Source organism: Brevundimonas sp. UBA7507 (assembly GCF_002478355.1).
In the GTDB taxonomy this organism is placed as follows: domain Bacteria; phylum Pseudomonadota; class Alphaproteobacteria; order Caulobacterales; family Caulobacteraceae; genus Brevundimonas; species Brevundimonas diminuta_D.
This window is the reverse complement of the sequence record NZ_DLNP01000017.1, coordinates 177,562-231,625: the sequence shown is the minus strand read 5'-3', so window position 1 is coordinate 231,625 and position 54,064 is coordinate 177,562. Positions and strand designations below refer to the sequence as shown.

The following is a 54,064-nucleotide window of genomic DNA, read 5'->3' as shown; positions in this document are numbered from 1 at the left end:
GGGAAGGACATGGACGAGTTCGAAGTCGCCCCGCCCGAGAGTTTCGACTCTCGTCAGGCGCTGACGCGGATGCTGGCGCTGCTGCGCCACCTGATCGACATGATCGCCGAGTTCAGGGAGACGCTGATCCTGACCAGCGGCGGCGACCCCGCCGATCCGGTTCTGGACGACGCCTTCCTGGCCGCCCGCAGTTTGGCGCTGGAAGACGTCGACGCCCTGATCGCCTTGGTCGATGCGGCGGACTTCACCGCTCCGGCCATGGTCGAGCACCGCCTTCAAGGCGAGGCGCTGCGCTTCAAGATGCTGGCGATCCTGGCGGCCTATCGCCTGGTCGTCGCCGCCCAACCCAGCCGGAATCCGGGCATGAGCCGAGGCTGGTCCCTGTACCGCCGCGCCCTGCGCGGGACGCTGGCGGCCATCGACGGGCCGCTGGAATCCCTGACGGCGGCGCTCGGCGTCAAACAGGGTCTGGTGGAGTTCAAGAAGGCGCTGGAGGTTCTGCTGGACCTATGACCGGGCCGAGCGCCGGACCAGCCCCTTAACCTCGGCCGCCGTCACGGCGCGCGTCAGGAAGGCCAGGACGACATAGGCCAGGCCGCCCGCCGCCACGACCAGCAGCAGGGTGATCTCCTTGGCGCCGTGGGTCGAACCCGCCATCGCCAGCAGGTCCGCGACCGGCGCCTGCAGCATCGGCCGCGCCCAGGAAGCGGCGCCGACCACCGCCGCCAGACCCGCGCTGGCCAGGGCGATGCGTCCCAGACGCCAGACCGCGCGCGGACTGGGGCGGTAATGACCGCGCCGCCACAGGGTCGCCGCCAGCAGGATGACGTTGGTCCAGGCCGAGGCGCTGACCGCCGCGGCGATCCCCGACACCCCCATGCCCAGATAGAACAGCCCGATCGCCAGCGCCGCGTTCACCGCCACTGACACCAGGGCGAACACCATGGGCCTGCGCGTATCGCCGCGGGCGAAGAAGGCGGGCGCCAGGATGCGGATCAGGACGAAGGCGGGCACGCCCCAGCCGAAATGCAGCAGGGCGTGAGCCGTGTTGACCGCGTCGATCTGAAGGAAGGCGCCGCGCGTGAACAGGGCGTCGATCAGGAAATAGGGCATGGCCATCAGGGCCGCCGCCGCCGGCAGGGTCAGGGCCATGGACAGGATCAGCGCCTCGTCCATCGAGGCCTGCTGCTGGCCGTGATCCTGCGACGCCACCGCCGCCGAAAGCTTGGGCAGCAGGGCGATGCCGATGGCCACTCCGACCAGCCCCAACGGCAGCTGATACAGCCGGTCCGCCGTCGCCAGCCAGGTGCGGCCGCCGTCGACGAAACTGGACAGGTTGCCGGAGATGAAGACGTTGATCTGGGTCGCGCTGTTGCCGATGGCGGCGGGAACGGCGGTGATGATGATGGCCTTCACCGCCGGGGTCATCCTCGGCAGGCTGAGGCGGATGTTCGCCCCTGCTCTGCGCGCCGCCCACCAGCACAGGCCCGCCTGCGCCACGCCCGCGACCAGCACGGCCCAGGAGGCGGCGTAGGCGGCCTCGATCTGGTCGCCCTTCACCGGGATGACGGCGCCCAGCATGATCAGGTTCAGCAGGATCGGATAGGCGCCGGAGACAATGAAGCGCCCCCTCGCGTTCAAGACGCCGCTGAGCAGGGAGGCGATCGCCATGCAGGGGAGGTAGGGCATGGTGATCTGGGTCAGGATCACCGCCAGCTTGAACCGCGCCGGATCGTCCAGAAAGCCGATGTTGATGACGGTCATCAGCCACGGCATGGCCAGCTGGGCGACGAGGGTCAGGGCCACGGTGACGGCGGCCACGGCGGCCAGGGCGTCGGTCGCCACCTTGTCGGCAGCCGCCTCGCCTTCGCTCTTCAGCGTCTTGGCGTAGGCGGGCACGAAGGCGGCGGCGAAGGCGCCCTCGGCGAAGATGCGTCGGAACAGATTGGGGAAGTTCAGCGCGGTGTAATAGGCGTCGGCCGCCGGGCCCGCTGAGGCCCCCAGCGCCGCCGTGATGACCAGATCGCGCGCGAACCCGGCCAGCCGGCTGAGCAGGGTCATGGCGCTGAAGACGGCCGAGGACCGCGCCACCCCGCCCGTCTTGGCTGTTGCAGCAGACGCAGGCGGTTGGACGACGGGTTCGACCGTGGCGTTGGCGGCGGAAATCGGCGCGGCCGGTTCGATGGGATCGGTCTTGTCGTTCACGGCTGTTCCTGCGCTCGGTCCCGAAACGCCTTAGCGCGCCTGCGGGCCGCTGGATACGGGCGAACGGCCCAGCGCGCCTTCCAGATCGGAGACGTCGCGCACGCTGGCGCGCACGGGGACGATGCGCCGTCCCGCCGGGCCTTGCGGCGCGCGGTCCAGCACCTCCAGAAGGTCGGCCTTCAAGGCCTCAAGCCTCGACTTGTTCTTGGGCTTCCGGCCGTCGGCGTCGGTGATGTAGAAACCGTCCACCGCCCGCTCGCCGAAGCTGGCGACGTGGGCCGATCGGGTCGAATAGCCATGCGCGGAAATGGTCCGCGCCAGGTCGGCCAGCAGGCCCGGACGGTCGGCGCCCGAGACCTCGATCACCACGGCGCTGGTGCCAGTATCGGCGTCGATCCGCACCACTGGGCGCACCTCGAACACGGCGCGGCGGGCGCTGACGCGCGGCGCTTCCAGGGTCGAGGTCCGCGCGCCCTTCAGCACGGCCCGCTCCATCGCCTTGACCAGAATGGCCAGACGTCGCGGCGCGCGCCCGCCATAGGGTTCGCCCGCCCCGTCCTGAATCTCGAACACGTCCAGCGCCATGCCGTCGTCGGCGGTGGCCAGCCGCGCGCCCACCACGTCTGCGCCCGCCATCGACAGCGTCGCCGCCAGATCGGCGAACAGGCCAGGCCGATCGCGCGCCGCCACAGCCACGCGGGCCGTCGACTCCAGCGGCCCCTCGGCAGGCAGGGCCTCGACCGCCGCCCCCTCGCGCCGCGCCCGTTCGACCAGCGCCGGGTGGTCGGTCAGAGGGTCTTCGCGCGTCACGGCGTCGCCCCGGAACAGGGCCTCGGTCGCCTCGAACAGGGCGCGCATCAACTGCCCCTTCCAGCCGTTCCACACGCCCGGCCCCACGGCGCGAATGTCGGCCACAGTCAGCACCATCAGCATCCGCAGACGCTCGGGGTCGCCGACCGCCTCGGCGAAGGCGCGCACGGTCGAGGGGTCGGACACGTCGCGCTTCTGGGCATAGTCGCTCATCAGCAGATGCTGACGCACCAGCCAGACGACCAGTTCGATCCGCCGCGGATCGACGCCCAGCCGCTCGCAGGCCCGGCGCGCAGCGATGGCGCCGTCCTCCAGCTGGCCCCGGTCGCCCCCCTTGCCCACGTCATGCAGCAGCATGGCCAGCATCAGCGCCTCGATATCGGCGATGCGCGGGATAATGGCGGTCGAGGCCGGGTGGTCTCCCTCCAGCTTGCCGCGCGCGATGTCGTTGATGATCCCGACCGCCTGCAGGGTGTGCTCGTCCACCGTATAGGCGTGGTACATGTTGAACTGGGTCTGGCCGACGATCCGCCCCCACTCGGGCAGGAAGCGCCCCAGGAAACCCGTCTCATTCATGATCGATAGGACGCGATAGGGCCGCTGGCCATGCGCCAGCACCGTCAGGAACGCCTCGGCCGCGCGCGGATCGCGGCGCAGGGCGGGCGTCACCAGCGTCAGCGAACGGATCACGGCGGCGAAGGCGTCGGGGTGCAGGTCCAGGTCCAGCCGATCCGCCTCGACGAACAGCAGCAGAAGACGCACCGGATCGCGGGCGAACACGTTCGCACCCGTCACAGTCAGACGCCCCTCCTCCACCGCCAGACCATCGAAAGCCAGCTTGATCCGCCGGCGCCGGATCAGCCGCGACAGGCCGCGCGCCAGCCCTTCCGCCTTCTTTTGCTGACGCGCCTCCAACTGGGCCGAGACGGCGCGGGTTAGGGCGCCGACCTCGCGCGCGACCTGGAAATAGCGGCGCATGAAGCGCTCGACCGCCAGTTCGTCGCCGCGCCCCCGCCAGCCCATACGCCGGGCGATCTCGGGCTGGAAATCGAAGGTCAGCTTCTCCTCGGCCCGTCCGGCGACCAGATGCAGCAGGATGCGCACGCGCCACAGGAAGCCGATCGCCTCGCGGAAGCTGCGCAGCTCGCGCGCGGTCAGCAGGCCTTCCAGCGCCGCCTGTCCCCGCTCGCTGTTTGGGGCCAGCGAACGGGCGATCCAGAACAGGGTGTTCAGGTCGCGAAGCCCGCCCTTGCCGTCCTTGACGTTCGGCTCGACGCGATAGCGGACGGCGCCGGTCTTCTGCAGCCGCACGTCGCGCTCGGCCATCTTGGCGGCGATGAAGGGGCGCGGATCGGCGCGGGCCACGGCGGTGCGGAACCGCTTCAGCAGGCTTTCGCCCAGGGCCGCATCCCCGGCCAGCACCCGCGCTTCCAGAAGCGTCGTTCGCACCGTCATGTCGTCGCGCGCCAGCGTCAGCGTTTCGCCGATGGAGCGGAAGGCCGAACCGACCTTCAGCCCCAGATCCCACAGGACGTAGTGGACGAACTCGACCACCGCCTGGGCGCGCGGGCTGATCGCCTGCCCCGGCCGCAGGAACAGCAGGTCGAGGTCCGAAAACGGCGCCAGCACCCCGCGCCCGTAGCCGCCGACCGCCAGCAGGGTCAGCCGCTCGTCCGGAGCCGGATGGACCTGTTCTGTCGTGAAGCGCCACAGGGTGGTCATCAGGGCGTCGGCGGCCTCGGCGTAGAGGCGGGCGGCTTCGGCGCCGTCGGTCGAGTTCTCTGCCCGGCGGGCGGCGCGGGCGCGGTCAGCGTCGAAGCTTTCACGCAGGAGCGCAGTGACGGCGGCGCGGGGGTCCAGCGCCGAGGCGGCGTCTAGAACGGCGGACGGGAGCGGGGGCGGTGCGGTCACGGAAGGAGCATAGCACGCTCCCTCACTCCCGCTCATCCCGGTGTCCGCCGGGATGAGCGGGGGCTTAGGTCTTCGCCAAGCCCTTCAACCGATAAAGCGCCTCCAGCGCCTCGCGCGGGGTCAGTTCGTCGGGGTCGATAGCGGCGACGGCTTCATCCAGCATGGACTTCACCGGCGGCGGAGGCGGCTCGGCGGCGGCGAACAGCGGCAGGTCGTCCAGGCGGGCGGTCGCCGCCTTCTCATTTTCCAGCCGCTCCAGCACCTCGCGGGCGCGGCCGACCACCGCGGTCGGCACCCCGGCCAGACGCGCCACCTGCACGCCGTAGGAGCGGTCCGCCGCGCCGGGCGCCGCCTCATGCAGGAAGACCAGTTCGCCGTTCCACTCCCTTGCCTTCATCGACAGGTTGCAGACGTGGTCCAGCCGTTCCTCCAGCTGGGCCAGCTCATGATAGTGGGTAGCGAACAGGGTGCGGGCGCGGTTGGTCTCGTGCAGGGCCTCGGCCGTGGCCCAGGCGATGGCCAGGCCGTCATAGGTGGCGGTGCCGCGCCCGATCTCGTCCAGCACGACGAAGCTGCGCCCCGTCGCCTGGGTCAGGATGGCGGCCGTCTCGACCATCTCCATCATGAAGGTGGAGCGGCCGCGCGCCAGATCGTCGCCCGCGCCGACACGGCTGAACAGACGATCAACCACGCCCAGCTTCATCGACCGCGCCGGGACGAAGGCCCCGGCCTGCGCCAGCACCACCAGAAGCGCGTTCTGGCGCAGGAAGGTCGACTTACCGGCCATGTTCGGGCCGGTGACGATGGACAGGCGCGAGGCCCCTGCGCCGTCGCCCGCCAGCTGGCAGTTGTTGGGCGTATAGGGCAACCCTTGCGCCTTCACCGCCGCCTCGACCACCGGATGGCGGCCCGCCTCGACGGCGAAACAGAGGCTGTCGTCCACGCTGGGGCGCACGGCTCCGACCTCTTCGGCCCATTCGGCCAGGGCGGCGTGGGCGTCCAGTTCCGCCAGGGCCTCGGCCACGCCCTGAAGCGGCCCGGCCAGACCCGCTGCCTCGCGGCGCCAGCCCTCGAAGGTCTCGGCCTCGATGGCCAAGGCGCGGTGCCCGGCCTGGCTGATCTTGGCGTCCAGCTCCGACAGCTCGACCGTGGTGAAGCGCACCTGATTGGCCAGGGTCTGGCGGTGGATGAAGGGGCTGTCGGGTCCGGCGCGCAGCAGGGGTTCGGCGGCCTTGGCGCTGGTCTCGAGGAAGTAGCCGAGGACGGCGTTGTGGCGCACCTTGAAGGCGACGCCCGAGTCGGCGACCGCGCGGGCCTCCAGTTCAGCGATGACCTTGCGGCTGTCGTCGCGCAGGGTGCGGGCGGCGTCCAGTTCGGGCCGGTGGCCGGGGTTCACATAGCCGCCGTCGCGCACCAGATGCGGCGGCTCGTCCATCAGGCCGTCGGTCAGTTCGGCCAGCAGGTGCGACAGGTCGCCCTCAAGCGCCAGACGGTCGAGGCAGGCCGTCACCCGCGCAGGCGGCCCGGTCAGCGGGTCGTTGGCCGAGGCGGCGAACAGGGCGCTGAGGCCCTGGGCCGTCTTCAAACCCGAACGGATGGCCGCCAGGTCGCGCGGCCCGCCGCGTCCCAGCGCCAGACGCGAGGTCGCCCGCGCCACATCGGCCGAGGCGCGCAAGGATTCGCGCAAGTTCCGGCGCAGATCCCGCCGCTCCAGCAGCCATTCGACGGCGTCCAGCCCGGCGTTGATCGCCGCCGGATCGCGTAAGGGTCGCGAGATGCGCTCGGCCAGGGCCCGCGCCCCGCCCGAGGTCACGGTGCGGTCGATGGCGTGCAGCAGGCTGCCGTCGCGCTCGCCTCTCTGGGTGCGGTCGATCTCGAGGCTCAGTCGCGTCGCCGGGTCGATGGCCAGAAAGCCGCTCTCGCCCGAACGGCGCGGCGGGGTCAGGGCGGGGATCTTGCCCGCCTGCGTTGTCTCCAGATAGGCGGCGATCAGGCCGAGCGCCGAAATCTCGGCCTCTTCAAAGGCGCCGAAGCCGTCCAGCGCCGAGACGCCGTAAAGCCGCTGCACCCGATCCTTGGCCCCGACCGGCTCGGCCAGGGCCTGAGGCATGGCCTGAACCACGCCGCCAGAACCGTCCAGCGCGCCCTTCATCGTCTCGTCCGAGAACAGGCGGTCGGGGACCAGCACCTCCGACGGGCGGAACGCCGCCAGCGCCGCGCCCAGATCGTTGAGGTCGCAGGCGACCGAATCCACCACGCCCGCCGACAGTTCGACCACCGCCACGGCGGCCCTTCCTTTACGGATCGCCACGGCCGCCAGACGGTTGGCCCCGCGCGCGTCCAGCAGCGTGTCCTCGGTCAGGGTGCCGGGCGTCACCACCCGCACGATGTCGCGGTGGACCACGGCCTTGGAGCCGCGCTTCTTGGCCTCGGCCGGGTCTTCCAGCTGTTCGCAGACGGCGACCTTGAAGCCCTGACGGATCAGCCGCGCCAGATAGCCGTCCATGGCGTGGACCGGCACCCCGGCCATGGGGATGTCCTCGCCCTGATGCTTGCCGCGTTTGGTCAGGGCGATGCCCAGTGCGGCGGCCGCCTTCTGCGCGTCCTCGAAGAACAGCTCGTAGAAGTCGCCCATGCGGAAGAACAGCATGGCGTCGGGCTGACCGGCCTTGACCGACAGATACTGGGCCATGACCGGCGTGGTTCCGGCGTCCGGCTTGAGGTCGGTTTTGGGCGGGTGAGAAAGGGGCGCGTTCATTCTGGCCGCAGGGTGGCGGATCGGGGCGGCGGCCTCAAGCGCGGGCGGCGCCTCTCATGCACAGGCGAAAGGCGACCTGTGGACAGCTCTGTGGATCAGGCCGCGCTGACGAGGCGCAGACGCGGTCGCGAGGCCAGGGCGGCGGGCGTCTCGTCCAGCGCCAGGGCGTCCCAGTCGATGTCGGGGCGCGGGGCGTGGGAGGCGGCGATGATGGCGCGCAGCTCGGCCGAGGAGGCCACGCTGGCGATGACCGAGGCCACCCCCGGCAGGGTCAGGGCGTAGGCCAGGGCCGCCTGCATCGGATCGACCCGCGCCTCGGCCAGACGGCGGCGCGTGCGCGACAGAGCCATGCCGTGGGCGGCCAGTTCGGGCGGCAAGCTGTCGCGGTTGGCGAACAGCAGGCCTTGGGCGAAGACCGAGGCCAGATGCACCTCGATCCCCTGGCTCGCCATGTCGGCGATGACTCCGGTGCGCGCCGCGCGCTGGTCCAGGATGTTGCAGGTCAGTTGCACCACGTCCGGCTGGAAGCGGCGGGCCAGCAGGCCGGGACCGTCCTCGACCGTGGCGATGAAGCCGACCTTGCGGAAGACGCCGCGCGCCTTCAGCGCCTGCAGCCGGTCCCACAGGGCGCGCCCCTCGGCGCCTGCCAGATCGGCGGCGTTCTGCACCAGGACGGCGTCGCCGCGCGGCAGGCCCATGCGCTCCAGCGAGCGGCGGGCGCGGGCCTCGACCCGGTCCAGGCCGTCGGCCAGCGGCACGGTGCGCACGGTGACGCGGAAAGGCGAAGGGAAGGGCCAGGCTTGGCCCAGCATCCGTTCGACGTCGCCTTCGGGCCGGGTAGCGACCAGGCCGAGTCCGGCGTCGCCCGCAGTCTGAAGCAGGTGGCGCGTCGCCTCCTCCCGCTGGCCGGGCGGCAGCGGGCGGGACCGATCAGGCTCGACCACCAGGGCGATGGCGAGTTTGTCGGCCGGAGAGGGCGGAACGGCGAATCTCACACCGCCACTTTCGCCGCCAAAGCTTAAGGGAGATTGACCGAAATCAAGGTCGTTGGTGAATGAAGACGCTTAATCCGCGTCCGGCTGGTTTTCCGGCAGGGCGGCGATGAAGGCGGGATGGACTTCAGCCCGCGCCTCGATCTCCAGCAGGCGGGGGAAGGCCGCCAGGTCGACGTTGAACCGCCGCGCCGAATAGAGCTGCGGCATCAGGTAGCAGTCGGCCAGCGTCGGCGTCCCGCCGAAACACCAACCCTCGCCATAGCGAACGACCAAGGCCTCCAGCGCGGTGAAGCCGTCGATGATCCATTGACCGGCCCAGGCGTCGACCCCGGCCTGATCGGCGCCCAGACCACGCACCGCCTTCAGCACCCGCAGATTGTTGAGCGGGTGAATGTCGCAGCCGATCACCGCCGCCATGGCCCGCACCTGGGCGCGGCCCACCGCGTCGCGCGGCAGCAGGGGCGGCTCGGGACGGGTCTCCTCCAGCCATTCCAGAATGGCTGGGCTCTGAGTCAGCACCAGGCCGTCGTCGGTCTCCAACGCCGGGACCAGCCCCTGCGGATTGAGCCTGAGATAGGCTTCGGACTTCTGCGTGCCCGTGCGCAGGTCCAGCGCCGCCTGCCGATACTCGACCCCTTTGAGATTGAGGGCGATGCGGGTGCGATAGCTGGTGCCCGAGCGCCAGTAGCCGTGCAGGATCATGATCGCACCGTGAAGTTGAGCGGGGGCAGGCCCGCGATGACGGCCTCGACCCGATCGCCGGGGCTCAGGGGACCGACGCCTTCAGGCGTGCCGGTGAAGATCAGGTCGCCGGGTTGCAGAGCCCACAGCTCGGCCGCCTTGAACAGGACGCCGTCCACGTCCCAGATCATATCGGACAGGCGGCTGGACTGACGGACGGCGCCGTTGACCCTCAGCTCAATGAGCGCGTCGGGCGCGGGCGGCGTCCGGCTGAGCGCGCCGCAGGGGGCCGACTGGTCGAAGGCCTTGCCCGCCTCCCACGGCCGCCCCTTTGCCTTGGCCTCAGCCTGAAGATCGCGTCGCGTCAGATCGACGCCGACGGCCCAGCCGACCGGCCGGGCGTCTTCGCCCAGGGCCACGACCAGCTCGACCTCATAATGCAGATTCTGCGTCGCCGCCGGATAGGCCGGATCGGCCCCGTCCACGACCAAGGCGTCGCCCGGCTTGGCGAAGAAGAAGGGCGCAGGCTTGGCCGGGTCGGCCCCCATTTCGCGAGCGTGGGCGGCGTAGTTCTGGCCCACGCACAGGATGCGCCGCACGGGCAGGTGGCGCGCGTCGCCTTCGATCGGGAGGGACGGCGTCGGGGCGGGCGGGAACAGCCATTGGGTCATGACGCCTGTTCTAGAAGCGCCGCGCGCGTCGCGCCAGATGGGCGTCCTGCGACCTTCGCCCATGCTGCATTGCAGGAACCTTGATCGTCGGTGTGGCGTTCCGGGCAGGGCTTCTCTATTTAATCGTCAAGCTTACACAAGGAGCGGAGCGCGCATCATGGCCACGTCCAAGGCTCGTGAAGACATCAAGAACGACCTCAAGACCCTGAAGGAGGACCTCAAGGCCGGCGCCCGCGAGGAAACCCAGCGTCTGAAGGAAAAGGCCTCCGAGGCCGAGGCGCGCCTGCGCGAGCAGGGCGAGGAGCTGCGCGAGAAGGCGCGCGGCTACTACGACGACGCCAAGGTGCGCGGCCGCGAATATTACGACGAGGCCGCCGAGAAGTTCGACGAGGCCCAGCGCTACGTCGTCGAACGCGTGCAGGAGCGTCCGATCCAGTCGACCGCCATCGCGCTCGGCGTCGGCGTCGTCCTGGGTCTGCTGCTGGCCGGGCGTCGGCGCTGATGATCGGGCGGGGGCTCATCAACCGCGCGGTGGCGACCTTCGTCGCCGCCGGCGCGGCCTTCGTGGCCATGGTCGCCCTGGGGGCCACGGTCTATTACCTGCTGCTGCTGGTCGTGCCGCCGCTCATCGGCGCCGCCCTGACCGCCCTGCTGTTCGCCCTGATCGCAGCCGTCGTCGCCCTGGTGTTCGTGCGGCGGGCGCATGGTGATGACGAGGACGAGGAATACGACGAGCCTGAGGGCCTGGGCATGCGGGCCCTGCGGCTGTTCCAGCAGCGCCCGATCCTGGGCGCCGCGGCGGCTCTGGCCGGCGGCTTCATCTTTCTGCGCAACCCCGCGTTGGCCACCATGGTGGCGGCCGCCTTTACCGAGAAAAGCAGAGTCCGAAACCGACGCTAAAGGAACGGCCAAGTCTCCGAGGCGTTGTTTCCAGCAAGCGACGCTATCGACGGGAGAGGTCGAAAGCCCGCTCCCGTCAACATCTTTCGGAGGGTTCGCCTATGCTTCGTTGGGCTATTATTTTCTTCATCATCGCCTTGGTCGCAGCTGTGCTCGGCTTCGGCGGCATCTCGGGCATGTCGTTCGAGATCGCCAAATTCATCGCCATCATCGCCGTCATCTTGTTCGTCGTCTCCCTGCTGGTGGGCGGCCTGAGGGGACGCGGCGGGCCGCGCATCTAGCCGAACGGCCAGACATTGAAATCAGGGCCGCGACCATGCCGTCGCGGCCCTTTTTTCATGGTTGAAATCCAAAGCCGTCAGGCGCGGCGGCGCGGCAGACGCCAGGTCTGGTGATCGGCGAAGCGACGCCCGTCCCAGGCCACGGCCGAGACCGTCACCGTCTCGGCGTCCCATTCGATCCGGTTGAAGCTGGGCGGCGCCCCCCGCTCGCGATGCGACAGCGTCCCGCATCCGACCGCATAGGAGCATTGATCCCCCACTCCGATCGGCAGGGCGAAGGGCACATGGACATGGCCGGTGACGATCAGATCGACGCCCGCCTCGGCGAAAATGCGGGCCGCCCGCTCCCCGCGCTTGACCTCGCCGGTCATCGGCGCGCCGATCATCTCGACCAGAGGATGGTGACAGGCCAGAACACGCAAGGCCCCGACCGGCGCCTGACGCAGGGCCTCGGCCGCCCGACGCGTCTGGTCCAGATCGATGACCCCCTTGGACCAGTTGGGCCGGGCCTGCCAGCCGCGCGCCGTCGTCACGCCGCGCACCATCAACCGATCCGAGCGGAACTCATGGTCATGCGCCGGATGGCCGGTCGCGCGCTCGAACGCACGCCACGGCCAGAACAGCCGCGCCATCACGTCCCAATAGGGCACGTCGTGATTGCCCACGGTGACGAAGACCGGCTCGGGCAGGGCGCGGATCCATTCGCCCGCCGCCGCGAACTCGCGCGGATAGCCTCTCTGGGTGATGTCGCCGGTGATCAGGATCAGATCGGCGCCGGCCGCGCGGGCGTAGTCGGACGCCGCCGCCACCGCGTGTTCGTGCTCGCACCCGAAATGAACGTCTGAAAACTGGAGGACCAGACCCACTAGACGCTGTCCCCGCCCGTCGGAGGCTTGGGCGCCAGAGCCGTAAAGGCGCGGGGGACGAATTTCACCGCCGTCGCGCGGCCCAGTAACATGGGTTCGCCGTCGATCACCGCCGGAATGCGGGAGCGGGCCTCCACTTCGATCTTGCGCGCGCCGCGGGTCGTGACGGTCGGATCCTGGCGCCAGTCGTCGAACAAGGCGTGGGCGGCCAGACGGAAGGCCTGGGCCGCGTCGGCGGTGTTCATGGCCGCCGCCTCCAGCCCGTCGCACTTGTCCATCGCCTTGGAGATCAACGGGCTGATCAGCACCAGGGCCTCGGCCTTCTCGCGCACGCCGCCGTCCAGCGCATAGCGCACCCGGCCCGAGAAGGCCTTCTTCAGCGCCCGGCGGCCATAGGTCCAAGCCATCTTCAGCTTGCCCTCGCGGATGGCTTCGCGCGCCGGGGCCCATAACGCGGGCGAGCCCAGGATGGCGGCGCAGTAGAAGGCCTCGCCCTCGACCTCCCCGCCGGAGACGTACTGCGGCGCGCCCTCTTCCAGCGCCAGCCGGAGGGCCGCCTTCCAGTCGCCCGTGCCGTACAGGGCCTTGGGCAGCATATTCATGGTGCCGCCGGGCAAGGGAGCGATCAGAGGGCCGTCCGGCCCGGCGCGGGCGGCCACCGAACGCGCCGTTCCGTCGCCCGCCAGGATGAACAGGGCGTCCGGCCGCGCCGCCAGCGCCTCGCCGATCTGGTCTGGGATGCGCGCGCCTTCCAGCACCACCACCTCAGCCTGCAGGGGATAGACCGCCAACAGGGCGGCGGCCTCATCGGCCGCTTGCGGTCCGACGCCGCCCGATAGGGGATTGACCAGGATGATGATCCGCTCCAGCCGGACCTCGCCTGTCAGGGGACGCGGCTCTTCGACCGCGTCGTGCCCCGAAGGGGCGGCGGCCAGGGCGCTCAGAAAATTCGGGGCGTCGATCATGGGCGGCCAACGCCTGCGCGCGCGGCCAGTTCCGCACCTGCGACAGCGGGTGGGAAATTAAAGTGAAGCTTGTATCGTTTTGCCTCGGAACCGCCGTCTTCGGACTGCGTTATCGAAGCTTCAGGGGTGCCCCCTAAGGGATGAAGGACAGAACCATGAACAAGGCGATTCTCGCCATCGCCGGCGCCGGTCTCCTGGTGACCGCCTGCGCCAGCGACCCGTACTACGGCGGCGGCTACGGCTCGAATGAAACCGTCCGTCAAGGCGCTGTCGGCGCTGGTCTGGGCGCCGTGGCCGGCGCCATCATCGGCAACAATGTCGGCGGCGGCAACGCAGCCACGGGCGCGGCCATCGGCGCGCTGGCCGGCGGCGCGGCCGGAGCCATCCGCGGCTCGAACCAGGACCGCAACAACCAGCAGCGTTACCGCGACAATCAGGGCCGCTACTACTACTGCTACGACAACCGCCAGACCGAGTGCTACTGGGAGAATGGCCAACGCCGTTATTGATCCAGGCTTCCTAGCCTCTGGCGCCAGAAGCGTTTTCGGGACAATCTGAAAGGGCGATCCGCATGGCGCGGGTCGCCCTTTTTGCTGGAGGGCGCGCACGCCGCACGGCGCGCGCGAGGGGCCTGACATGAAGCTTGTTTCCGCAGTCGTTCTGCTGACCGCCGGCCTGTCCGCGGCCGGGTGCGCCGCCACCAGCGGATATAAGGAGCGCAGCGATCTGGTCAGCGACCCGTCCGCCTGCGCCGACAAGCGGTTCGAGGTCTATTTCGTCCCCGACCGCGCCACCCTGACCGACGCCGCCCGCCAGGCCATCGGCATGACCGCGACCCAGCTTCAGGGCTGCCGGATCAAGCACGTCAAGGTGATAGGCTTGGCCGACGCCCGCAGCGGCACGGCCGCCGCCAATCAGTCCATTTCCGAACAGCGCGCCCGCGCCGTGGCCGAGGCCCTGGCCGGCGCCGGCCTGCCCGCCCCGGCCTTCGACATCGAGGCTTCCGGCGCCCAGGGCGCCGTGGTCGGCGGCGTCAACGATCCCCTGCGGCGCCGCACCGAGGTGCTGATCGAGGTCGTCGCCCCGCGCTGACGCCCCAGACGGCCGACTGCGGCCCGCCGTCGCGGGCCGTGGATAGGCGAGGCTTGAGGGTCTAAGGTCGCGCCTTTCCCTGGTCCTGTTCCCGGCGTCGTCCTTGCGCATCCTGTTTCTTCTGCTGACCTGGTTCGCCTTCGCCCTTTCGGCGGCGGCGTCCCCATCCGCGCCCGCGTCCGAGGCGGCCCTGCGCGACGCCCTGGCCGCCGGGGCCGCCCCCGCCCCCAAGGCCGCCGTCGCGCCCGGCTCCCAACGCACCGACCGCATCGAGGCCGAACTGGTCGCCATGGGCGCCTGGGCCACGCCCGGCTCGACCGCCGTCGTCGCCGTCCGCCAGAAGATCAAGCCCGGCTGGCACACCTATTGGCGCAACCAGGGCGACTCCGGCGGCCCGACGACCCTGACCTGGGCCTTGCCGAGCGGCCTGACGCCCGGCGACATCCTGTGGCCCCTGCCCGAGCGCCAGCGCCTGCAGAGCCTGATGAACTACGGCTATTCGGACACGGTCTTCCTGCCCGTGCCGATCGAGATTCCGGCCGACACGCCGCCGGGGCGCAGCTTACCGCTGCGCGTCACCGCCCATTTCTACGTCTGCAGCGACGAGATGTGCGTGCCCGAAGACCTCGACCTCGCGCTGGATCTGCCGGTGCGCGAGGGCGCAGCGCCGCTGGACGCCCGCTTCGGCCAGGCGGTTCAGGACGTGGTCGCCGGCGCCCCCCGTCCCGCCGGCATCGACGCCCGCGCCGCCCTGGTCGACGGAAAGCTGACCCTGACGGCTGGCGGCGGCCCGCTGGCGGGCGCGGCGCCGAAGTGGGCCTATTTCTATCCGTTCGAGGGCGGGGTGATCGACCACGCCGCCGCCCAGTCGGGCGAACGCGGACCGCAGGGGCTGACCCTGACCGTCGCCGCCGGGCGCGGCCTGGCGGCCAACGGCGTGAAGGGACCGATCGGCGGCGTCCTGTCCACCGATCTGGGCGCCTGGGAGATCACGGCCGAACCGGGCGCGGCCCTGACAGGCGTCGCAGGCGAGGGCGCTATCGGCGACGGCGACGGCGAGGGCGCGCAGGCGGGCGCCTCGGCCATCGACCTGTCCGACTTCGCCAAGGCGGCGCTGTTCGCTCTGCTGGGCGGCCTGATCCTGAATCTGATGCCCTGCGTCTTCCCAATCCTGGCGATGAAGGCGGCCTCGCTCAGCCGCGCCGCCCATGAGCCGGCCGAAGCGCGCCGCGACGGCCTGGCTTTCCTGGCCGGGGTGCTGGCGACCTTCCTGCTGCTGGCGGGCGCGCTTCTGGCCCTGCGCGCAGGCGGTCAGGTTCTAGGCTGGGGCTTCCAGCTGCAGTCGCCGGGCGTGGTCGCCGCCCTGGCCCTGCTGATGCTGGCGGTGGCGCTGAACCTGTCGGGCGTCTTCCATGTCGGCGCAGGCCTGCAAGGCGCCGGACACGGTCCGCTGTCGCGCCTGCCCGGCGCGGCGGGCGCCTTCTTCACCGGGGTGCTGGCGGTGATCGTCGCCGCGCCCTGCACCGCCCCCTTCATGGCCTTTGCGCTCGGCGCGGCCCTGTTCATGCCCTGGCCGATGGCCCTGGCGGTCTTCCTGATGCTGGGGCTGGGCCTGGCCCTACCCTATGTGCTGATCAGCCTCAATCCGCGCCTGCTGGCCCGTCTGCCCAAGCCCGGCCCGTGGATGGAGAGCTTACGCAATCTGCTGGCCTTCCCCATGTACGGCGCCGCCCTTTGGCTGGCCTGGGTTTATGGCCGCCAGACCTCTGACGCCCTGGCCTTGTTGTTCGGGGCCGGTCTGATGTTGGCTTTGGCGCTGTGGCTCTACGGCCGGTCTCAGGCCGCCGCGCCCAGAAAGGGCCGGGTCGCGGGCGCCGCCGCCCTGCTGGCCCTGATCGCGGCCCTGGGCTTCGGCGTCCTGGCGGGGCGCGCCGCACCCTCCGCCTCGGACGGCGCGAGCGCCTCGACGCATCTGCCGTCCCAGCCCTGGTCCGAACAGGCGGTGAAGGCCGCTCTGGCCGAAGGGCGCCCGGTCCTGGTCAACTTCACCGCGGACTGGTGCGTGACCTGCAAGGTCAATGAGAGCACGGCCCTATCCTCCGCCCGCACGGCGCAGGCGTTGGAACAGGCGAACGCCGTCTATCTGGTCGGCGACTGGACGCGGCGCGACGACGCCATCACCGCCGAACTGCAGCGCCACGGCCGCTCGGGCGTGCCCCTGTATCTGGTCTATGCGCCGGACGGCTCAGAACCGCGCGTCCTGCCCCAGCTTCTGACCGAGGGGCTGGTGATCGACGCCGTTCAGAACGCCGCCGCCCGCTGACGACCTGAACGTCAGGCCTCGGGCTGAGGCGGCGAGGTGATGACCTCGACGTTGTCGTTCAGAAGATAGGACAGCTCGTCGAGGGCCAGCTTGCGCGCGGCGGCGTCGGAGGCGCTTTCCAGCGCCGCGACCTTGACCGGAATGTCTTCCGAGATGCCGCGCAGGATACACTTCAGATCATTGTCCGTGCCGCGCTCCTTGAGGATCAGATGACCCTGCATGTCGCGCTGGGCCAGATCCGTCGCCTGCCCTTTGAACGTCGCATAGGCCGCGCCGGTGAAGAAGCCGGCCCTGTCCGCCTCGCCCGAAGCCATCCAGCCGTCGACGATCGTCTTCAGGGCGCCCGAGCGGGCCGCCAGATCGGCGAACAGGGGCTCCTGGGCCACAGAGACCGGAGCGGCGGGCGCGACCGGCGGCAGCGAGGCGGCTTCGGCGACGGCGGGATCGGCCAGCATCAAGGCGACGGCGAGAGCTATTCCGCAGGACATGGCGTGCCTTTCACGAGAGACCGGAACGACGGATATCCGCCAGGAAATCCTTGTTGAACCCGTCTTGGATTGAACTCTTCACGGCCTGAGCCGTAAACCAGTGCTTGCAAGCGCCGGGCCAAAGGCCGGACCGCCATGGGGAGACGACGATGCCGCACGCCGCCTGGGCCGAACTCGAGGCCGCCGCCCGAAGGGATGCGGCCGCCCGAATTCAGGATCAGTTCGCCGCCGATCCCGACCGGCTGGCGCGAATGACCGTCGATGCGGCCGGCCTGCACATCGATCTGTCTAAACAGAGCTGGACCCATGCGGGCCTGAAAGCCGCGCTGGACCTGGCCCGCGCCTGCGACGTCGAAGGCCGCCGCGCCGCCCTGTTCAACGGCGAGGCGGTCAATCTGACCGAAGGCCGCGCCGTGTTGCACCCGGCCCTGCGCGCGCCGGACGGCGCCGACTTCCGCGCCCTGGGCGAGCCGGTCTCGGCCGAGGTCGAGGCCGTGCGCGCCGAAATGAAGGCCTACGCCGAAGCGTTGCGGTCCGGGAATGAAACAGGCGCGAGCGGGCGTCCCTTCAAGACGGTGCTCCATATCGGCATCGGCGGTTCCGATCTGGGACCGCGCCTAATCTGGGACGCCCTGCGGCCGCTCGATCCGGCCATCGACCTGCGCTTCGTCGCCAACATCGACCCGCGCGACATGGCCGAGGCCCTGATCGGGCTGGATCCTGAAACCACCCTGGTGATCGTCGTCTCCAAGAGCTTCACCACTCAGGAAACCCTGCTGAACGCCCAGGCCGCCAAGGCCTGGCTGGCGGCCGCCCTGCCGGCCGAGGGGATGGCGAAACACTTTATCGGCGTCACCGCCGCGCCGGACAAGGCGGCGGCGTTCGGCTGCGGCCGCACCTTTGCGTTCCGGGACTGGGTCGGCGGGCGCTATTCCCTGTGGTCGGCGGTAAGCCTGTCCTGCGTCATCGGCCTGGGCTGGGACGCGTTCCACGGCTTCCTCGACGGCGCCGCCGCCCTGGACCGCCACTTCCTCGAGGCCCCGCTGGAGAGGAATGCGCCGGTGCTTTTGGCTCTGGCCGAGATCTACAACGTCAACGGCTTGCATCGCCCGGCGCGCACCATCTCCCCCTACGCCCACGCCCTGCGCCGCCTGCCCGCTTTCCTGCAGCAACTCGAGATGGAATCGAACGGCAAGCAGGTGCGCCGCGACGGCGCGCCGGTCGGCCGCCAAACCTGCCCCGTCATCTTCGGCGAGCCGGGGGCCAACGCTCAGCACGCCTTCTTCCAGCAATTGCATCAAGGGCCGCAGGTCGTTCCGGTCGACTTCATCATCGTGGCCCGCACCTGCGAGGAGACGCCCTCGACCGATCTATGGGCCAACGCTCTGGCTCAGGCCCAGGCCCTGATGCAGGGCAAGACCGAAGCCCAGGCCCGCGCCGAACTGATCGCTTCCGGCGCATCCGAGGACGAAGCCGACCGCTTGGCGCCGCACAAGACCTTTCCCGGCAATCGACCGTCGACCGCCATTTTGATGGAGCGGCTGACGCCCCAAAGCCTCGGCGCCCTGATCGCCCTCTATGAGCACAAGACCTTTGTCGAAGGCGTCCTGTGGGACATCAACAGCTTCGACCAATGGGGCGTGGAACTGGGCAAGGTTCTGGCCAAGGCCCTGCTGAAGGACGCCGCCACGGGAACCCCCTCGGCGGATCTCGACCCCTCCACGGCGGACCTGCTACGGCGGCTGACGGCGTGACCGTCGTCGCGTCCATCCGGCAGCGGCTGGCCTGATCTTGCCTGATCTGGCTGGCGCACATCGGGTTCGACCCCGCGCGCCGGGCCATGGGCTCAAGTCGCAGAACCTCTCCGACCCCGCCACCTGGGCCTCGTCGGAAGGACCGCTGCGCCCAGACGTTTGACGCTTAATAGGGATCGATGCTGCGGACCCGCCCCTCGCTGCTGACGGTGCAGACGGATCGATACGGCCCCGTGCCCATCACCATCTGCCATTCGTCGCCCATCTCGCGAACGCTGATCGGCGCGGAGCTTCCTCGAGGCTGGTTCTGAAAATCGTCCGCGCGCTCCGAACAGGCCTGCTGGGCCGCCCAAGGGGCACGACGCACATGGCGGCTGTTCGCGGCGCGTCGGTTGCTGCGCTCAGCTTCACCGGCCAGATAGCCGTCATGATAGGCTTGACTGTCGTTCCGGTCATAGGCGGCGCCGTAAAGCGCGTCCTGATAGCCGCGAGAATAGTCGCGGTCGTGTTGGGCGTCGCTGTCGCCGTGCCTGTTGTTGTGGTGAGCCAACGCCGCCGCCAGACCGATCACCGCCGCCCCTGCGATGACCGCCGCTGCAGCGTTGCCGCCACCGTCGCGCGAGCCGCCGCCATCGCACAGACTGGAGTCCATCCGGTCGATCGCCGCATAACGACCGTTCGTGGTGGTGATCTGCACGCATTCGCCGCCGCGCCGCCAATAGCTCCACTTGGAGCCCGAGCCTTCCTGCGTGCGGACGAATTGATAGCCTCTGCCTTCAATCGCGCCCTCTGCAGAGCCGGCGCGCGCGCCTACCAGGTCGCGCAAATCGGGCGGCGTCTGCGCCCAAGCGGGAAAGGAGGCGGCCGACAGGGCGGCGGCGGCGAACACGGCGACGGGCGTTTGGGATTTCATGAGGGTTCTCTGCTGATCGAGACGAAAAAAGCGAACCGACGCGAGCACAAACCGAATTCGTCCAGAAGCTGGACACAGACTTATCTTACCATGGCCGATCCACGTTCTCCAGAGCGACCCCGAAGTCGGTTGACGCCGACGGCTTCAACCGTCAGCATTTTTTCGTGAGCGCGGCCGGAGAACATGGACATGATCCCTGAACTGCTGGCGGGCACCGTCATGGTGTTGGCGACCGTCGGGCTGCACGCCGTAGGCCTGTTGACGCTCGGTTGGATTCTGGCTCTCGGCGACATCACGCGACCGGGCCGGGAAGTGCGCCTGAACCCTCTGTCGCCGTGCGGCGCCGCCTACACCGTCACCGTGGTGTTGGGACTGTTCGTTCTGCACGGGGTCGAGGTCTGGCTCTACGCCGCCCTTTTCTACCTGCTGGGCGCTGTGCCGGATCTGCGCGAAGCGGTCTATTTCTCATCGATCAGCTACAGCTCGATCGGCTACGGCGACACTTCCATCGACCCGGAGTGGAAGCTGCTGGGCGCGATCGAAGGCATCAACGGCGCCATTCTTCTGGGCTGGACGGTAGCCTTCTTCGTCACGGTCATGGGGCGGCTGCTGCCGTCCTCGGAACGGAACACAGGCTTCGAATAGAAGGCACGGAAAAAGGCCCGACCGAACGATCGGGCCTTTCTTCATTCCCCCGTTCGCCTACCAGCGGCGGTCGTAGCGATAGTCGCGGTCGCGGCGGTTCTGATGGCTACGCCATTCGCCGTGGTTCCGCCAGTAGCGGCCGTCGCGGTAGTAACGACCGTCTCGCGAGTAACGATCGCCATAACGGCTGTCGTAGCGGTTGTAATAGCCGTCGCGGCTGTTGATGCCGTGCTCGCGCTCCCAGTGGCCCTGGTTCCGATAGCAGCGGCCGCCGCGGTAATAGCCGCAGTCGTCGTTGTTCGAGGACGAGGCCGCGCCCAGGGCCGCACCCGCCAGAGCGCCGCCCGCGACATAGCGTCCGTCGCCTTGACCGATCAGGGCGCCGGCGACGCCGCCGACCACGGCGCCCAGGACGGCGTCACGGCCGGTGTTGTCGCGATCGCGGTCGCGATAGTGCTGGGCGGCGGCCGGAGTCGAGGCCAGCATCGTCAGGACGATAGCGCCGGCGCCGATCTTGGACAGGGTCTTCATGGCGGGCTCCTTTCGAAAGCCGGTTGGTCCGTTGTCCCCCTTCTAGCGGCGCCTGTCTGAACGACCCCGGCGGCGGTCGTTCATTTTCGCTTCATCGGGGCGCCGAATTTCGGCCTACGCGGCCCTTGACGCCCTCGCTTCCCCTGCCTAACTCCCCGGCGTTAGCACTCGGGGAGGGCGACTGCCAAAGTCGTGGGCTCCGAGGGCTGGAACCAACATCCTAACGGGAGTTACTCAGATGGCGTTTCGTCCGCTCGGCGACCGCGTGCTGGTCAAGCGCGTTGAAGAAGAATCCAAGACCAAGGGCGGGATCATCATCCCCGATACGGCCAAGGAAAAGCCCCAGGAAGGCGAAGTCGTCGCCGTGGGCCCCGGCGTCCGTGACGAAGACGGCAAGTTCGTCGCCCTGGAGCTGAAGGCCGGCGACCGCGTCCTGTTCGGCAAGTGGTCGGGCAGCGAAGTGAAGATCGACGGCGAAGACCTGATCATCATGAAGGAATCCGACGTCCTGGGCGTGCTGTCGTAAGACGCGTCCTGGTTTCCGGTTTCTCTCGTAAAAACATCTAGATAGGAGCAGCCCCCATGGCCGCTAAAATCGTAAAGTTCAACACCGACGCCCGCGACAAGATGCTGAAGGGCGTCAACGTCCTGGCTGACGCCGTCAAGGTGACGCTGGGTCCGAAGGGCCGCAACGTCGTGATCCAGAAGTCGTTCGGCGCCCCGCGCTCGACCAAGGACGGAGTCTCGGTCGCCAAAGAGATCGAGCTGGAAGACGCCTTCGAGAACATGGGCGCCCAGATGATCCGCGAAGTCGCCTCCAAGGCGAACGACAACGCGGGCGACGGCACCACCACCGCCACCGTCCTGGCTCAGGCCATCGTGCAAGAGGGCCTCAAGGCCGTCGCCGCCGGCATGAACCCGATGGACCTGAAGCGCGGCATCGACCAGGCCGTCGCCGTGGCCCTGGATGAGGTCAAGTCGATCTCCAAGCCCGTCGCCAACAACTCCGAAATCGCCCAGGTCGGCACCATCTCGGCCAACGGCGATGAAGAAATCGGCGCGCTGATCGCCCAGGCCATGGCCAAGGTCGGCAACGAAGGCGTCATCACGGTCGAAGAAGCCAAGACGGCCGAAACCACGGTCGACATCGTCGAAGGCATGCAGTTCGACCGCGGCTACCTGTCGCCCTACTTCATCACCAACCCGGACAAGATGGAGGTCGCCCTCGAAGAGCCCCTCATCCTGCTCCACGAGAAGAAGCTGACCTCGCTGCAGCCCATGCTGCCGGTGCTGGAAGCCGTGGTTCAGTCGGGCCGCCCCCTGCTGATCATCGCCGAGGACATCGAAGGCGAAGCCCTGGCCACCCTGGTGGTCAACAAGCTGCGCGGCGGCCTGCGCGTCGCCGCCGTCAAGGCTCCGGGCTTCGGCGACCGCCGTAAGGCCATGCTGGAAGACATCGCCATCCTGACGGGCGGCCAGGTCATCTCTGAAGACCTGGGCATCAAGCTGGAAACCGTCACCCTGGACATGCTGGGCAAGGCCAAGAAGGTCTCCATCACCAAGGACGACACCACCATCGTCGAAGGTTCGGGCGAGAAGGACGGCATCGAGGCTCGCGTCGGCCAGATCAAGCGTCAGATCGAGGACACCACCTCGGACTACGACCGTGAGAAGCTGCAAGAGCGTCTGGCCAAGCTGGCCGGCGGCGTCGCCGTCCTGCGCGTCGGCGGCTCGACCGAAGTCGAAGTGAAGGAAAAGAAGGACCGCGTCGACGACGCCCTGAACGCAACCCGCGCCGCTGCCGATGAAGGCATCGTCCCGGGCGGCGGCGTGGCCCTGCTGCAAGCCTCCAAGAAGCTGATCGATCTGAAGGGCGTCAACGCCGATCAGAACGCCGGCATCAACATCGTGCGTCGCGCCCTGCAGGCTCCGATCCGTCAGATCTCGGAAAACTCGGGCGTCGAAGGTTCGATCGTGGTCGGCAAGGTCATGGACTCGACCGACGCTTCGTTCGGCTTCAACGCCCAGACCGAAGAGTACGGCGACCTCGTCCAGATGGGCGTGATCGACCCGGCCAAGGTCGTCCGTTCGGCTCTGAAGTCGGCCGCCTCGGTCGCTGGCATCATGATCACCACGGAAGCCGCCATCGCTGACGCGCCGAAGAAGGCCTCGGCTGGCGGCGCCCCCGACATGGGCGGCATGGGCGGTATGGGCGGCATGGACTTCTAAGGAAGTCCGGCTTCTCAAAGCTCAAACGACGGAAGGGCGGGATCGAAAGATCCCGCCCTTTTCTTTCCCTTCTCCCCTTGAGGCGGAAGGATCGCTCCGGCGCATCAGGTCAGCCGGTTCGCCTTCCTCAGGCTGGGGAAGGTCTTGGCCCAGACCCCTGTCGCGGCCAGGGCGCCGATCCCGCCGAACACCGCCGCGCCGATCGGGCCGAGCAGGCGCACCATGACGCCCGAATAGGCCTCGCCCAATTCGTTCGAGGCGCCGATGAACAGCATGGACACCGACGACACCCGCCCGCGCATGTGATCGGGCGTCGCCAGCTGGATCAGGGTCTGGCGGATGTTGACGCTGATCATGTCCGCCGCCCCGCCCAGGAACAGCACCGCCCCTGACAGCCAGACGCTCTTGGACAGGCCGAAAATCAGAGTGCAGACGCCGAACACGGCCACCGCCCCGAACATCCACCGTCCGCCGTGGCGCACGATGGGAAAGCGGCTGAGATACAGGGCCATGATCAGCGCCCCCACCCCGAACGAGGCCCGCAGCAGGCCGAAGCCGACAGCCCCGACATGCAGGATGTCGCGCGCGAAGATCGGCGTCAGCAGGGCCACGCCCGCCAGCAGGACGACGACCAGATCCAGCGAGATCGCGCCCAGCACGATCTTGGTCTTCCACACATAGGCCAGGCCTTCCCTGACCTGCTGCACCGGGCCCAGCTTGGACGGATCGACCTGCGGCTTGCCCTTGGTGCGGATCAAGATGAAGCAGGCCATCGCCGCCAGGAACAGCGCCATGGCCGAGGCGTAGGCCATCGGCACGGACACGGCGACGATGACCCCGCCCAAGGCCGGACCGGCGATGGCCCCGGTCTGGAAGGCGATGGACTGGGCGGCGATGGCGGGCGGAAGGGCCTTGCGTCCCACCACCATCGGCAGGAAGGCCTGACTGGCCGGGGCCAGGAAGGCGCGCGCCGCGCCGAAGACGGCGGCCACCGCCAGCAGACCCCACAGCGGCGGCGAACCGTGCAGCGCCATCAGCAGGAAGGCGCCCGCGCACATGCCCTCGACGATGATCGACAGGGTGACGGTGTGCTTGCGGTCGCGCCGGTCCGCCATGGCCCCGGCGGGCAGGGTGAAGGCGAGCAGCGGCAGGAACTGGCACAGCCCCACCAGCCCCAGATAGAGGCTGGCTTCCTCGATCGGACGATCGCGCCGGGCGATCTCATAGACCTGCCACAACAGGGCCGAGGACTGGATCTGGATGCCCAGAACCGCCGTCACGCGCCCCAGCCACAACAGGCGGAAGTCGGGAATGCTCCAGGGACTGGACGGGCCGTCGTCAGGGCGAGAAGCGGAGGTATTGTCGGTCGTCACGTTCGTCTGGGCGTCTTCGGATAGGGGGTTCCGTCGCGATGGGAGTATCGGTCGGCGCCCTTGGGCAGGATCATGTCGATGTCGGGATAGTCGCAGGCGTCCGTCGCCGGGCTGCGCGTTCCGATCTCCAGCAGCACCGCCTCGCGATCACTGCGGTTCTCGACCTTGTGGCCGTTGGGGACGCCCGCCTTGAAGCCCGCACAGTCGCCGGCGCGCAGGATGGTCTCGCCCTCGTCCTCGACCAGCACCACCTCGCCGTCCAGCACCCAGACGAACTCGTCTTCGGCGGCGTGCCAGTGGCGCTGGCTGGACCAGGCTCCGGCGGGCAGGCGCAGCAGATTGACCCCGAACTGGTCCAGGCCGACCGCATCGCCCAGTCGCTGGCGGCGGCGCGGCTTGCACGGCGCGGCGAATTCGTCCGGGTATCCGGTTCCGTTGAGGGTCGGGGCGGCGTCGATGTCGATCTTCGGCACGGTTTTCGGGCCTTCTCGCGAGTGCGGGATATGCCTAAAGCAATAGCCTCATGAACGCCGCATCACATTCCGTCATCGATCCTGTCGAATTGACCCGCGACCTGATCCGCATCCCCTCCGTCACCCCCGCCGACAAAGGGGCCATGGACGTGCTGGAGCGCGCCCTGACCGGCCTGGGCTTCACTTGCCGCCGCATGGTGTTCGAGGGGCCGAGCGGCGTCGGCCACGACGCGCGGATCGAGAACCTCTACGCCCGGCGCGGCACCGCCTCGCCCAACCTATGCTTCGCCGGCCACACCGACGTGGTGCCGATCGGCGACCTCAAGGCCTGGAGCGCCGGGCCGTTCGAGGGCGAAACCCGCGACGGCGTCCTGTACGGCCGCGGCGCCGTGGACATGAAGGGCGGCATCGCCGCCTGGGTCGCCGCCGTCTCGCGCGTGCTGGCGGCGGGAGAAGTCGAAGGCTCCCTGTCCTTCCTGATCACCGGCGACGAGGAAGGCCCGGCCCTGCACGGCACCAAGCGGGTGGTCCAGACCCTGGCCGCCGAGGGCGAGGTCATCGACGCCTGCGTGGTCGGCGAGCCCTCCTCGGCCCACCACCTGGGCGACATGATCAAGGTCGGACGGCGCGGCTCTCTGAACACCTGGATCACCGTCTTCGGCAAACAGGGCCACGTCGCCTATCCCGATCGCGCCGCCAATCCGGCCCCGGTCATCGCCCGCTTGCTGGCCCGTCTCGACGCCCACGTGCTGGACGAGGGCTATCCCGAGTTCCCGCCGTCGAACCTGGAGATCACCACCATCGACGTGGGCAATCCGGCGAGCAACATCATCCCCGCCGAGGCCAAGGCGCGGCTGAACATCCGCTTCAACCCGACCCATACCGGCGACGGCCTGATCGACTGGCTGAACCGCGAGGCGGGCGCGCTTCAGGCCGAGACGGGCTTGCGGATCGAGCTGGAGCACATGTGCTCGGGCGAGGCCTTCCTGACCGAACCCGGCGTCTTCGTCGGCGCGGTGCAGGACGCGGTGGAAGCCGTGCTGGGCCGCCGTCCGGAAGCCTCGACCACCGGCGGCACCTCGGACGCCCGCTTCATCCGCGCCCTGTGCCCGGTGCTGGAGCTGGGTCTGGTCGGCCAGACCATGCACCAGGTCGACGAGCGCGTGCCCGAGGCCGAACTGCGCGCCCTGACCGACGCCTATGAGCGCGTCATCGCAACGGTGCTGGAGCGCTTGAAGCCCTGATCCGCGTGGTCATGTCACAATCCGGCGACGTGTCTCGTCATGGAGGGATATCTCCCCAAGCCACAGGAGCCACGACATGACCCCGCGCATAACCAGCCCCGCCAAAGCCGCCCCCGAAACCTATCAGGCGATGGTGCGGCTGGAACAGGCCGTCGCCGCCAGCGGTCTGGAGCACAGCCTTCTGGAACTGCTGAAGATCCGCGTCTCGCAGATCAACGGCTGCGCCTATTGCCTACACATGCACACCGCCGACGCCCGCCGGGCCGGCGAGGACGAAGTGCGCCTGCACCTGCTCGCTGCGTGGCGGGAATCCTCGCTGTTCAGCCCGCGCGAACGCGCCGCACTGACCTGGGCCGAGAGCCTGACCCGCATCGAACAGACCCAGGCGTCCGATGCGGACTACGCCGTGCTCGAGGCCCAGTTCACGGAAACCGAACAGGTGAACCTGACCTTCGCCATCGGAGCGATCAACGTCTGGAACCGGCTCGCCGTCGGCTTCCGCTCGGCGCACCCGGCAGGCTAGCCGCATGTCGCGGCCTGATCCCGTCACTGAGACCTTCGAAACGCATCGGCCGCGACTGACGCGTCTGGCCTATCGAATGCTCGGCTCCCTGGCCGAAGCCGAGGACGTGGCGCAGGACGCCTGGCTGCGGTGGAGCCGCATCAACCCGGCCGAAATCCGCGAACCCGGCGCCTGGCTGACGCGCACGGCGACCCGTCTGGCGCTGGACCGGCTGAAGTCCGCCCGGATGCAGCGCGAGACCTATGTCGGCTCCTGGCTACCCGAGCCACTGATCACCGAGCCTGCGTCAGGCGTCGAGGGCTTCGCCGATGACCTGACCCTGTCGCTGATGACGGCGATGGAGCGTCTGTCGCCGCTGGAGCGCGCGGCCTTTCTGCTGCACGACGTCTTCGATGTCGGCTTTGACGAGGTGGCGACGACCCTTGAGCGCGACCCTGTTTCCGTCCGGCAGTTGGCCAGCCGAGCCCGCCGCCATATCCAGGCCGCCCGCCCCCGCTACGCCGTCGAACCCGAGGAGGGCGAGCGTCTCGCCCGCGCCTTTTTCGAGGCGGCGAAAACCGGCGACACCGCCGCTCTCGGCGCCCTTCTGGCGGACGAGGCGACGCTGAGATCAGACGGCGGCGGCAAGGTCATCGCCTTCCACAACGCCATCCACGGCGCGCCGAAACTGCTGCGCCTCTATGCCGGGCTACATCGCAAATACGGTCACGAAGGCTCTGAAATGGTCCGGCCGCTGTGGATCGACGGCCTGCCGGGCTATGTCAGCCTGGAACGCGGTCGGATTCTACAAACCACAGCACTCAACATCGCTCAGGGGCGAATCGTCGAAGTCTTCATCACCCGCAACCCGGACAAGCTGGCGCGCATCGCCGCCCTGTTGAACGCGTCGCCGCTCGCCTCGACCTAGCGGCAGGCGTCGACCCATGCGGCGCCCGTCAGTTCGACCATCCGGTCGGGGCTGATGCGGACGGCCGCGTGGATGTCTCCCGCCGCCGGGATCACCACGTCCCACGCCTTCAGCGATACATCGCAATAGACCGGCAAGGGCGTCGCCAAGCCGAAGGGGCAGACGCCGCCGACCGGATGGCCGGTCACGCCTTCGACCTCGGCGAGGTCCAGCATTTTCACCTTGCCGCCGAAGGCCGCCTTGGCCTTGGCGTTGTCCAGCCGCACATCGCCCGCCGTGACCAGCAGGACGGTGCGGTCGCCCGCCCGCAGCGACAGGGTCTTGGCGATCTGGCCGGGTTCGACGGTATGGGCCGCAGCGGCTTCGGCCACGGTGGCCGTGCTGACGTTCAGTTCGATGACCGCGATGTCCGGCGCCCGCTCCGCGAAGAAGGCCCGGACGCTGGCCAGGCTCACGCCTCGCCCGCCGCTTCCAGCCGCGCGATGCGGCGGTCCATGTCGGCGACCTGATCCTTCAGCCGCTGCGCCTCGGACGCCATGTCGACCGGCGCGCCGTCGTCATAGGTCAGCTGCGCCCCCTTCTCGATCAGGTCGAGGCGGTAGAGGGCGGTGACGCGGGTCGCCTTGAACCGCTCCAGTTCGCTCTGGTTCGAGATAACGCGCGCCATGTCAGCGCGCCGCCACGACGATGACCTCGACGAGGTAGTCGGACGTCGCCAGCTTGGCCTCGCAGGTGGCGCGGGCGGGCGGGTTCGCCGGATCGACCCAGGCGTCCCAAACCCCGTTCATCGCCTCGAAATCGGCGATGTCGGCCAACCAGACCTGGGCCGACAGGATCTTCGACTTGTCGCTGCCGCACTCGGCCAGGATCGCCTCGACCTCGGCCAGGGCGGTGCGTGTCTGGGCGGCGACGTCCTCGCCCGGTTCGCCGACCTGTCCGGCCAGGTAGATGGTCTGGCCGTGGATCACGGCCTGGCTCATGCGGCTGTCGGGCTGGATGCGGGTGATCATGACGGCTCCTTGCGCTGTGGCCCGGACTTAACGCGGCGGGACGAAGGCTCCAAGGACAAACGCCGGGCGCTTCTGCGTCTTCCTAAACGCAAAAAGCCGTGTCACAGGAAGCGCCATGGAAACGATCCGCATCGAGAACCGCATCGGCGTGCGCGCCACGGCCGAACGCCTCTGGGAGGTGCTGACGGACTTCGGCGGCTGGAACCGCTGGAACCCGCACGAGGTCGAGGTCGAGGGCGCCCTGGGCTTCGGCGCGCCGATCAGCCTGACGGAGCGCCTGCCCGACCTAGGCGAGCGTCAGGTTCAGGCCCAGCTGGGCGAGTGGGAGCCCAACGCCCAGTTGGTCTGGATCGAGCGTCGCGGCTTCCTGTTCCGCACCCTGCGCTATTACGAGATCGAGGAGTTGGAGCGCGGAGCCTGCATCGTGTCGCACGGCACGATCTTCACGGGCCTGCGCGCCGAGCTGTTCCACGACAAGCATCGCGCCCGCATCCGCCCCGCCTACCAGGCCATCAGCGAGGCCCTGAAGCGGACCGCCGAAGAGGGCTGAGACGTCTCAGCCCCTCAGCCGCCCTTCATCATGTCCTGGATGTTGATGATGGCCGGGCCCAGGATGACGACGAACAGCACCGGCAGGAAAAACAGGATCATCGGCACGGTCAGCTTGGCCGGAAGGGCCGCGGCCTTCTTCTCGGCGGCGGACAAGCGCAGGTCGCGGTTCTCCTTGGCCATGACGCGCAAGGCGGAGCCCAGCGGCGTGCCGTAGGTCTCGGCCTGGGTCATGGCGGTGGCCACAGCCTTGATGCCCGGATGCTGCGTCCGCTTGGCCATGCCCTCATAGGCCATGCGCCGGTCCGGCAAATAGCTCAGCTCGGCCGACAGCAGCGACAGCTCCTCGGCCAGTTCGATCGACTGGCCGCCGACCTCCTGGCTGACTTTCTGGATCGCCGCCTCGATCGACATGCCGGACTCCACGCAGATCAGCAGCAGATCGAGCGAGTCCGGGAAGGCCGCCATGATCGAGGCCCGCCGCTTGTCGATCATGTTCTTCAGATAGATGTTCGGCGCATAGAAGCCGACGCCCGCCGCCATCACCACCATGGCGACCTGGGTCATCATCGGCAGGTCCGGCTTGACCACGACAAACAGGTAGAAGGCCGTCAGCGCCATCAGGATGAAGGGCGTGGCGAAGCGGAAGAAGTAGAAGGTGTTCAGCGGGCCGGGCCCCCGGAAGCCCGCCTGGATCATGTTGTCGGCGACCTTGGGGTCTTCCAGCAGCTTCATCAGGTTCAGGCGAGCGACCACGCGACTGCGGAAACTGTCGTCGGTCCGACGCAAGCTGGAGGCTTCGTTCCCCGCGCCGCTGCGCATGGCCTGGCGCGACCGGCGACGCAGTTCCTCACGGCGTTCGGCCACGGCCTTCATCCGCTTGTCCAGCCGCGCGCCGCCGCCGACGAAGGAGGACAGCAGGGTCAGGACGCTGGCGAACACCGCCACGCCGACCCCGATGCTCAACAGGTTCTGCGGGTCGGTAATGAAGCGCATGAAGCCGTTCACGATCGTCGCCTCCGCCTCAGAACTTGAAGGAGATCATGCGCTTCATCACGAAGACGCCGGTCGCCATCCACAGGGCCGCACCCATCAGCATGACCTGGCCGCGGATGTCGGTGAACATCAGCATCATGTAGCTGGGGTTGGACAGCATCACGAGGATCATCACCGCCGGCGGCAGGGAGGCGATGATGCCCGCCGAGGCGATGGCCTCGGACGAGAGGGCCTTGATCTTCTCGACCATCATCCGCCGGGCGCGCAGCACCGTGGTCAGGTTGCCCAACGCCTCGGCCAGATTGCCGCCCGACTTCTGCTGAATGGCGATGACGATGGCGAAGAATTTCAGCTCCGGCGTCGGCATGCGCTCATACATCTTGTCCAGGGCCTGGGCGAGCGTCAGCCCCACCCCCATGCCCTCGACCAGGGTGCGGAACTCGCCGGCCAGCGGCTCGGGGCTCTCGCGGGCGATGATCTTAAAACAGTCATGGACCGGCAGGCCGGTCTTGATGCCGCGCACCAGGATGTCGATCGCATCGGCGAAGGCGAGCGAGAATTTCTTCATCCGCGCCTTGGCCTTCATGCCGATGATCCAGCGCGGAAGACCCAGGCCCGCCGCTACGCCGACGCCCAGGACGATGATGATGTTCGCCCCCAGGACGAAGGCCAGCAGCGCTCCGACCAGGCCTGCGACCACGCTTATGATGACGAAAGTCCGCACCGACAGGCTCAGTCCCGCCTGTTTCAGCTTGGCGCCCATGGTCATGCGCGCCTTGCGCTCGCGTCGATCGACCTCCTGAAGCTGCAGCAGGATCTGCTTGCGGCGCGCCTCGGGCGTGTTGGCCGCAGCCGCGCGCTTGGCGCTGGCCGCCGCCTCGGCCCGCACCCCGCCCATGGTCTTGGCCCGCTTGACCGCCTGGCTCGAGGAATCGTCGCCGCCGACCAGCACCCAGCCGACGCCGCCGATGGTGATGAAGGCCAGGACCGCCGCCAGGATGGGAAGCAGCATCGTCCCTACTCCGCCGCGTCCAGGGCTTCGGCCAGTTCGCGTTCCAGCCCGTAGTAGCGGGCGCGGTCCCAGAAGCGCGGACGGGCGATGCCGGTCGAACGGTGACGCCCGGTGATCTTGCCGTGCGCGTCCTCGCCGGTGATGTCGTAGACGAACAGGTCCTGGGTGACGATGACGTCGCCTTCCAGCCCCACCACCTCGGTGATGTGGGTGATGCGGCGGCTGCCGTCGCGCAGGCGCGCGGCCTGGACGATGACGTCGATGGAGCCGACGATCATCTCGCGGATGGTCTTGGACGGCAGGCCGTAGCCGCCCATGGTGATCATGGATTCCAGACGGCTGATCGCCTCACGCGGGCTGTTGGCGTGCAGGGTGCCCATTGAACCGTCGTGGCCGGTGTTCATGGCCTGCAGCAGGTCGAAGGCCTCGGGTCCGCGCACCTCGCCGACGATGATGCGTTCGGGGCGCATCCGCAGACAGTTCTTCACCAGATCGCGCATGGTGATCTGGCCCTGACCCTCCAGGTTCGGCGGGCGGGTCTCCAGACGCACGACGTGCGGCTGCTGCAGCTGCAGTTCGGCGGCGTCCTCGCAGGTGATGACGCGCTCGGTCGGGTCGATGAAGGCTGTCAGGGTGTTCAGCAGGGTCGTCTTGCCCGAGCCCGTGCCGCCCGAGATGACCAGATTGCATCGCGATGCGCCGATGACGCCCAGGACGCGCGCGCCCTCGGGACTGATGGAGGCGTACTCCACCAGGTTGCGCATCGTCAGCTTGTCCTTCTTGAACTTGCGGATCGTCAGCGTCGGGCCGTCGATGGCCAGCGGCGGGGCGATGACGTTGACACGGCTGCCGTCGGGCAGGCGGGCGTCGCAGATGGGGCTGGCCTCGTCGACGCGGCGGCCGACCTGGGACACGATCCGCTGACAGATGTTCATCAGCTGGCCGTTGTCGCGAAAGCGGACATTGGTCAGCTGAACCTTGCCGCCGACCTCGATGAAGACCCGACCGGCGCCGTTGACCATGATGTCGGCGATGTCGTCGCGCGCCAGCAGCGGCTCCAGCGGCCCATAGCCCAGCACGTCGTTCAGGATGTCCTGAACCAGGTGCTCCTGTTCGGCCACCGACATGGAGACGTTCTTGATCGCCACCAGTTCAGCGACGATGTCGCGGATCTCCTCGGACGCCGCCTTCTGATCCAGCTGCGCCAGCTGGGCCAGGTCGATGGTGTTCATCAGGGCGTTGAAGATGGTGGTCTTCGTCGCATGATAATAGTCGCTCTGCTCGCGCACGATCTCTGCGACGGCCTGGGCCTTCTTCAGCTGCTCCAGGCCCGGCGTGGCGCGAGGCCCCGCACTCGGAGAGGCGCTCGACGCAGGCTCAGGCTTGCGGCCGAGCAATCCGTCCAGGGCGTCCAGCCGATCGCTGCGCGGCGCGCCGGCGACGGACGGCGGCGCCAGAGGATCAAGATCTTCGGCCGAGAAACCGTCCACCGGCTCGGGCGCGCGGCGCGCCGGCGCCTCCGGCGCGGGGGCCGGGGCGGGGCGGGGCGGGGCGGGAGCCAGACCCGGCTGTGCTGTCCGCTTGCCGAACACGGCCTCAGGACTTCTTGCTGAACAGGGAGCCGAGCAGCGAGCCGCCGCCCTTGGCCGCCTGCTTGGCGCGGCCCGGCGCACGCGTCGTCGCGGCCGGCAGCTCTCGGCGCGAGACGATCTGGGCCAGGGTCTCGAAGGCCTCGGCCGCCTTGGTCTTGGCGGCGGCGTCGACGATCATCTGACCGTTGTTGGCGGCCGCGCCGAACACCTTGGCGTCGAAGGGAATGCTGAGGCTGGGATGGACGCCCAGGGCCGCGCCGAAATCCTTGGCCGGAATCTCGGGCCGCCCCGGCATGCCCACCTGGTTCAGCACCAGGCGCGGCGGGGCGTCGTTGGGGCGTCCCTGCTTGATCAGGTCGATCATGTTCTTGGCGTTGCGCAGCGAGGCCAGGTCCGGCGTCGCCACGACCACCACCTCGTCGGCCGCGATCAGCGCCCGGCGCATCCAGCCCGACCACAGGTGCGGCAGGTCCAGCACCACGAAGGGCGCGGTCGCCCGGATGCGGGTGGTGACCTCCTCGAAGGCCTCGGCGCCGATGTCCCAGTCGGTCTCCAGCGTCGCGGGCGCGGCGAACAGGCTCAGCTTGTCGGTGCAGCGGACCATCATCCGGTCCAGCAGGGTGGCGTCCAGGCGATCCGGCTGGTTCAGGGCGTCGGCCACCCCGTTCAAGGGGTCCTGGTTGAAGTCCAGCCCCGCCGTGCCGAACGGCAGATCATAGTCGACGATGACGGTGTTGACGCCGATCCGCTCGCTCATCGCATAGGCGGTGTTGTGCGCCACGGCCGAGGCCCCCGCCCCGCCGCGCGCGCCGACGAAGGCGATGGTCCGGCCGACGAAGGGCTGGGCCGGGTCGGCGAACAGGCCCCCGATGGCGGCGATCAGTTGCAGCGGGTGAACCGGCGCCACCAGATATTCGCTGACGCCCCGCCGCATCAGCTCGCGGAACAGCAGGATGTCGTTGGTCGCTCCGATGATGACGACCTTGGTGCCCGCGTCGCAGACCTGGGCCAGCTGGTCGATCTCGGCCAGCAGATCCTGCGGCGCCTTCAGGCTCTCGACGATGATCAGAGGCGGCGTCGGCTCGGCCTGATAGGCCTCGATCGCCGCCTGGACGCCGCCGAGGCGGATCTGGGTCGTGGCGCGCGCCATGCGGCGGTCCTGGCCCGCGCGCTCGGCGGCGGCGGCCGTGTCCTGGCGCTCGGCGAAGATGTGCACCCCGATGCGCGGGATCGACACCTCGACCGAGGCCGACCCGCCCATCGTCAGCGCCGTCGACGTCTCGAGCGCAGGCATGGCCGCCGCCACGGGCGGCGCGACGGCGGGGGAAGGGGCCGAAGCGTTCATCGCAGTCTCGGTTTCCGACCGCATCCGCCCGACCGGGTCAAAGGGGTCAGGCGCCTGCCCCATGCCCGCAGGCGCGAGCGCGCCCGTCGGGTGCAGGTCCATGAACTCATCATCAAGATCGAAGCCGTCCAGGGCGTCGAAATCCTGAGACGGGAAGGGCTTGGGCGCCGTCGTCATTGCACAGCCTGTGAAATCTTGGTCTGCGACAACAGGGTCTCGCGCTGGGCGGAGGTCTGTTCGCCCTTGCGATAGGCGTCGAACACCACCGAGCGACGACCGGAATCGGCCGGGATCATGGCGCGCGGGGCGATGATGTCGCGCGGATCGGCGATCTGGGCGGCCAGATTGGCGGTGACGGCGCAGCCGAAGTTGGAAGCCGACTGGTTGTCGCCGGTGCGGCCCAGATTGCCCCACTGGGTTCCGCACTGAGGCACGACTGCGCGCACCGTTTCAAAGCCGACCAGCACCGGCGCCCTGGGGTCCGGCGCGGCGTAGCCGACCAGTTGGATGCGCTCGCCCGGCACGCCCGCCGCCTCGAACGCCGTCTTGACGTCCCAGGCCGCCTGAGCTGCCACGGGATCGCCGCCCGCAGGGGCTTCGATCACCAGCACCGGCGCGCCCTCCATGGCGAAACGCCCGACCAGGGCGTCCAGCGCCGCGCGTTGATTGGCGGACAGGCCCGTCTCGTGCACGGCCAGGGCGATGCGATCCAGGCCAGGTTCTACCTGCAGGCTGAAGCGCGAGGTGGGGGTCAGCGGCGGCTCGCCGCCCAAACTGGCCGGGCCGCCGACGCAGGCCGACAGCGCCAGGCTCAGGCTCAGAACGGCGGCGGAGACGGAGACGGTGCGGATCATGGCGCTCACTCGATCACATAGCCGACAGGGCCGCGCCATCCGGCGCCCGGCTGCGCCGCCGGAGCGGGCGAGCCGTAGACCTGGTTCAACTGGCCGAAGAAGATGGTCTGGGCGTCCTGGGCGATGCGCAGGCCGTCGGCGGGCGTCTGCATCCGATCCGGCGAGGTCGGGTTGACGATGTAGGGCTCGACGATGACCACCAGCTCGGTCTCGCCCATGAGATAGTCGCGCGACCTGAACAGCTGTCCCAGCACCGGCAGATTGGTTGCGCCCGGAAGGGAGTCCACGGATTGGCGCGTCGATTCCTGCAGCAATCCAGCGATCATCATCGACCCGCCGGACGGAATTTCGATGGTGTTCTCACTGCGTCGCACCGTCAGGCCCGGCAGGGTGATCGAGGAGGGCGTGCCCGCGCCGATCGTCAGGCCGCCGCTAGGCGTCAGCTCCGACACCTCGACCTTGACCTGCAAGCTGATGCGCCCTTCCGACAAGACGACCGGCCGGAAGGCCAGACCGACGCCGTAGGGTTTGTACTCGACCGAAATCTGCCCTTCGCGATCCCGTCCCGCGGGCACCGGAAACTCGCCGCCCGCCAGGAAATTCGCAGCCTCGCCATTGACCGACGTCAGGTTGGGCTCAGCCAGGGTCCGCATCAGACCGACCCGTTCAAACGCTTCCAGACAGGCGTTGGCTTCCGTGCCGGTCGCTGTCTTCCATGCGGTAGAGGCGACGTTGCTGAGGACGTTGCTGAGAGACGTAGACTCCGTTGCGCCTACGGCCGCACTGAGAACATCGGTGATGGTGGTGGACGGGTTGCCGCCGATGTTGGTGTTAGTCGTGATGTTGCGCGATGCATTGGTGGAGGCGTTCGTGCCGCTCGTCTGGCCCTGCACCGCCTCGACCGTCTGCGAATGGTTCGTGGTCCGTACGCCGTTCTGGCCGTAGCAAAGAGTTCCGCCGCCGCCCTGCACGCCGTTCACCCCATAGCTGGAGGCGCGACCGAAGCCGTAGGAATGGATGCCGTTGTTGCGAAGAATGTCCGTCGAGACGCCCAGCTGCTTCAGGACTGAACGCTGCACCTCGACCACGCGCACCTTCAGCGTCACCTGATCCGATCCGGCGACGGCGATCATGTTCATGACCTTTTCCGGCGCGCTGACAAAGGCGCGGGCCACCTGGGCGGCGCGTTCGGCTTCCAGCGGGCTGGCCGCCACGCCGGTCAGGATGATGCTGTCGTTGACCGCCTCGGCGCGCACGTTCGAGCCCGGCGCCACACGCGCCAGGGTGTCCTGTAGCGCGCTGACGCCCGCGTCCACGCGCACGCGCAGCGCCAGAATGGTGCGCCCGCTCGCGTCCAGAAAGACCGCGTCCGTCTCGCCGCCCGCCAGGCCGATCATGGTGATCCGGCGCGGCGAATGCAGCATGGCTTCGGCCACGGCCGGATTGGAGATGATGACGTCGCGCGCATCCGCCGGCAGGTCGACGGCGAAGGAGGTTCCGCGCGGCAGGTTGACCATCTGCGGGCCCGAGCCTGCGGTGATGGCGGCGCGCGTCTGGGCGCGGGCGCCGTCCGACGCCGCAGAGCCGCCTAGGGCAACCAGGGCGGCGCAGGCGGCGACAGCGAAACGATTCATGCCCGATAGTCCCGTCTTCATGGCACCGCCACCGTTTCGGCCTGACCCTCGCGATAGACGCGCACGACCGAACCGCCGCCCGCCGCCCGCCCGCGCACCGCGCCCGGCACATGGCCCGACGGCCCGGCCGTATCGGCATAGGAGCGCAACACCAGCGACAGCTCGCCCTCGGACTTGGCGAGGGCCAGAACCTCAGCGTCGCGACCCGTCAGCTCCAGAGTCGCCGTGGCGCCGACGACCGCCTGTTCGTCCTCAGCGGCGCGGGTGCTCTGGTCGATGGCCAGAACCTTGACGTTCCGCATCACCGTGGCGGCCGAATATCTGGTCCCGCCGTCGTCGCCCGAGCCCTTGACCTCGCGCGTCAGCAGCACGTCCACACGGTCGCCGGGCAGGATGAAGCCGCCCGCGGCCGTCTCGACCGTCACGCGGATCGCCATGGCCCGCATGCCCGGCTCCAGATAGGCGGCCATATAGCCGCTGTCCCCGGCGCGCACGATCTTACGCGCCACCAGGGGCTCTCCGGCCAGAATGGGTTCGCGCACCACGGCGCCGATATAGTCCGACTTGGAGCCCGGCGTGTTCAGTTCGGCGACGGCCTTCATAGCCTTGTCCACCGTGGCGCTCTTGGCGTCGCCAGAGCCTTCGACGGCCGCGTTCTCGGCGGCGGCGCCCTCGGCCTTGGACGGCGGCGGCGGGCCGTCGGTGATGAAGAGAGGATTGAGTTCGTCGACCGGCCAGTCTTTCCAGCTCAGATCCGCATCGACCAGACGTCGGCCCGGCTCCAGATCGCGCGCGGCGACCAGCACCCTGGCCATGGGCCGCGTCTCGACGGCGGCGGTGGCGGTGGCCGTCGGCTGCCCCGACGACCCCATGGCGCGCACGACCAGCGCCAGACCGACGGCCGCGAGGGCGGCGATACAGATGACGGCGATCTTGGCGGGTTTCATCCAGTGTCTCCGGCAGACGCGATCGCGCGAACCCGGATGATCCGCCCCCTGCCTTTCAGGGATAATGGCCCGTCATGGTTAACGCGCCCCTAAGCTGGGCCGCCCTTGACGAACGACGTCATCAGCCGGCGATGTAGGCCGTCATCAGCGGACTGGACGGATAGGCCAGCAGGGCGCCGATGGCGATGGCGACCCCATAGGGAATGTCGCCCTTGGGCTGCATCAGCCGCATGACCCAGCCTGGTCCGCTCTGGGCGAAGAAAGGCAGACGGCTGCGCGCCGTCATCAGCAGCAGACAGAAACCGCCGCCAGCCAGCGCTGTATAGAGAATGAAGGGCAAGGCGCCCGAAACGCCCATCCACAGCATGGAGGCGGCCAGCAGCTTGGCGTCGCCGCCGCCGATCCAATTCGCCGCAAACATGCCCATGCCGACTACGAGAGCGGAGATCGCCAGCCCAACCGAAACACCGACGACGCTCAGCGGCAGACCCGAGGCAAAGGCCGCCGGGAAGAAGGCGATGATCAGCACCCCCGAAATCCAGTTCGGAATCTTCATCGTCGTCAGATCATGCAACGCGGCAACGACCGCAAAGATCGGCAAGGTTGCGAGCAGGAAGCGCATGAATTCAGACATAAGTCGTTTATGCGACCACATGTCTTAAGCTCTAGTTTCTACACCACCATGCACGCAGCATAAGGGCCGGAGCATAGTGCTCCGGCCCTTGGCATTAAGATCAAAGATCTCAAGCGACCCTTAGGGCGCAGGCGCCGCTTCCGGGTTACCAACTTCACCGCCAAGGTTTCCGGCGAGGTTGTTGAACGTGGTGGCGAGATTGTCACCCAGAAGAGTCACAGCCCCGATGATCGCCACAGCGATCAGAGCAGCGATCAGGCCGTATTCGATGGCCGTGGCGCCCGATTCGTCTTTGGCGAAGCGCGTGATGAAGTTGCGCATATTGTGTTTTCCTTCTTTCAATAACGAGCAGATGACCCACTATCAGGGTCGTCGGTTTTGCCCGCTTGACCCCCGTTTGCATGGAGACAATGCGCCGCCGCCCCTTAAGAGTGGGTAAAATCTCGACGTTCTCGCGCAATATTGATGGTTACTTTCTCGTTTACTAGAATTCGGCCCTCCCATCCCAGGCGATCTCGAATTTCAGGGTTTCTTGACCTTTGGCCGTCAGTTTCGCGTGCGGCGCTCGCGCGCGCCCGTTCTGATCCTCACGGAGGCCCCGCCATGCGCCCAGCTTCTCTTCTCGCCGGCCTGGCCGCAATGCTCGCCCTCGCCATGCCCGCCTTCGCGCAAGAGCGCCCGCTCGACGTCAAGCTGGACCAGGCGACGCAAGTGCGGCTTCGCGCCCCGGCCGGATCGGTGATCGTGGCCAATCCGCGCATCGCCGACGTCACCGTCACCGACGCCCGCACCCTGTTCATCACCGGCAAGAGCTACGGCCTGACCGAGATCATCGCCGTCGACTCCCTGGGCCGCCCGCTGTTCCAGCGCCAGGTGGCCGTCAGCCCCGGCGAAACCGGCTCGGTGCGCGTCTGGCGCGGCGGTGAAGCGGTGGAAATCGCCTGCGGAGCCCGCTGCGCGCCCGCCGCCGCCCGCCCGTCCACGGCCCCCTGATCCCATGCGCCGGGAGCTGGGCCTGATGCATCGTCGGCGTCGTCGCGAGGGCTCCACCGCCGTGGAGTTCGCCCTCGTGGCCTTCCCTTTCTTCATCCTGCTGTTCGGCATATTGGAGATCGGCCTGATGCTGCTGGTCGACGCCCTGGTCGAAACGGCCGTCTCCGACGCCGGGCGACAGATCCGCACAGGTCTGGCTCAGGAACAGCAATTGGAGATTGGAGACATCAAGGAGCGCCTGTGCGCCAAGATGAGCGTCTTCGCCGCCGACTGCCCCAGCCGCGCCTTCATCGACATCCGCGTGGTCGACGGCTTCTCGACCCCGCCGGACGCCGACCCTTTGAAAACGGGCGTCTTCGACCCCAGCGTCCTGACCTATATGCCGGGCGATCCCGGCGACCGGGTGCTGGTGCGCGTCTGGTATGAACACCCCATCGTCACACCCTTCATCGCTCAGGCCGTGTCGCGCACCACCGATCATCGCGTGATGCTGACCACCACCCTGGCCTTCCGCAACGAGCCCTATCAATGAGGCGCGCCGCGAACATCGGGCTGCTGCGCCGCCTGTTGCGGGACCGGCGCGGGGTCTCGGCGGTCGAGTTCGCCCTGATCGCCCCCGTGATGATCATGATCTACTTCGGCCTGATCGAGTTCAGCCAAGGCTATATGGCCGAGCGTCGCGCCAGCCACGTCGCCTCCATGGTCGCGGACCTGGTGGCCCAGTCCGGCGGCACCAACATCGCCGATCTGGAGAGCACCTTCCAGATCGGCGACATGATCATGCGGCCCTTTTCCGCCGACACCCTGTCGATCCGCGTCTCGAGCGTCACCGTCGATGCGCGCGGCGTCGCCACGGTCGAATGGAGCCACGCCAAAAGCGCCAAGGACGCCGACGGCGCCGACATCCTGCCCGCCCGCAAGCGGGACGATCCCATCACCGACCTACCGCCCGACCTGATCACGGACGGTCAGACGGTGATCCTGGGCGAGACGAACTACGGTTATGTGTCCGCCTTCGGCCAGATGATTCCCGACGGCATCGCCTTTCAGCGGAACTATTATCTGCGGCCGCGCACGACGGATCGGATCGCCTGCACCGACTGCTAATCGAGGCCGACCAGAGCCTCCTTCAAGGCGCGGAACTTGGCCTCGGTCTCCAGCCGTTCGGCGCGGGGATCGCTGTCGGCGACGATCCCCGCCCCGGCCAGGGCGCGCCAGCGCCAGCCGTCCGCACCACGCTTGAACGCCGCCGTGCGGATCAGGACGGAGGCGGTCAGCCGCGCCTCCTCGCCCAGCCACCAGCCGAACAGGGAGCCGCACCACGGCCCGCGCGGCGGCTCGTGGCCCGCGATCACCTTCATGGCCTGATGCTTGGGCGCGCCGGTGATGGAGCCGGGCGGGAAGGCGGCCTCCATGACCTCGGCCGGGCCGACGCCCTTCGCCGCCTGGGCGTTCACCGTCGAGACCAGATGATGCACCGTCGGATGGCTCTCCAGCTCGAACAGGCGCTCGACCTTGACCGAGCCGGGCCGCGCCGCCCGTGCCATGTCGTTGCGCATCAGATCGACGATCATCAGGTTCTCGGCCCGGTCCTTGACGCTGTCGACCAACTCCGCCGCCAGGGCCGCGTCGCGCGCCGGGTCGGGGTCGCGCGCGCGGGTGCCCTTGATCGGCCGGGTCTCGATGCGGCCGCTCTCGTCGTCAAAGGTCAGGAACAGTTCCGGCGAGTTGGACACCAGCACCCGCTCGCCCAGCCGCCAGAAGGCGCCGTAGGCCGCGCCGCGCCCCGCCGACAGCCGCAGGAAGACCTCGAAAGGATCACGCCCCGGCTGCAGCCGCCCGATCCAGGCGCGCGCGATATTGGCCTGGAACAGCTCTCCGGCGCCGATGCGCGCGACCACATCGGCCACCGCCGCCTCATAGGCTGCGCCCGAGCCCTCTTCGATCACGCCGTCACAGGGCGGCGCGGGCGTGTCCGCCGAGGCCGCCGTCTCTAGCCAGGTCGCCGCGCGCTGCGCCTCAAGGCGCGCCGCCTCGACGTCCGCCCCGCGCCCGATCGCCCGCACCTGTCGGTCTTGGTGGTCGAAGGCCAGCAGGGCCGGATAGCGGGCCAGCATCAGGTCCGGCCAGTCGCCCCCCCGCTCGCCGGTTGCAGGCCGCGCCCCGGCGTCATAACTCATCAGCCCCACGACCCCGCCGTCTGCATAGGCGGGCTCACGCAGGCGCTGGAACAGCGCCCCATCATCCACGCGGCCGACGAACACCTGATCCGGCTCGCAGGCCACGAAGGACCAGCGTCCGCCGTGCGCCCGCGCATCGCCCGCCCCGGCCAGCAGGGCGAGGGCGCCCGCGCGACGGTTCACCCCCGCCGCCGCCGCCAGGGGATCGCGCCACGGGCGCGTCTCGACATGGCGAACAGGCAAGCCGCTCACGGCGCCAACCGCGCCCGGATGCGGTCGGCCAGCGACGCATCCACGCCCAGAACGCGCTCCAGATAGGCGCTGACCGAGCCGCTGTGCGCGCGCATGGCGCCGAAGGCCTCGTCCAGATAGGCCGCCTCGACGCCCAGGAAGGCGACCACCGCCCCGTGCGACGCCGTGCGGCCGGTCATGGCGGTCAGCCTGCGCGCGACCTCTTCCGCCCGGCCGTCCAGATCCACGGCCTGATTGGTCGCCAGATAGTCCGCCATCAGGTCGTCATGGGCCACGCCCAGCAGGCTGTGGGTCAGGGCCGCCAGCAGGCCGGTCCGGTCCTTGCCCGCCGCGCAGTGGATCAGCACCGGGCCCTCGACCTCGGCCAGCAGGCGGAAGTAGCGCCCGAACAGGTCGACATGGGCCGCCTCGAACGGCAGGCGGCGATAGGTCTCGATCATGAAGGCGCGGCCTGACGCCTCGGTCAGGTCGGCGGTCTTCAGAAAGGTCAGGTGCGGCGCCTCGCCGCCGTCGTCATGGTCGCTTTCGATCAGCCTCCCGGACCAGCCGACCGGACGGCGCGAAGGCTGGGCCCGGCGCTCGCTGGGCCGACGCAGATCGACCACGGCCGACAGTCCCAGCGCTTCCAGCCGCGCCACGTCCGCCGCCGTCGCCCGCGCCTGATGCGCCGCGCGATAGAGCCGCCCGCGCGCCAGCAGGCGGTCGTCCACGGCGTAACCGCCATAGTCGCGGAAGTTGTCGATGGCCTCGAACGGCGAAAGGCGGTCGCTCATGACCGCCTTTCTTAGACTGTTCGACGGCGCACGCCAGTCCGGGCTAACGCCCCGCGACCAGGGCCGACATGGCGTCCAGATAGGCGAGGAAGGCGTCGCGCCCCGCCTCCGTCATGCTGGCCCGCGTCAGGGGCTTGCGGCCCTGGAAACTCTTGGACACGGCGACGAATCCCGCCTCCTCCAGCTTGCGCAAATGCACCGACAGATTGCCGTCCGTCGTCTGCAGCCGCGCCTTCAGCTCGCCGAAGTCGGCGCTCTCCACCCCGGACAGATAGGCCATGATCCCCAGGCGCACCCGGCCGTGGATCACCTCGTCGATGCGGCCGATGTCGAAATCGTCGCCTGTATCGGTCACGGCTTCCGTAGCGGTCATGTCAGACCACCTCCGCCGGTTCCTGGCGCATCAGGATCAGACCCGGGACCAAGGCGACCAGCAGCAGCAGGGCGGCGTGCACCAGATAGATGACCTGATCGCCAGCGAACCAGGCCAGGACCACAGCCCCTACATAAGACGCCAAGGCGACGCTCATCATCCAGCGCGCCTGAGACATCAAGGCCGCAACCATCCAGGCTGACCCATAGGCGACCACCACGATCGTCGGCATGAGGTTCATCAGGAACCAGTCCCCGGTCTTGAACCCGATCACCATCAAGGCGAGCCATGTGACGAAAATGCCGACGCCCACGCCGGTCCACGCCGCCCCCACGGCGCGATTGCCGACAGAGCTATAGCCCGGTTTAGCCTTCATCCGGTTGAGCAGAAAGATCAGGTCGAGGGTGAAGATGATCGCCGCCACGATCCAGATCCAGAACTGCGCCCAGGGCGTGACGTCAATGACCCCGGAAACCACCAACCACTGAGCAATGCTGGCTAGGCCAAAGACAATGGCCGCCGCGACCATGATAGGGCCCGCCAGAAGCGGCGCGCGCCGCCCTTCCTGGGCGAGCGCCTTCATATAGGCGATGTCGTCGTGAACGGATTGAACCTGGTCTCGTGTCATGGCGTCTCTCCCTGCCTGGTGAAGCAAGAATGAGCTAAGAACTTTATGATGTAAAGTTCTTTCTTTGAGACGCGCAACGCGGCGCGTCCTAGACCTTGGTCATGCGCGTCGCCTTTCATCACATCGCCTATCAACCTCTCGCCATCTGCAACGCCCTGTCGATGGAACGACTAGAGGCGACGGCCGCACGCGCCGGGCTGAACTCCGACGCGACGGTCATGGACATCGGTTGCGCCTATGGCGAGATCTCCATGCACCTGGCCCGCGTCTTCGGCGCCCGCGTGACGGCGGTGGAGCTGGACCCGATCATGGCTGAGGGAGCCGCAGTACGTATCGCGCAAGCGGGCCTCATGGACCGGATCACGGTGCGGCGCGAGACCTCCGCCGCTGCACTCGCGAAGCATGCGCCGCTGGACCTGATCGTCGCCATCGGTTCGACGGAACCCGCCGGCAAGGGGCTGCGCGAACCCGCCTTGGTCTTCTCCAGCCCTGGCCGAGCGCCTGGCGCCGGGCGGCGCCCTGTTGTGAGGCGACCTGTTCTGGAAGAGCGAACCGCCCGCGCCCCTGCGCCAACTGGTCGAGACCTCCGGTTATTACGTCAGCCACGAGGAATGGCAGGCCGCCGCACGCGAGGCCGGTCTGGAGGTCGTCTCGGCCCAAATCAGCGGCGACGCCGAATGGGCAGCCTATCGCACCGCCATGGAGACGGCGGTCGCCGACTGGCTAGACGCCCATCCTGATCATGACGATGCGCCGACCGTCGCCGCCACGGCGAACCGCATCAAGATGATGTTCGACTTCGGCGCGCCCTTCTTCGGCTTCGGCCTCTACCTCTTCAGGAAAAACTGAAGCCGAGCGCCTCTCCCTAGCCATCAAGGGGAGGGAGAGGCCGCGCTCAAGCAGTCCGCGACCGCGTCGCGGGCGATAGCGCCCTCTTACCTAAACGGCGGCTCATCGAAGGCGCGCAGCTTGCGGGAGTGCAGGCGAGCGCCTTCAGCCCGCAGCAGGTCCACCGCCTGAATGCCGATCTGCAAATGCTCGGAGATCGAGCCCTCATAGAAGCGATTGGCCTGGCCCGGCAGCTTGATCTCGCCGTGCAGCGGCTTGTCCGAGACGCACAACAGCGTCCCGTAGGGCACGCGGAAGCGATAGCCCTGGGCCGCGATGGTGGCGCTTTCCATGTCGATGGCGACGGCGCGGCTCTGGTTGAAGCGCAGGGCCGACTTGGAATAACGCAGCTCCCAGTTGCGGTCGTCGGTGGTGACCACGGTGCCGGTGCGCAGCCGCTTCTTCACCTCTTCGCCCGGCGCGCCCGAGACCAGCTTGGTGGCGTCGTAGAGGGCGCGCTGCACCTCGGCGATGTTGGGGATCGGAATGTCGGCGGGCAGGACGGCGTCCAGCACATGGTCGTCGCGCAAGTAAGCGTGGGCCAGCACATAGTCGCCGATGGTCTGGCTGCCGCGCAGGCCGCCGCAGTGGCCGATCATCATCCAGGCGTGCGGCCGCATGACCGCCAGGTGGTCGCAGATGGTCTTGGCGTTGGACGGCCCGACGCCGATGTTGACCAGGGTGATGCCCTGACCGTCCGGCCGCGTCAGGTGATAGGCGGGCATCTGATGCTTGCGCCAGGCGGCGTCCATAATGGCCGCCTCGGGGTTGTCGGTGGCGCTGGTCACCACCACGCCACCGGCGCAGGACAGGCTTTCATAGGGGCTGTCGGGATCGGCGATCTGGGCTGTGGCCCAGCGCACGAACTCGTCGACGTAGCGGTGGTAGTTGGTGAACAGGATGAAGCTCTGCACGTCCTCGACCGGCGTGCCGGTGTAGTGACGCAGGCGGGCCAGCGAGAAGTCGGTGCGCAGGCCGTCGAACTGGGCCAGGGGAAAGTCCTCGCCCGGCTCGAACAGGCCGTCCGAGATTTCATCGCCGATGTGGGCCAGGTCCGTGGTCGGGAACCAGCGGGCGATGGCCGCCGTCATGGAGCTGTCCAGCACCACGCCGGAACCGTCCAGCACATAGGGGAAGGGGATTTCCTGTTCCGACGGCTCGACCGTGATCCGGGCGCCGTATTCATCGGACAGCAGCGTCAGCTGCTCCAGCAGATAGGCGCGGTACAGGTCGGGGCGGGTGACGGTGGTCGTATAGACGCCGGGGCGCGACAGGCGGCCGAAGGCGCGCGTCTCGAGATCCTGCGGGCGATCGCCGAACCAGCTGATGGTCAGTCGGGGATAGGCGAACAGGCCGGCGGCCCGAGCCTCGGGATCGGCGCGCTCGCCGGTCTCGAGAAAACGCTTCACTGCGGTGCGCAGGTTGGCGACGGATTGATTGTAGAGGGTTTCGAGGCGGTCCAGCGCCGCCTGGGGGGTCATCTTGTCTGTCATGGCTTCCTCTAGCGGAAAACCGTGACCTTGGCGAGACGGGGGAAACACGCTGACACGACAGTTGACCGCCAAGACCTAGCCCAGCGCCACGCGCAGGAAGGCGACTGCGCCCGCCATATCGCCCGCCGCTCCGCGCCAGACCGGCGCTGCGTCGGGGGCGCCGCCATAGGCGGACGGGTCGGTGAAGGTCGCGTCCGGCCGCTGCGGGGCGCCCAGGGCCGCCGCCGCGCGCACCGCGCCGGGCGCACCGGCCGCCGCCAAATAGCGACGATCCAGCGCCAGCATCAGCGCCGCGCAACCGCCCTCGCCCTGGCCCAGCACGCCGATCCGCCCCGCGTCGCCGCCCAGATCATCCGCCCGCCGCGCCGCCCAGGCGACCGCCGCCGCCGCATCGGCGATGTAGGCCGGATAGGGACTGCCCGGCGCCGCGCGTCGGTCGGCCAGGGCCACGACGAAGCCGCGCTCGGCCAGATCGCGCGCCGCCCGCTCGTCCGCCGCGTCGGGCGCGCCGTCGGGCAGCAGGACCAGGATCGGCAGGCCTTCCGCCCGCACCGGGCGATAAAGACGCAGGCTCTGACGCGGATCGGCGCCATAGCCCGCGCGCGCCGTGCGCCAGCCGGGCGGCCCCAGCGGAACCGGCGCCACGCCCTCGCCGACCAACGGCGCACAGGCGGCGGTCGCCACGGTCGCCAGCAGCGGCGCCAGAAGCCCTCGTCTCGTCATTCCGCCTCCCCGAAAGCCGAAGGGCGCGGCCCTGACGAACCGCGCCCCGAAGTCAGGCCGAGCCTTACTTGGCCAGATGCTTGTCCAGCCAGCCGAACACCTCATTGTGCCATTGCAGGCTGTTGGCCGGCTTCAGCACCCAGTGGTTCTCGTCCGGGAAGAAGACGAAGCGGCTCTCGACCCCGCGCCGTTGCAGGGCGGTGAAGGTCGACAGGGCCTGAGACGTCGGGATGCGGAAATCGAGGTCGCCCTGGATCACCAGCATCGGGTCGCGCCAGTTCTGCACATGGTTGGCCGGGTTGAACTTCTGATAGCCCTCCGGATTCTCCCACGGCGTGCCGCCGTATTCCCACTCGGTGAACCACAGCTCCTCGGTGCCGTAGCCCATGCCGAAGGTGTCGAAGACGCCGTCATGGTTGACCAGGCATTTGAACTCGCCCGGCCAGTTGCCCGCGATCCAGTTGATCATATAGCCGCCGTAGGAGGCGCCCAGGGCGCAGGCGTTGTCGCCGTCCAGGAAGCCGTACTTCGACTGGGCGAAGGCCCAGCCCTTCTGCAGGTCTTCCAGCGGGCGGTCGCCCCAGTGCTGGCTGATGGCGTCGGTGAACTCTTGGCCGTATCCGGTCGAGCCGTGGAAATCGATCATCACCACCGCATAGCCCGCGCCCGCATAGGTCTCGGGGTTCCAGCGGTAGGACCAGCCGTTGCCGAACGAGCCCTGCGGCCCGCCGTGGATCAGGAAGGCGACCGGGTATTTCTGGCCCTCGACGTAGTTGGCGGGCTTGATGACGTAGCCGTGGACCGTCTCGTCGTTCCAGCCGGGGAAGCTGAACTGTTCGGCCTCGCCGAAGGCCTTGTTCGCCAGCTGCGGGTTCACGTTCGTCAGGCGGCGCGGCATTTCACGGCCGCGATAGGTCTTGAAGAACAGGTCGCTGGGCGAGGTCAGGGTGTCGACCGCCATGACGAAGCCTGAGGGCGTCTGCTGGAAGGCGCCGACGTGGCCTTCGCCCGTCAGCGGCGTCACCACCCCGTTGCGCGCGTCGATGGCGAACAGGCGGGTCTGACCGACGTCGCCCGCCGTCGTATAGAGGGTGTTCCCGTCCTTCGACCATTGCAGCGTATCGGCCGAGCGATCCCAGTTGGCCGCGATCTGGCGCGTCTGGCCGGTGGCGACGTCGCGCAGGAAGATCGAATATTTGTCGGCCTCGAAGCCCGGACGGGCCATGGCGCGGTAGGCCAGGGTCTGACCGTCCGGCGAGAAGACCGGGCCGGTGTCCCAGGCCGGGTTGGCCTCGGTCAGATTGGTCAGTTGGCCGGGCGCCGAGACGGCGACGCTGTAGAGGTCGAAGTTGGTGCTCCACGGCTCGCTGTTCCCGGCCTTGCGCGCCGAGAAGACCAGCGACCGCCCGTCAGGGGCGAAGGTGAACTCGCTCTCGTCGCCGAACGGCTTGGACGGGGTGTCGCCGTCAAAGCCCTTGGTCACCCAGACCGGCTCGCCGCCCGCCTTGCCGTCAGCGCCGATCGACTGGACGAAGAGGTGGTTCTGGGTGTGGTCGTTCCACGTGTCCCAGTGACGCACGAACATGCGGTCATAGACTTGGCCGGTGGACTTGCGCTCGGCCTCGGTCTTGCCGCGCGCGACCGAGGCGTTCAGGTCCGCCGCGTCGGGATAGACGGCCAGCGAAACGGCCACCGCATCGCCCGCTGCGTTGATGCGATAGGCCTTGACGTCGGTCGGCAGGGCCGTGACCTGCGTCGCCGTCGCGCCCTTGTCGGCCGAGACCCAGACCTGGCTCGAGCCCGACCGGCCCGACAGGAAATACAGCTTGCCGTCGGCGCCCCAGCGGGCGGTGTTGGCGCCGCCTTCAGAGATGGCCAGCTTCTGCGGCTGCGCCTCGCCCTTCAGGCCCAGGATGTAGAGGGCGCTGGAGCGCTTGTTGGCGGCCACGTCCGTCTGGGTCAGGGCATAGACCACCCACTCGCCGTCCGGCGACACCTGGGGGTCGCCCAGTCGGTTGGCCGAGATCATGTCCTGATAGGTGAAGGCGGCGCGGGCCTGGGTCGTCGCTGGGGCCGTCGCCGCGGCTGGGGCGGCGGGCGCCCCTTCGGCCAGGGCCGGCAAGGCCGTGGCGGTCAGCAGGGCGGCGGCGCTGAGGCCGGACAGGAGATGGGGCAGGCGGCGCATTCAGGCGCTCCTCATGCGGATGTGAAGTCTGGCCGAAGGCCTAACACCGCCGCGCGCCGCCCGCAAAGCCTCCTGATCAAGGGGCCGTTTGCTGACCTTCCTTCGTCCAGTCGGCCGTCCAGTCCAGGATCTCCTGCTGCCACTCGACCCAGGTCTGGGGCTTCAGCACCCAATGGTTCTCGTCCGGCACATGGACGAAGCGGCTGGGGATGTTCAGCCGTTGCAGGGCCGAGAAGGTCGCCAGCCCCTGCTCCATCGGCACGCGGAAGTCCTTGGAGCCGTGCAGCACCAGCATCGGCTTCTTCCAGTCGCCCGCATAGGTCTCGGGATTGTGTTCGTCATAGACGGCCTTGCGGTCCCAGGTCGCGCCGCCGAACTCATGGATGAAGGTCGAGATGTCCATGGCGTTCATCAGCTGAGGCACGTCGAACACCCCGGCGTGGTTGACCAGGCAGCGCCACGGCTCGTTCCACCGGCCCGCGATCATATTGACCATATAGCCGCCGTAGGAGGCGCCGAGCGCGCAGGCGCGCTCCACGTCGATCCACGGATTGGCCGCCAGCGCCGCCTGCCAGCCCTTCTGCAGGTCTTCCAGCGGCCGATCGCCCCAGTGGTCGTTGATGGCGTCGGTGAAGGCCTGACCGTAGCCCGGCGAGCCATGGAAGTTGACCATCACCACGGCATAGCCCGCCGCCGTATAGACCTGCGGATTCCAGCGGTAGGACCAGCTCTCGGTCCAGGGCGACTTGGGCCCGCCATGGATCAGATAGACGGCCGGATATTTGCGGCCCTCGACGAAGCCTGCGGGCTTGAACACCCAGCCGTGCGCCGTCTCGTTATTCCAGCCGGGGAAGCGGATCTCCTCGGGACGCGGCAGGTCGATGCGGGCCAACAGCTCGGCGTTGTGCTGGGTGGCCTGGCGCGCGGTCTGGCCGTTCCGGGCGATGAAGACCTGCGTCGGGGCCGTGAAGCTCTCATGGGCATAGGCCAGAACGCCGCCGACCTCGTCGAAATCGCCGACCGAGCCGATGTCGGTCAGGGCCTTCACCGCGCCGCTGCGGGCGTCGATCTCGAACAGGCGGTTCTGGCCCTCGTCGGCGGCCGTCACATAGAGCGCCCGGCCGTCCGAGCGCCAGGCCAGGCCGCTGGGACCGCGATCCCAATTGGTCAGGGCGCGGGCGTTCGCGCCGTTCGCATCGGCCATCATGACCACCGGCTGATCGCCGCCGACGTTCTCGCGCGGGGCCGCCAGCCAGGCCAGACGGCGTCCGTCGGGCGACAGGGCGGGCGCCCCGTCCGGCCCCGAGTGGTCCGGGGTGAGGTTGACGGCGGGACCGCCGTCCAGGCTCAGGCGATACAGGTCGCTGTCGTTGGTGAAGGCGGCGCGGTCCGCCTGCTTGCGCGCCGCATAGATGAAGGCGCGCCCGTCGCGCGCGATCGTCAGCCCGCCCTCGCCGACGCTGACGTCAGCGTCTAACCCGGCGGTCAGGTCGCGCGGCTGGCCCTCGGCGAAGCCCGAGCCGTTCAGCGGCTGCAGGAAGATGTGGCTCTGGCGTCCGTCGGCCCAGCGGTCGAACACGCGCAGCGGCATCCGGTCATAGAGCTGCTGGGTCGACTTGGCCCGCTCGGCCAGGCGATCCTTTGTGCAGTCCAGGGTCTCGCAGTCCGTATAGACCGACACGCCCAGCACCAGGGCCTTGCCGTCCGGCGTGAAGCGGAAGCCCGACAGGGACACCGGCAGGGTCGTCACCTGGGCCGCCGCCATGCCCTCGCGGTCCGTCCGCCACACCTGGTTCGATCCGCCGCGCGACGACAGGAAGTAGATCGACTGTCCGTCCGGCGCCCAGCGTGCGCCCGAGACGCCGCCGTCGGAGATCGGCAGGCGACGCGGCGCCGTCGCGCCGTCGACCTCGGCCATCCACAGGCCGGTTTGGTTCTTGTTGCCGGCCCAGTCTGTGGTGGTCACGGCGTAGATGACGCGGCGTCTGTCGGGCGAGACGCGCGGATCGCTGACCCGCTCCATCATCGCCAGATCCTTCAGCCCGAGGCGATCCGAGGCCTCGGCCTGAGCCGGCGCAACCGCTGCGGCCGGCGCTTCCTGGGCCAGAACCGGCGTCGCGACCAGCCCCCCCGCCAGCAACAGCATCTGGACGGCCGCAGCCGTCATCCAGTGTGATCGGGTCATTACGCTACACTCCCCCAAAGAATGGTCAGGCTTTCTGCATAGGCGGCGATCCGGTCCTAGCCAAGCTGGATGGCGCTTGCCCGCCGCCGCCGCCTCGGCGACAAGCAGGCGATGAGTCCGGCTCCGCACATTGTCGACGTCCTGATCGCCGAGCGCGCGCCCCGGCTGACGGGATCGGCCGCCTGGCCTTTGGCGCGGCCCGCCCTCTACGGCCTGCTCGACTACGCCAAGGCGCGGCGCATGGCCGACGCCATCGGCCCCATGGCCGGACGACAGGCGCTGGACTACGTTTCCGGCCTGCTGGAGCTGACGGTGCGGACGGCGCATCTGGACCGCCTGCCTGCGTCTGGCCGCTGTCTGGTGGTGTGCAATCATCCGACCGGCATCGCCGACGGCCTGGCCGTGCATGACGCCCTGCGCACGGTGCGCAACGACCTGATCTATTTCGCCAACGCCGACGCCCTGCGCGTCTCGCCGCGCCTGTCGGAGACCGTCGTCCCCGTCGAATGGGTCACGGCCAAGCGCACCCGCGAGAAGACCCGCGCCACCCTCCAGGCGGCGAAAGAGGCGTTCGAGGCCGAACGCTGCGTCGTCATGTTCCCGGCCGGACGCCTGGCCCGCGTCGGTGCGGACGGCCTGCTGACCGACCCCGACTGGGCCGCCACCGCCGCTTCGCTGGCCCGCAAATATGAGGCGCCGGTGATCCCGATCCACGTCGCCGGTCCGAGCAGCCGCCTGTTCCACCTGTTCGACAAGGTGTCGCAGGAGTTGCGCGACATCACCCTCTTCCACGAGTTGCTGAACAAGAAGGGCCGCGCCTTCGACCTGATCGTCGGCCGTCCCATCCCGCCGCTGGCCCTGGACGTCGACGCCCAGGCCGCCACCCTGAAACTGAAAACCTTCGTCGAGCGGACCCTGGCCGCCGATCCGGACGCGACCTTCGCCTGATGCCCTCCGCATGACGACTTTCGACCTTCCCGACGCCGACGCCACCACCCGCCTCGGCGAAGCCATCGCCCCCCTGCTGGAACCAGGCGAGGCCGTTCTGCTCTACGGCCCGCTGGGCATGGGCAAGTCGACGCTGGCGCGCGGCCTGATCCGCGCCCTGACGCGCCCCGACGAGGACGTGCCGTCGCCGACCTTCACCCTGGTCCAGTTCTACGAGAGCGATCCGGCGATCGCCCATTTCGACCTCTATCGCCTCAGCCGCCCCGAAGAAGCCTTCGAGATCGGTCTGGACGAGGCGCTGGACGAGGGCTGCGCCCTAATCGAATGGCCCGAACGTCTGGGCGACGATCCCGGCCGGATGCTCGGCCCCGACCGGCTGATCATCGAAATCTCGGAACCCGCCCCTCAAGCAGCCGCCCTCCGCGAGGGCGGCGATAGGGGCCTCTCTGGAAGAGTTGCGACCGTTTCCGGCGCAGGCTTGTGGGAAGCCAAACTGAAGGAACTCCATGTCTGACCGCGAAGCCCTCCGTCTCGATTTTCTGCGCTCGGCCGGGCTGGCCGGGGCCGTCCGCGCGCCCCTGCCCGGCGACGCCTCGACGCGGCGTTACGAGCGGCTGACCACGCCCTCGGGCGCCTCCCTGATGCTGATGGATCAGGCCCCCGCCGCCGAAAGCCGGCCCTGCGATCCGTCGTGGACGCCGGAACAGCGCCACGCCCACGGCTGGAACGCCGTCGCCCGCCTGTCCGCCGGACGCATCGAGGCCTTCGCCGCTGTCGCCGCCCACCTGAAGTCGCTGCGCTTGTCCGCGCCCGAGATCGTCGCCGTCGACGCCCCCAACGGCCTGGCCGTGATCGAGGATTTCGGCGACGCCCTGTTCGCCCGCGTCATCGAGGACGGCGCCGACCCCGCACCCCTCTATCGCGCCGCCGTCGAGGCTCTCGCCGTCCTGCACGCTGCCCCGACGCCCGAGACGCTGACCGGCGCAGCGGGCGACTGGCCCCTGCTGGCCTATGACCAGACGGCGCTGCAGGGCGGGGCCGACCTGTTCGTCGAATGGTTGCCGAAACTGCTGCCCGCGCTGAGCTTCGACGAGGCCGCCGTCGCCGAGTGGCGCAAAGCCTGGGCGCCGATCACGGCGGCGGGCGAGGCGGGCGCGGCCGTCATGGCCCACCGCGACTATCACGCCGAGAACCTGATCCGGCTGGGCGGCAGGACCGGCGCCGCCTCGGTCGGGATGATCGACTTCCAGGACGCGGTGAAGGCGCACCCGTCGTGGGATCTGCACTCCCTGCTGCAGGACGCCCGCCGTGACGTAGCGCCCGAACTGGAGGCCTTGGCGCTCGACCACTATTTCGCCCTTCGCCCCGAGACCGACCGCGAGGCCTTCATGGCGTCCTACGCCGGTCTGGCCGCCCTGAACGAGGCGCGCATCCTGGGCGTCTTCGCCCGCCTGATCGCCCGCGACGGCAAGCCTCGCTACGCCGCCTTCATGCCCCGGATGTGGGCGCACCTGAACGCCAATCTGAAGGCGCCGGGCCTCGACGCCGTCGCCGCCTGGATGAACCGCCATGTGCCGGAGGATGCGCGCCGATGAAGACGACCGCGCTCTTCCTTCTCCCCTCGTGGGAGAAGGTGGGCCGCGCAGCGGCTCGGATGAGGGGGCGGGTTCCGCCGGTCTCGCCCTTACTATCCGACCGAGCGCCCGCCGCCTGCCCCCTCATCCGTCATGCTCCGCATGACACCTTCTCCCACGAGGGGAGAAGGATCGGAGAACGCGCATGACCGCCCCCACAACCGCCATGGTTCTCGCCGCCGGGCTCGGCACGCGGATGCGCCCGCTCACCGACGACCGGCCGAAGGCCCTGGTCGAGGTCGGCGGCAAGGCGCTGATCGATCACGTTCTCGACCGCCTGGTCGAGGCTGGCGTGACCGACACCGTGGTCAACGTCCACTGGTTCGCCGATCGGCTGGAAAGCCATCTGGCCGCCCGCACACGCCCGACGATCCGCATCTCCGACGAGCGCGCCGGACTGCTGGAAACCGGCGGCGGGCTGAAGAAGGCCCGCCCCCTGCTGGGCGATGCTCCCGTCTTCGTCGCCAACATCGACAGCGTCTGGATCGACCGGGGCGACGCTCTAGGCGACCTGATCCGCCTATGGGATCCCGAACGCATGGACGCCGCCCTGCTGCTGGCCCGACGCGAAGGCTCCATCGGCTTCGAGGGCGACGGCGACTTCTTCCTGGCCGATGACGGCGCCCTGACCTTCCGGGGCGAGGCGGCCAGCGCGCCCTACGCCTATATGGGCGTACACATCACCCGCCCCGACTACG

57 protein-coding genes are annotated in these 54,064 nt (G+C 68.9%); 24 read left to right on the top strand and 33 right to left on the bottom strand.

The window, feature by feature from the left end; genetic code table 11:
- Window positions 1–9 precede the first annotated feature (9 nt).
- On the top strand, window positions 10–513 hold the full coding sequence (locus B3D50_RS13295; RefSeq protein WP_286951879.1) for a hypothetical protein: 504 nt from the start codon (window positions 10–12) through the stop codon (window positions 511–513).
- Here the strand turns inward: B3D50_RS13295 and murJ are convergent.
- The 6 genes from murJ to B3D50_RS13265 form a co-directional block, all read right to left on the bottom strand.
- Window positions 508–2,205, bottom strand: coding sequence for a murein biosynthesis integral membrane protein MurJ (gene murJ / locus B3D50_RS13290; protein ID WP_286951877.1), 1,698 nt, complete (start codon window positions 2,203–2,205; stop codon window positions 508–510). The genes B3D50_RS13295 and murJ overlap by 6 nt on opposite strands.
- Window positions 2,206–2,235: 30 nt before the next feature.
- Entirely contained in the window at window positions 2,236–4,926 is a 2,691-nt protein-coding gene (glnD, locus tag B3D50_RS13285; protein WP_286951875.1) for a [protein-PII] uridylyltransferase, read from the bottom strand.
- 64 nt (window positions 4,927–4,990) lie between these two features.
- Window positions 4,991–7,684, bottom strand: coding sequence for a DNA mismatch repair protein MutS (gene mutS, locus B3D50_RS13280; protein ID WP_286951874.1), 2,694 nt, complete (start codon window positions 7,682–7,684; stop codon window positions 4,991–4,993).
- 95 nt (window positions 7,685–7,779) lie between these two features.
- The gene (locus B3D50_RS13275) at window positions 7,780–8,679 is read right to left on the bottom strand and encodes an aldo/keto reductase (RefSeq protein WP_286951872.1); all 900 of its coding nucleotides are present in this window, start codon (window positions 8,677–8,679) and stop codon (window positions 7,780–7,782) included.
- 69 nt (window positions 8,680–8,748) lie between these two features.
- A complete protein-coding gene (gene maiA, locus B3D50_RS13270) occupies window positions 8,749–9,381 on the bottom strand; it encodes a maleylacetoacetate isomerase (RefSeq protein ID WP_286951869.1) in 633 nt (210 codons plus the stop codon).
- Window positions 9,378–10,031 carry a fumarylacetoacetate hydrolase family protein gene (locus B3D50_RS13265; RefSeq protein ID WP_286951866.1) on the bottom strand — a complete coding sequence of 218 codons (654 nt, stop codon included), beginning with the start codon at window positions 10,029–10,031 and terminating at the stop codon, window positions 9,378–9,380. The genes maiA and B3D50_RS13265 overlap by 4 nt, the downstream gene beginning before the upstream one ends.
- A 157-nt stretch (window positions 10,032–10,188) precedes the next feature.
- On the opposite strand from B3D50_RS13265, the gene B3D50_RS13260 reads away from it, so the two are divergent.
- The 3 genes from B3D50_RS13260 (at window position 10,189) to B3D50_RS13250 (ending at window position 11,212) form a co-directional block, all read left to right on the top strand.
- Complete coding sequence (locus B3D50_RS13260; protein WP_003166480.1) at window positions 10,189–10,533, top strand: glycine zipper domain-containing protein; 345 nt, start codon at window positions 10,189–10,191, stop codon at window positions 10,531–10,533.
- A complete protein-coding gene (locus tag B3D50_RS13255) occupies window positions 10,533–10,931 on the top strand; it encodes a hypothetical protein (protein ID WP_003166482.1) in 399 nt (132 codons plus the stop codon). Before B3D50_RS13260 ends, B3D50_RS13255 begins: the two co-directional genes overlap by 1 nt.
- Window positions 10,932–11,032: 101 nt before the next feature.
- Window positions 11,033–11,212 (top strand): DUF1328 domain-containing protein, encoded by a 180-nt coding sequence (locus B3D50_RS13250; protein WP_003166483.1) that lies wholly within the window; start codon window positions 11,033–11,035, stop codon window positions 11,210–11,212.
- A 77-nt stretch (window positions 11,213–11,289) separates the two neighbouring features.
- Here B3D50_RS13250 and B3D50_RS13245 read toward each other — a convergent pair whose 3' ends face one another.
- Complete coding sequence (locus B3D50_RS13245) at window positions 11,290–12,078, bottom strand: metallophosphoesterase family protein (RefSeq protein ID WP_040346390.1); 789 nt, start codon at window positions 12,076–12,078, stop codon at window positions 11,290–11,292.
- Window positions 12,078–13,043: a diacylglycerol/lipid kinase family protein gene (locus B3D50_RS13240; RefSeq protein ID WP_286951855.1), complete on the bottom strand. Its 966-nt coding sequence runs from the start codon at window positions 13,041–13,043 to the stop codon at window positions 12,078–12,080. Before B3D50_RS13240 ends, B3D50_RS13245 begins: the two co-directional genes overlap by 1 nt.
- A gap of 155 nt (window positions 13,044–13,198) precedes the next feature.
- On the opposite strand from B3D50_RS13240, the gene B3D50_RS13235 reads away from it, so the two are divergent.
- The 3 genes from B3D50_RS13235 to B3D50_RS13225 all read left to right on the top strand — a co-directional run bounded on the left by B3D50_RS13235 (window position 13,199) and on the right by B3D50_RS13225 (window position 16,458).
- The gene (locus B3D50_RS13235; protein ID WP_046652618.1) at window positions 13,199–13,552 is read left to right on the top strand and encodes a YMGG-like glycine zipper-containing protein; all 354 of its coding nucleotides are present in this window, start codon (window positions 13,199–13,201) and stop codon (window positions 13,550–13,552) included.
- Between the two features lie 127 nt (window positions 13,553–13,679).
- Window positions 13,680–14,135 (top strand): OmpA family protein, encoded by a 456-nt coding sequence (locus B3D50_RS13230; protein WP_286951853.1) that lies wholly within the window; start codon window positions 13,680–13,682, stop codon window positions 14,133–14,135.
- A 103-nt stretch (window positions 14,136–14,238) separates the two neighbouring features.
- Window positions 14,239–16,458 (top strand): protein-disulfide reductase DsbD family protein, encoded by a 2,220-nt coding sequence (locus B3D50_RS13225; protein WP_286951851.1) that lies wholly within the window; start codon window positions 14,239–14,241, stop codon window positions 16,456–16,458.
- An 11-nt stretch (window positions 16,459–16,469) separates the two neighbouring features.
- Here the strand turns inward: B3D50_RS13225 and B3D50_RS13220 are convergent, their stop codons facing one another.
- Window positions 16,470–16,946: a hypothetical protein gene (locus tag B3D50_RS13220; protein WP_286951836.1), complete on the bottom strand. Its 477-nt coding sequence runs from the start codon at window positions 16,944–16,946 to the stop codon at window positions 16,470–16,472.
- A 149-nt stretch (window positions 16,947–17,095) separates the two neighbouring features.
- Between B3D50_RS13220 and pgi the strand changes: the two genes are divergently transcribed.
- Window positions 17,096–18,700, top strand: coding sequence for a glucose-6-phosphate isomerase (pgi, locus tag B3D50_RS13215; RefSeq protein WP_286951834.1), 1,605 nt, complete (start codon window positions 17,096–17,098; stop codon window positions 18,698–18,700).
- Between the two features lie 166 nt (window positions 18,701–18,866).
- Here pgi and B3D50_RS13210 read toward each other — a convergent pair whose 3' ends face one another.
- A complete protein-coding gene (locus B3D50_RS13210) occupies window positions 18,867–19,613 on the bottom strand; it encodes a hypothetical protein (protein WP_286951832.1) in 747 nt (248 codons plus the stop codon).
- Window positions 19,614–19,802: 189 nt separating this feature from the next.
- Between B3D50_RS13210 and B3D50_RS13205 the strand changes: the two genes are divergently transcribed.
- Window positions 19,803–20,258 carry an ion channel gene (locus tag B3D50_RS13205; RefSeq protein ID WP_286951830.1) on the top strand — a complete coding sequence of 152 codons (456 nt, stop codon included), beginning with the start codon at window positions 19,803–19,805 and terminating at the stop codon, window positions 20,256–20,258.
- 57 nt (window positions 20,259–20,315) lie between these two features.
- On the opposite strand, the gene B3D50_RS13200 is transcribed toward B3D50_RS13205, so the two are convergent.
- Window positions 20,316–20,789: a hypothetical protein gene (locus B3D50_RS13200; protein ID WP_286951827.1), complete on the bottom strand. Its 474-nt coding sequence runs from the start codon at window positions 20,787–20,789 to the stop codon at window positions 20,316–20,318.
- A 238-nt stretch (window positions 20,790–21,027) separates the two neighbouring features.
- On the opposite strand from B3D50_RS13200, the gene groES reads away from it, so the two are divergent.
- Both groES and groL read left to right on the top strand, forming a co-directional pair.
- The gene (groES, locus tag B3D50_RS13195; protein WP_003166488.1) at window positions 21,028–21,315 is read left to right on the top strand and encodes a co-chaperone GroES; all 288 of its coding nucleotides are present in this window, start codon (window positions 21,028–21,030) and stop codon (window positions 21,313–21,315) included.
- 56 nt (window positions 21,316–21,371) lie between these two features.
- Window positions 21,372–23,018, top strand: a complete 1,647-nt coding sequence (gene groL / locus B3D50_RS13190) for a chaperonin GroEL (protein ID WP_269296605.1) — start codon at window positions 21,372–21,374, stop codon at window positions 23,016–23,018.
- Window positions 23,019–23,122: 104 nt separating this feature from the next.
- On the opposite strand, the gene B3D50_RS13185 is transcribed toward groL, so the two are convergent.
- Entirely contained in the window at window positions 23,123–24,391 is a 1,269-nt protein-coding gene (locus tag B3D50_RS13185; protein WP_286951822.1) for an MFS transporter, read from the bottom strand.
- Window positions 24,388–24,864, bottom strand: coding sequence for a cupin domain-containing protein (locus tag B3D50_RS13180; RefSeq protein WP_286951820.1), 477 nt, complete (start codon window positions 24,862–24,864; stop codon window positions 24,388–24,390). The genes B3D50_RS13185 and B3D50_RS13180 overlap by 4 nt, the downstream gene beginning before the upstream one ends.
- Window positions 24,865–24,914: 50 nt before the next feature.
- On the opposite strand from B3D50_RS13180, the gene dapE reads away from it, so the two are divergent.
- The 3 genes from dapE (at window position 24,915) to B3D50_RS13165 (ending at window position 27,538) form a co-directional block, all read left to right on the top strand.
- The gene (dapE, locus tag B3D50_RS13175; protein WP_286951818.1) at window positions 24,915–26,108 is read left to right on the top strand and encodes a succinyl-diaminopimelate desuccinylase; all 1,194 of its coding nucleotides are present in this window, start codon (window positions 24,915–24,917) and stop codon (window positions 26,106–26,108) included.
- Window positions 26,109–26,184: 76 nt separating this feature from the next.
- On the top strand, window positions 26,185–26,631 hold the full coding sequence (locus B3D50_RS13170; RefSeq protein WP_286951817.1) for a carboxymuconolactone decarboxylase family protein: 447 nt from the start codon (window positions 26,185–26,187) through the stop codon (window positions 26,629–26,631).
- Window positions 26,632–26,635: 4 nt separating this feature from the next.
- On the top strand, window positions 26,636–27,538 hold the full coding sequence (locus B3D50_RS13165; protein ID WP_286951816.1) for a sigma-70 family RNA polymerase sigma factor: 903 nt from the start codon (window positions 26,636–26,638) through the stop codon (window positions 27,536–27,538).
- Here B3D50_RS13165 and B3D50_RS13160 read toward each other — a convergent pair.
- From B3D50_RS13160 to B3D50_RS13150, 3 genes are read right to left on the bottom strand one after another with little or no spacing between them, the layout of a single operon-like run.
- The gene (locus B3D50_RS13160) at window positions 27,535–27,993 is read right to left on the bottom strand and encodes a YbaK/EbsC family protein (RefSeq protein WP_286951814.1); all 459 of its coding nucleotides are present in this window, start codon (window positions 27,991–27,993) and stop codon (window positions 27,535–27,537) included. The two genes, B3D50_RS13165 and B3D50_RS13160, sit on opposite strands and share 4 nt — an antisense overlap.
- Window positions 27,990–28,205, bottom strand: coding sequence for a hypothetical protein (locus B3D50_RS13155; RefSeq protein ID WP_046652522.1), 216 nt, complete (start codon window positions 28,203–28,205; stop codon window positions 27,990–27,992). The genes B3D50_RS13160 and B3D50_RS13155 overlap by 4 nt, the downstream gene beginning before the upstream one ends.
- 1 nt (window position 28,206) lies before the next feature.
- On the bottom strand, window positions 28,207–28,548 hold the full coding sequence (locus B3D50_RS13150; RefSeq protein WP_286951811.1) for a RidA family protein: 342 nt from the start codon (window positions 28,546–28,548) through the stop codon (window positions 28,207–28,209).
- A 115-nt stretch (window positions 28,549–28,663) separates the two neighbouring features.
- On the opposite strand from B3D50_RS13150, the gene B3D50_RS13145 reads away from it, so the two are divergent.
- Window positions 28,664–29,098, top strand: coding sequence for an SRPBCC domain-containing protein (locus tag B3D50_RS13145; protein ID WP_286951809.1), 435 nt, complete (start codon window positions 28,664–28,666; stop codon window positions 29,096–29,098).
- A 14-nt stretch (window positions 29,099–29,112) separates the two neighbouring features.
- On the opposite strand, the gene B3D50_RS13140 is transcribed toward B3D50_RS13145, so the two are convergent.
- The 9 genes from B3D50_RS13140 to B3D50_RS13100 all read right to left on the bottom strand — a co-directional run bounded on the left by B3D50_RS13140 (window position 29,113) and on the right by B3D50_RS13100 (window position 38,432).
- Entirely contained in the window at window positions 29,113–30,093 is a 981-nt protein-coding gene (locus tag B3D50_RS13140) for a type II secretion system F family protein (protein ID WP_286951807.1), read from the bottom strand.
- 28 nt (window positions 30,094–30,121) lie between these two features.
- Window positions 30,122–31,105 (bottom strand): type II secretion system F family protein, encoded by a 984-nt coding sequence (locus B3D50_RS13135; RefSeq protein ID WP_286951805.1) that lies wholly within the window; start codon window positions 31,103–31,105, stop codon window positions 30,122–30,124.
- Window positions 31,106–31,110: 5 nt separating this feature from the next.
- Window positions 31,111–32,697, bottom strand: coding sequence for a CpaF family protein (locus tag B3D50_RS13130; RefSeq protein WP_286951803.1), 1,587 nt, complete (start codon window positions 32,695–32,697; stop codon window positions 31,111–31,113).
- A 4-nt stretch (window positions 32,698–32,701) separates the two neighbouring features.
- On the bottom strand, window positions 32,702–34,219 hold the full coding sequence (locus B3D50_RS13125) for an AAA family ATPase (RefSeq protein WP_286951801.1): 1,518 nt from the start codon (window positions 34,217–34,219) through the stop codon (window positions 32,702–32,704).
- Window positions 34,216–34,896, bottom strand: a complete 681-nt coding sequence (locus tag B3D50_RS13120; protein ID WP_286951799.1) for a CpaD family pilus assembly protein — start codon at window positions 34,894–34,896, stop codon at window positions 34,216–34,218. The genes B3D50_RS13125 and B3D50_RS13120 overlap by 4 nt, the downstream gene beginning before the upstream one ends.
- A gap of 5 nt (window positions 34,897–34,901) precedes the next feature.
- Window positions 34,902–36,530, bottom strand: a complete 1,629-nt coding sequence (locus tag B3D50_RS13115) for a type II and III secretion system protein family protein (protein WP_286951797.1) — start codon at window positions 36,528–36,530, stop codon at window positions 34,902–34,904.
- 17 nt (window positions 36,531–36,547) lie between these two features.
- On the bottom strand, window positions 36,548–37,477 hold the full coding sequence (gene cpaB / locus B3D50_RS13110; RefSeq protein WP_286951795.1) for a Flp pilus assembly protein CpaB: 930 nt from the start codon (window positions 37,475–37,477) through the stop codon (window positions 36,548–36,550).
- A gap of 121 nt (window positions 37,478–37,598) precedes the next feature.
- Complete coding sequence (locus B3D50_RS13105) at window positions 37,599–38,111, bottom strand: A24 family peptidase (RefSeq protein WP_286951794.1); 513 nt, start codon at window positions 38,109–38,111, stop codon at window positions 37,599–37,601.
- 120 nt (window positions 38,112–38,231) lie between these two features.
- The gene (locus tag B3D50_RS13100) at window positions 38,232–38,432 is read right to left on the bottom strand and encodes a Flp family type IVb pilin (protein WP_286951792.1); all 201 of its coding nucleotides are present in this window, start codon (window positions 38,430–38,432) and stop codon (window positions 38,232–38,234) included.
- Window positions 38,433–38,714: 282 nt separating this feature from the next.
- Here B3D50_RS13100 and B3D50_RS13095 point away from each other — a divergent pair, with 282 nt between their 5' ends.
- Genes B3D50_RS13095 through B3D50_RS13085 form a run of 3 tightly spaced genes read left to right on the top strand, consistent with a single transcriptional unit; the run spans window position 38,715 to window position 40,211 of the window.
- The gene (locus B3D50_RS13095) at window positions 38,715–39,104 is read left to right on the top strand and encodes a pilus assembly protein N-terminal domain-containing protein (RefSeq protein ID WP_286951789.1); all 390 of its coding nucleotides are present in this window, start codon (window positions 38,715–38,717) and stop codon (window positions 39,102–39,104) included.
- Window positions 39,105–39,108: 4 nt separating this feature from the next.
- Complete coding sequence (locus B3D50_RS13090) at window positions 39,109–39,636, top strand: TadE/TadG family type IV pilus assembly protein (protein WP_286951787.1); 528 nt, start codon at window positions 39,109–39,111, stop codon at window positions 39,634–39,636.
- Window positions 39,633–40,211 carry a TadE/TadG family type IV pilus assembly protein gene (locus tag B3D50_RS13085; RefSeq protein WP_286951784.1) on the top strand — a complete coding sequence of 193 codons (579 nt, stop codon included), beginning with the start codon at window positions 39,633–39,635 and terminating at the stop codon, window positions 40,209–40,211. The genes B3D50_RS13090 and B3D50_RS13085 overlap by 4 nt, the downstream gene beginning before the upstream one ends.
- Here the strand turns inward: B3D50_RS13085 and B3D50_RS13080 are convergent.
- From B3D50_RS13080 to B3D50_RS13065, 4 genes are all read right to left on the bottom strand, one after another.
- Window positions 40,208–41,284, bottom strand: coding sequence for an anthranilate synthase component I family protein (locus B3D50_RS13080; protein ID WP_313414082.1), 1,077 nt, complete (start codon window positions 41,282–41,284; stop codon window positions 40,208–40,210). The two genes, B3D50_RS13085 and B3D50_RS13080, sit on opposite strands and share 4 nt — an antisense overlap.
- Before the next feature lie 248 nt (window positions 41,285–41,532).
- Window positions 41,533–42,309, bottom strand: coding sequence for a tyrosine-protein phosphatase (locus B3D50_RS13075; RefSeq protein ID WP_286951780.1), 777 nt, complete (start codon window positions 42,307–42,309; stop codon window positions 41,533–41,535).
- Window positions 42,310–42,352: 43 nt separating this feature from the next.
- Window positions 42,353–42,682, bottom strand: a complete 330-nt coding sequence (locus tag B3D50_RS13070; protein ID WP_286951777.1) for a winged helix-turn-helix domain-containing protein — start codon at window positions 42,680–42,682, stop codon at window positions 42,353–42,355.
- Window position 42,683: 1 nt separating this feature from the next.
- Window positions 42,684–43,265 carry a hypothetical protein gene (locus B3D50_RS13065; protein ID WP_286951776.1) on the bottom strand — a complete coding sequence of 194 codons (582 nt, stop codon included), beginning with the start codon at window positions 43,263–43,265 and terminating at the stop codon, window positions 42,684–42,686.
- Window positions 43,266–43,411: 146 nt separating this feature from the next.
- On the opposite strand from B3D50_RS13065, the gene B3D50_RS15800 reads away from it, so the two are divergent.
- Both B3D50_RS15800 and B3D50_RS13060 read left to right on the top strand, forming a co-directional pair.
- Window positions 43,412–44,050, top strand: a complete 639-nt coding sequence (locus B3D50_RS15800; RefSeq protein WP_409516092.1) for an SAM-dependent methyltransferase — start codon at window positions 43,412–43,414, stop codon at window positions 44,048–44,050.
- A complete protein-coding gene (locus tag B3D50_RS13060) occupies window positions 44,010–44,159 on the top strand; it encodes a hypothetical protein (RefSeq protein ID WP_286951774.1) in 150 nt (49 codons plus the stop codon). The genes B3D50_RS15800 and B3D50_RS13060 overlap by 41 nt, the downstream gene beginning before the upstream one ends.
- An 86-nt stretch (window positions 44,160–44,245) precedes the next feature.
- Here the strand turns inward: B3D50_RS13060 and B3D50_RS13055 are convergent, their stop codons facing one another.
- The 4 genes from B3D50_RS13055 to B3D50_RS13040 all read right to left on the bottom strand — a co-directional run bounded on the left by B3D50_RS13055 (window position 44,246) and on the right by B3D50_RS13040 (window position 50,784).
- Window positions 44,246–45,691, bottom strand: a complete 1,446-nt coding sequence (locus B3D50_RS13055) for an AMP nucleosidase (protein ID WP_269296653.1) — start codon at window positions 45,689–45,691, stop codon at window positions 44,246–44,248.
- Window positions 45,692–45,766: 75 nt separating this feature from the next.
- Window positions 45,767–46,414, bottom strand: coding sequence for an alpha/beta hydrolase fold domain-containing protein (locus B3D50_RS13050; RefSeq protein WP_286951771.1), 648 nt, complete (start codon window positions 46,412–46,414; stop codon window positions 45,767–45,769).
- A 64-nt stretch (window positions 46,415–46,478) separates the two neighbouring features.
- Window positions 46,479–48,599 (bottom strand): alpha/beta hydrolase family protein, encoded by a 2,121-nt coding sequence (locus B3D50_RS13045; RefSeq protein ID WP_286951769.1) that lies wholly within the window; start codon window positions 48,597–48,599, stop codon window positions 46,479–46,481.
- A gap of 76 nt (window positions 48,600–48,675) precedes the next feature.
- Window positions 48,676–50,784 carry an alpha/beta hydrolase family protein gene (locus B3D50_RS13040; protein WP_286951766.1) on the bottom strand — a complete coding sequence of 703 codons (2,109 nt, stop codon included), beginning with the start codon at window positions 50,782–50,784 and terminating at the stop codon, window positions 48,676–48,678.
- 69 nt (window positions 50,785–50,853) lie between these two features.
- On the opposite strand from B3D50_RS13040, the gene B3D50_RS13035 reads away from it, so the two are divergent.
- The 4 genes from B3D50_RS13035 to B3D50_RS13020 form a co-directional block, all read left to right on the top strand.
- Window positions 50,854–51,732: a GNAT family N-acetyltransferase gene (locus B3D50_RS13035; protein WP_286951764.1), complete on the top strand. Its 879-nt coding sequence runs from the start codon at window positions 50,854–50,856 to the stop codon at window positions 51,730–51,732.
- A 10-nt stretch (window positions 51,733–51,742) separates the two neighbouring features.
- Window positions 51,743–52,246, top strand: a complete 504-nt coding sequence (gene tsaE, locus B3D50_RS13030; RefSeq protein WP_286951761.1) for a tRNA (adenosine(37)-N6)-threonylcarbamoyltransferase complex ATPase subunit type 1 TsaE — start codon at window positions 51,743–51,745, stop codon at window positions 52,244–52,246.
- A complete protein-coding gene (gene amgK / locus B3D50_RS13025) occupies window positions 52,239–53,327 on the top strand; it encodes an N-acetylmuramate/N-acetylglucosamine kinase AmgK (protein WP_286951758.1) in 1,089 nt (362 codons plus the stop codon). Before tsaE ends, amgK begins: the two co-directional genes overlap by 8 nt.
- 184 nt (window positions 53,328–53,511) lie before the next feature.
- Window positions 53,512–54,064, top strand: a 553-nt coding sequence (locus B3D50_RS13020) for a nucleotidyltransferase family protein (RefSeq protein WP_286951755.1), incomplete at its 3' end; no start/stop codon positions are given.

Excerpts from the sequence above, each read along its gene's own strand:
- B3D50_RS13295 (WP_286951879.1), top strand. The coding sequence starts at position 10 with ATGGACGAGTTCGAAGTCGCCCCGCCCGAGAGTTTCGACTCTCGTCAG.
- mutS (WP_286951874.1), bottom strand. The coding sequence starts at position 7,684 with ATGAACGCGCCCCTTTCTCACCCGCCCAAAACCGACCTCAAGCCGGAC.
- maiA (WP_286951869.1), bottom strand. The coding sequence starts at position 9,381 with ATGATCCTGCACGGCTACTGGCGCTCGGGCACCAGCTATCGCACCCGC.
- B3D50_RS13265 (WP_286951866.1), bottom strand. The coding sequence starts at position 10,031 with ATGACCCAATGGCTGTTCCCGCCCGCCCCGACGCCGTCCCTCCCGATC.
- B3D50_RS13260 (WP_003166480.1), top strand. The coding sequence starts at position 10,189 with ATGGCCACGTCCAAGGCTCGTGAAGACATCAAGAACGACCTCAAGACC.
- B3D50_RS13255 (WP_003166482.1), top strand. The coding sequence starts at position 10,533 with ATGATCGGGCGGGGGCTCATCAACCGCGCGGTGGCGACCTTCGTCGCC.
- B3D50_RS13250 (WP_003166483.1), top strand. The coding sequence starts at position 11,033 with ATGCTTCGTTGGGCTATTATTTTCTTCATCATCGCCTTGGTCGCAGCT.
- B3D50_RS13240 (WP_286951855.1), bottom strand. The coding sequence starts at position 13,043 with ATGATCGACGCCCCGAATTTTCTGAGCGCCCTGGCCGCCGCCCCTTCG.
- B3D50_RS13235 (WP_046652618.1), top strand. The coding sequence starts at position 13,199 with ATGAACAAGGCGATTCTCGCCATCGCCGGCGCCGGTCTCCTGGTGACC.
- B3D50_RS13230 (WP_286951853.1), top strand. The coding sequence starts at position 13,680 with ATGAAGCTTGTTTCCGCAGTCGTTCTGCTGACCGCCGGCCTGTCCGCG.
- B3D50_RS13220 (WP_286951836.1), bottom strand. The coding sequence starts at position 16,946 with ATGTCCTGCGGAATAGCTCTCGCCGTCGCCTTGATGCTGGCCGATCCC.
- pgi (WP_286951834.1), top strand. The coding sequence starts at position 17,096 with ATGCCGCACGCCGCCTGGGCCGAACTCGAGGCCGCCGCCCGAAGGGAT.
- B3D50_RS13210 (WP_286951832.1), bottom strand. The coding sequence starts at position 19,613 with ATGAAATCCCAAACGCCCGTCGCCGTGTTCGCCGCCGCCGCCCTGTCG.
- B3D50_RS13205 (WP_286951830.1), top strand. The coding sequence starts at position 19,803 with ATGATCCCTGAACTGCTGGCGGGCACCGTCATGGTGTTGGCGACCGTC.
- B3D50_RS13200 (WP_286951827.1), bottom strand. The coding sequence starts at position 20,789 with ATGAAGACCCTGTCCAAGATCGGCGCCGGCGCTATCGTCCTGACGATG.
- groES (WP_003166488.1), top strand. The coding sequence starts at position 21,028 with ATGGCGTTTCGTCCGCTCGGCGACCGCGTGCTGGTCAAGCGCGTTGAA.
- groL (WP_269296605.1), top strand. The coding sequence starts at position 21,372 with ATGGCCGCTAAAATCGTAAAGTTCAACACCGACGCCCGCGACAAGATG.
- dapE (WP_286951818.1), top strand. The coding sequence starts at position 24,915 with ATGAACGCCGCATCACATTCCGTCATCGATCCTGTCGAATTGACCCGC.
- B3D50_RS13170 (WP_286951817.1), top strand. The coding sequence starts at position 26,185 with ATGACCCCGCGCATAACCAGCCCCGCCAAAGCCGCCCCCGAAACCTAT.
- B3D50_RS13165 (WP_286951816.1), top strand. The coding sequence starts at position 26,636 with ATGTCGCGGCCTGATCCCGTCACTGAGACCTTCGAAACGCATCGGCCG.
- B3D50_RS13155 (WP_046652522.1), bottom strand. The coding sequence starts at position 28,205 with ATGGCGCGCGTTATCTCGAACCAGAGCGAACTGGAGCGGTTCAAGGCG.
- B3D50_RS13150 (WP_286951811.1), bottom strand. The coding sequence starts at position 28,548 with ATGATCACCCGCATCCAGCCCGACAGCCGCATGAGCCAGGCCGTGATC.
- B3D50_RS13145 (WP_286951809.1), top strand. The coding sequence starts at position 28,664 with ATGGAAACGATCCGCATCGAGAACCGCATCGGCGTGCGCGCCACGGCC.
- B3D50_RS13140 (WP_286951807.1), bottom strand. The coding sequence starts at position 30,093 with ATGCGCTTCATTACCGACCCGCAGAACCTGTTGAGCATCGGGGTCGGC.
- B3D50_RS13135 (WP_286951805.1), bottom strand. The coding sequence starts at position 31,105 with ATGCTGCTTCCCATCCTGGCGGCGGTCCTGGCCTTCATCACCATCGGC.
- B3D50_RS13125 (WP_286951801.1), bottom strand. The coding sequence starts at position 34,219 with ATGACGACGGCGCCCAAGCCCTTCCCGTCTCAGGATTTCGACGCCCTG.
- B3D50_RS13120 (WP_286951799.1), bottom strand. The coding sequence starts at position 34,896 with ATGATCCGCACCGTCTCCGTCTCCGCCGCCGTTCTGAGCCTGAGCCTG.
- B3D50_RS13115 (WP_286951797.1), bottom strand. The coding sequence starts at position 36,530 with ATGAATCGTTTCGCTGTCGCCGCCTGCGCCGCCCTGGTTGCCCTAGGC.
- cpaB (WP_286951795.1), bottom strand. The coding sequence starts at position 37,477 with ATGAAACCCGCCAAGATCGCCGTCATCTGTATCGCCGCCCTCGCGGCC.
- B3D50_RS13105 (WP_286951794.1), bottom strand. The coding sequence starts at position 38,111 with ATGTCTGAATTCATGCGCTTCCTGCTCGCAACCTTGCCGATCTTTGCG.
- B3D50_RS13100 (WP_286951792.1), bottom strand. The coding sequence starts at position 38,432 with ATGCGCAACTTCATCACGCGCTTCGCCAAAGACGAATCGGGCGCCACG.
- B3D50_RS13095 (WP_286951789.1), top strand. The coding sequence starts at position 38,715 with ATGCGCCCAGCTTCTCTTCTCGCCGGCCTGGCCGCAATGCTCGCCCTC.
- B3D50_RS13090 (WP_286951787.1), top strand. The coding sequence starts at position 39,109 with ATGCGCCGGGAGCTGGGCCTGATGCATCGTCGGCGTCGTCGCGAGGGC.
- B3D50_RS13085 (WP_286951784.1), top strand. The coding sequence starts at position 39,633 with ATGAGGCGCGCCGCGAACATCGGGCTGCTGCGCCGCCTGTTGCGGGAC.
- B3D50_RS13080 (WP_313414082.1), bottom strand. The coding sequence starts at position 41,284 with ATGAGTTATGACGCCGGGGCGCGGCCTGCAACCGGCGAGCGGGGGGGC.
- B3D50_RS13075 (WP_286951780.1), bottom strand. The coding sequence starts at position 42,309 with ATGAGCGACCGCCTTTCGCCGTTCGAGGCCATCGACAACTTCCGCGAC.
- B3D50_RS13070 (WP_286951777.1), bottom strand. The coding sequence starts at position 42,682 with ATGACCGCTACGGAAGCCGTGACCGATACAGGCGACGATTTCGACATC.
- B3D50_RS13065 (WP_286951776.1), bottom strand. The coding sequence starts at position 43,265 with ATGAAGGCGCTCGCCCAGGAAGGGCGGCGCGCGCCGCTTCTGGCGGGC.
- B3D50_RS15800 (WP_409516092.1), top strand. The coding sequence starts at position 43,412 with ATGCGCGTCGCCTTTCATCACATCGCCTATCAACCTCTCGCCATCTGC.
- B3D50_RS13060 (WP_286951774.1), top strand. The coding sequence starts at position 44,010 with ATGGAGACGGCGGTCGCCGACTGGCTAGACGCCCATCCTGATCATGAC.
- B3D50_RS13055 (WP_269296653.1), bottom strand. The coding sequence starts at position 45,691 with ATGACAGACAAGATGACCCCCCAGGCGGCGCTGGACCGCCTCGAAACC.
- B3D50_RS13050 (WP_286951771.1), bottom strand. The coding sequence starts at position 46,414 with ATGACGAGACGAGGGCTTCTGGCGCCGCTGCTGGCGACCGTGGCGACC.
- B3D50_RS13045 (WP_286951769.1), bottom strand. The coding sequence starts at position 48,599 with ATGCGCCGCCTGCCCCATCTCCTGTCCGGCCTCAGCGCCGCCGCCCTG.
- B3D50_RS13040 (WP_286951766.1), bottom strand. The coding sequence starts at position 50,784 with ATGACCCGATCACACTGGATGACGGCTGCGGCCGTCCAGATGCTGTTG.
- B3D50_RS13035 (WP_286951764.1), top strand. The coding sequence starts at position 50,854 with ATGGCGCTTGCCCGCCGCCGCCGCCTCGGCGACAAGCAGGCGATGAGT.
- tsaE (WP_286951761.1), top strand. The coding sequence starts at position 51,743 with ATGACGACTTTCGACCTTCCCGACGCCGACGCCACCACCCGCCTCGGC.
- amgK (WP_286951758.1), top strand. The coding sequence starts at position 52,239 with ATGTCTGACCGCGAAGCCCTCCGTCTCGATTTTCTGCGCTCGGCCGGG.